Genomic DNA, 55,494 nt, shown 5'->3' with positions numbered 1-55,494 from the left:
CATGAGCTCCACGGCGCCCTTGGAGGCGCAGTACGCGCTGTCGCCGGGCGAGCCGACATGTCCTGACATGGAGGAGACGAAGATGATCGAGGCGCCGTCGCCGAGGTGGGGCAGGACCGCCCGGGTGAGCCGGAAGGGCGCCCGCACGTTGATCGTCCACTGGTCGTCGAACACCTCGTCGGTGGTCTCCTCCAGGGAGGCCTGCGTGTAGATCCCGGCCGAGTGGATCAGGACGTCGATCCGGCCGAACCGGGCCAGCGCCGCCTCGACGATCGCCGCGGGCGCGTCGTCGGCGCGCAGGTCCACGGCCACGGTGGCCGCCTCGGCTCCGGCGGCGGTCACCGCCTTCGCGGCCTCCTCCAGCCGGGCCGCGGAGCGGCCGGCCAGGACCACGCGGGCGCCCGCCGCGCCCGCCGCGCGGGCGATCTCCGCCCCGATGCCGGAGCTGGCGCCGGTGACCACGGCGACCTTGCCTGACAGGTCGAACATGCTGTCACGCCTTTCTGGTGAGTTCGGTCAGCGCCGCGGCGATGTCCGGCCGCAGGAACCGGGCGCTGTGGAGGAAGACGTATCCGGCGGCGAACGCCGAGATCGGCATGACCACCGTCAGCGCCATGCGCGGCCCGAAGGAGTCGGCGACGAACCCGGCGAAGACGGACCCGAGGAAGCCGCCCATGAGGAAGGTGAACACCGGCAGGATCGCGAACGCCTGGGTCCGCACCCGGGGCGGGGTGACCGAGGCGATCAGCGGGTTGACCGCGGTGAGGGCGATGCCGCTGCACATGCAGGCCAGCACGTAGAAGGTGAGCAGGGGCCAGACCGAGGGGAACCAGACACCGGCGAGGACGAGCAGCCCGAAGGCGAGCATGGCGAAGCCGGCCAGGTGCATGATCCGTTCGGGATGGCGCCGGTAGGAGCGGTCGAAGTGGTGCCCGGTGATGATCATCGCGGCGATGACCGGGATCTGGGCCAGGGAGAACACGACGCCGCGGGCGGAGGCGTCGAAACCGTACTCGTCACCCAGCAGGATCGACATCTGGAGCGGGAGCGTGGCCAGGGCCAGGCCCAGGACGCCGATGCCCACGCACATGTGGACGAAGGTCTTGACCCGCATCATCTGGCGGAACGCCTGCATGATCCCCACCGGCGGGCCGGCCGTACCGGAGAACAGATGCCGCTCGGCCCGGCCGCGGCCGGGCTCCCTCAGGAAGACGGCCGCGGCCAGGGCGGCCAGCGCGTACGGCACGGCCAGCGCGAAGTAGGCCCACCGCCACGCCTCGGGCCCGCCCACCAGCCCGGCGACCCCACCGGCCAGGGCCGGGCCCAGCGCCTGTCCCAGGGGGGTGGCCATGGCGTGCAGCGACAGGATCCGGCCGCGCCCCTGGATGGGGTAGGCGTCGGACAACATCGACAGGAAGACCGGGTTGGAGTACGCGGCGGCGACGCCGGTCAGCAGGTAGGCGACGAGCAGTTGCCAGGTGTCCTGCGCCAGACCGGCCAGCGTCAGCGCGCCCGTGCCCAGCACGGCCGAGGCGACCACGAGATGCTTGCGGTTGACCCGGTCGGCCAGCCACGCCATGGGGATTCCACCGACCGTCAGCGCGACGCCCGCCAGCCCGGCCATCGCGGTGAGGAAGGCGGCGGAGATGCCGAAGTAGTCCCTGATGTCCGGCGCCAGCGTGGTGGTCGCCTCGCGGGTGAGTTGTTCGAGGGCCACGAGCGGGATGGCGGTCGCGCAGATCGACCAGCCGCCGTGGCGGAGTGTGTCGAGCAGTCCCGGCTCCGTGGCTTCGGCACCGGGCAGCAGGTCGTCCGGCAGGACGACGGGTTCGGACGGATCCGGCACATCGGCGGCGGTCATGAGTCGCCCTCTTCCTTCAGGGCGCCGTTAGAGGTGCTCGTCCAGCCAGTCGAAGGTGAACTCGGCCGCCGTCGCGGTCCCGCCGGTCTGGCAGTGCAACTGCGCGGTCGAGGTCGCGTCGAAGAGCAGGAAGTCCTTCGGGCAGGTCAGCGCGTCGTAGAGCTGCTCGGCGTGTCCGGCGGAGAACCGCTCCTCGGTGCCGTCCATGACCAGCGTGCGGCAGGTGATCTGCCCGGCCACGTCGGTCAGGTCGCAGGCGTCGAGCTCCTTGAACAGCTCGTACGGCGTCTGCACGCCGTGCTTCCAGGAGGCGTCGCGGATGAACCACTCGGCCAGCGGTGAGGCGTCACAGAGGGCGGCCGCCGCGGCGTTGAACGCGCCGGGCCCCTCCGCGAGGGCCTGGCCGATCGCCTCCGGCAGGTTCTCCTTGATGGAGGCGCCCCACTTCAGCACGCCCGGGTTGGCCACGCACACCTTCAGCCGGGACTCGAACGCCGCCGCCCGGGGCGCGAGATAGCCGCCGAAGCTCAGCCCCATGAGGCCGATGCGCTCGCGGTCGACGCCGTCGAGCTTCTCGGCCACGTCCACGATGGGGGAGACGACGTTCTCCCAGTCGTGGCGGAAGTGGAGGTTGTTCACGCGCAGCGCCGCGCCCTGCCCCGGTCCCTGGACGGCGAGGCAGTGGTAACCCCGGCGGATCGCGTTGTCGTAGACCCAGCGGGTGTCCTCCGCCCAGGCGTCACGCCCCTGGAAGAAGATCAGCAGGGGCGCCGGCCCCTTGGCCAGCGGGGAACGGTAGAGGTAGGACGGCAGGAAGCTGTCCTGGTAGGGGATCTTGAGCAGCTGTCCTGGATAGTCCGACAGCTCCAGGTAGCGGTCGTAACAGGCGTAGGCCGCGACCGCGTTCTCCCTGACCCTGGGGTCGTCGGGGAAGCTGAAGTGCAGCAGCGAGGTGCGCCAGTACGTCGAGGCCCGCAGGTAGGCGTCGGCGGCGCTGACCAGCCGCCCCTTCCGCTCGGCTGCCTCGGCCCGCCGCCGCAGCCGCGAGGCCACGTCGGACCAGGCCGTGACCCAGCTCTCCTCGTCGTCGACCCGGATCTTCCCCGCGGCCTCCAGGCATTCGCCGAGGTCGGACATGCCGAAGAACATCATGCCGAGCGTGTGCTTGATCTGGTCGTCCATCACCTCGTTGGCGATGAACACGTGCGAGGTCCAGTGGTCGCCGGGGAAGTACGGATTGGGCCGGGTGTCGGTGGACGTCGTCATGAGAACCTCTCGGCTTGGTGGGGAGCCCGCGCGGCCCAGGGGCGCGCGGCCTCGAGCTGGGCGGCAAGACGGAAGAGCATGCCTTCGTCGCCGTAGGGCGCGACGAAGTGGGCGCCGAGGGGGATCCCGGCGGCGTTCCAGTAGAGCGGGATCGACACGGCCGGCTGGCCGGTGATGTTGATGAGCGTGGTGAACTGCAGGAAGGCGCCCATGAGGGCGAGGCCGCCGGTGGCGAACGCGCCGAGCGGCGGGGCCGGTGCGGCGGTGGCGGGCGTGAGCCAGAGATCATAGGGCGCCTGGAAGGCGGCCAGGTCGTCGCACAGGGTCTGCAGCTCGGCCAGGGCGTCCATGTAGGCGCTCAGGCTCGTCGAGCCGGACCGGCCCTGTTCGATCATGGCCCAGGTGGCCGTCTCGAAGTCCTCCGGCCGGGCCTTCTTTCCGGTGACGCGTTCGAGGTGGGCGATGTCCCAGGCCAGCCCGCCGGCCGAGACGGTCGTGAACGGCCTGGCGAGATCGGAGCCCAGCCGGGGCGCGCCCTCCTCCACGTGGTGGCCGAGGCTCTCGCACAGGCGGGCCGCGTCCTCCACGGCCGCGACGGCGTCCGGGTGGAGCGGGGGGCCGAGGAGTGACTCCCTGGTGAAGACGATCCGCAGCCTGCCGGGGTCGGTTCTGGTCTCCTCCAGGTAGGGGCGCGGTGGCGGGGGTGCGACGAAGGGGTCGCCGGGCAGCGGTCCGGCGGTGGCGTCGAGCAGGGCGGCGCAGTCGCGGACGCTGAGCGTGATCGCGTGTTCGCTCAGCACCGCGATGCGCATGGAGACTCCGGCCCGCCGGCGTGCGGAGGCGATGCGCAGCCGGGTCGGCTTCATGCCGAACACGCCGCAGCACGAGGCGGGCACCCGGATGGAACCGCCGCTGTCGCTGGCGTTGGCCATCGTGACCATGCGGGCCGCGACCGCCGCGGCGGCGCCGCCGCTGGAGCCGCCGGCCGACAGGTCCGGGTTCCAGGGGTTCCTGGTGGGGCCGAACAGCTCCGGTTCGGTGGTCGGCTGGAGCCCGAACTCGGGCAGGTTGGTCTTGCCGCAGACCACGAGCCCGGCGGCCTTGTACCTGCGGGTGAGCTCGCCGTCCCGGTCGGGGACGTAGCCGGCCAGGAACCTGCTGGCGGAGGTCATCGGGACTCCCGCGTAGGCCACGCCGCCGCCGTCCTTCAGCAGGAACGGCACGCCGGTGAACGGCCCTTCCGGCAGCGGGGCGGCCAGCGTGGCGCGGGCCTCGTCGTACATCGTGGTGACGACCGCGTTGATCGCCGGGTTCGTCTTCTCGACGCGGTCGATCGTGTCGTCCAGGAGTTCGGCCGGGGTGACCTGGCCGGTGCGGACGAGCTCGGCCTGGGCCAGTGCGTCCAGGCCGTCGGGCGCTACTCGGCCGCCCATGGCCAGAAGTAGTTAAGTGCTTTAATCATATGGGGAGTGTAGCTACTTTCTCGCCATACGCAATGGGGCAATTTAGGCTGTGGCCGATCAAGGACGCAGTGTGAAGGAGAGACATGGACATGGGTATGGACGCCGACCTGCTCGCCGCCGTCCGGACGATCGTCCGCCTGGCCCGCATCGCCCAGCAGGCGTGCGAGGAGGGCGGTCTGACCATGCCGCAGTACCGGGCCCTGACCAGCGCGGCCGCCGGCCGGCAGCGGGCCTACGAGCTGGCCAGGTACACGGCTGTCAGCCGGCCGGCCATCTCCGCCCTCACCAACGGAATGGTCAGGAGCGGCCTGATCGAGCGCGGCGGGCTGGCCTCCGACGGACGTGGCGTGGTATTCGACGTCACCCCGCGCGGGCACGAGGTTCTGGCGACCGTGAACCGCCTGCTCGTCGAGCGCTTCCAGGAAGTGCTCGGCGACGCGCAGGAGGCCCTGAAGGTGCTCGACAGCGAGGCTCTCGAGGAGGCGCTCGACGAGCAGGCCGACAAGGACTTCGGTCCGGCCAAGTAGTGCGTGTGTCCATATAGTTAAGGCATGGAACTAGATGCTCCCTCCTCCCGGCTGTCCGAGCGCGAGATCCTGAAGGCGCTGGCCGGGCTGCTGCTCGCCTTGTTCTCCGCCGTGTCCAGCACGCTGATCGTCACCAACGCCGTGCCGTCGATCGTGGCCGCCCTCGGCGGAAGCCAGGCGCAGTACACCTGGCTCGTGGCGACCTCCCTGCTCACGATGACCGTCAGCATCCCCCTGTGGGGTCGGCTGGCCGACCAGTTCGACAAGCGCAAGGTCGTGCAGGCGGCGCTCGCCCTGTTCGCCGCCGGGTCGGTGGCGGCCGGGACGTCCCCCACCATCGAGATGCTCATCGGCATGCGAGCCGTGCAGGGCATCGCGATGGGCGGGTTACTTGCGACGGCCCAGGCCATCGTGGCCGGCATCGTGCCGCCGCGGCAGGGCGGGCGCTACGGCGGCTACATCGCCACCGTGATGGCCCTCGGCACCCTGTGCGGGCCGCTGATCGGCGGGGCGATCGTCGACACCGCCTGGCTGGGCTGGCGCTGGTGCTTCTTCGTGGTGGTCCCCTTCGCCATCGTGAGCCTGGTCATCCTGAACCGGTACCTGCGCGTGCCCTGGGTCCGGCGCAAGGCCCGCGTCGACTACCTCGGCGCGCTGCTGACCACCGTGACCGCCATGACTCCCGCGGTGTGGGTGACCTTCGCCGGCCGCGCCTATCCGTGGTGGTCCTGGCAGAGCGCCGCGTGCCTGGCGGGCACGCTCGTCGCCGGCGTCCTTCTGTACCTCGCCGAACGGCGGCATCCCGACCCCGTCGTACCGCTGTCCCTGCTGCGCCTGCGCACCACGGCGCTGGCGATCGCCGGGAGCTCGGCGGTGGGGATGGTCATGTTCAGCTCGATCGTCTTCATCAGCCAGTACTTCCAGCTCGCCCGCGGCTACTCGCCGACCGAGGCCGGGCTGCTGTGCATGCCCATGATGGTGAGCACCACGCTCGCCACGCTCGGCTCCGGTCATCTCATCACCCGGTTCGGACGCTGGAAGGGCTTTCTGGTGGGCGGCTCCGCCGCGCTGGCCGCCGGCCTGGCGTTGCTGGCGGTCCTCGGCTCGGGGCCGCCCACCTGGTACGTCGTCGCATCGACCATCCTCGTGGGTCTCGGCATCGGGGTCGTGATGCAGAACTATGTGCTCGCCGTCCAGAACAGCGCGCCCGCCGACCGCGTCGGCGCGGCGAGCGCGTCGGTGTCGTTCTTCCGCTCGCTCGGCGGGGTGATGGGCATGTCCGTGCTGGGCGCGATCGTCACCCACGCCGTGGACGCCGCCCGGGGGTACGGCCCGGCCGTACGGGATGCCTACGCCGGGGCGACGGGAACCGTCTTCGCCGTCTCGGCCGGGCTGGCGGTGGTCAGCCTGCTGGCCGCGCTGGCGATCAAGGCGGTTCCCCTGCGCACCTGATCAGCCGGGCAGCCCGGCGACCGCGGCGCCAAGGATCTCCAGGTGCAGATCGACGTCGGCCTCGGTGGTGTCCGGGCACATCAGGGCCATGTTGTGGAAGGGCGTCAGCATCACGCCCCGGTTGAGCAGGTACAGGTGGAGGTAGTCCTCAAGCCCGGCGTCGGTGGACAGGTAGGACTCGGTGCCGTTGCGCGGCCCCGGCGTCATGAACCGGTACTCCGAGCGCGCGCCGAGCTGGGTCACCACCCACGGCAGCCCGTTGGCGTCGATGAGCCGCCGGACGCCCTCGGTGTAGCGGCCCGACAGGGCGATCATCCGTTCGTAGGCGCCCTCGGTGAGCACCTCGCCGAGGGTCGCCCGCGCCGCCGCCATCGACAGCGCGTTGCCGGCCAGCGTGCCGCCGACGCCGCCGGTGTCGACCAGGTCGAGGTCGCCGCGCCCCAGCAGCCGTTCGGCCAGCTCGCCGGTCAGCCCGTAGGCGCCGATGGGCAGCCCGCCGGCGATCGCCTTGCCGACGGTCACGATGTCGGGCCGCAGCCCCCACGCCCTGGTGCAGCCGCCCGGTCCCGCCGAGACGGTGTGCGTCTCGTCGTTGATCAGCAACGTCCCCGCCCGCCTGGTCAGCTCGCGGACCGCGGCCAGATAGCCCGGCTCTGGCAGGACGATGCCCATGTTGGTCATGGCCGGCTCCATCAGCACGGCGGCCACGTCGCAGGGAGCAAGCTCCCGCTCCAGCGCCTCCACGTCGTTGAACTCCACCACCCGGCTGGTCCGCGTCACGTCGTAGGGCGCGCCCACGTTGCCCGGGCGCGGCACCGGGCCGTCCGGCCCGGTCACGATGAACGACTCGTCCACGCTGCCGTGATAGCTGAAGCTCATCACCAGCACCCGCGGCCGCTCGGTCACCGCGCGGGCCAGCCGCAACGCCCACCGGTTCGCGTCGGTGGCGGTCAGGGCGAAGCTCCACCGGCTGAGGCCGAACCTGCGCGACAGCTCCTCGGCCACGGCCGCGGCGTCCTCGGTCGGCATCATCGTGGTGGCGCCACCCAGCTCGGCGTAGCGCCTGCTCACCGCCTCGACCGTGGCCGGGGGCGAGTGCCCGGCCATCGCCCCGGTGTCTCCCAGGCAGAAGTCGGCCAGTTCATGGCCGTCGGCGTCCCACACCCGCGCCCCGGAGGCACGATCCAGGTACAACGGGAACTCCGCGGCCGACTTGGCCATCCAGGTCATCGGCACCCGGCCCAGCAGATGGTCCGCGCGCTCGTGCGCGGCGCGCGATCGGGGGTTGCGGGCGGCGTAGAAGGCCCGTTCCTTGGCCAGCGGTTCGCCCAACAGGTCGCTCATCGTGACTGCCTCCTATGGATGAGACAGTCATTCTGTACACCGGGTCGCGAAGTTTTCAAGCTTTTCGATGGCAATTCGGTTCTGGGCAAGCCAATCGCTTGCCGAGTTCAGTATGGGGAAGCGATACGATCGAAGGGCCGGCGATGCCGTACGGTTGGACTCGCAGTGAAGATCAGCGTGGGAGGCGCCGCGTGGCCGAGGACAACCGGGCACACCAGGTCGAACTCGACGAGATCGACAAGTCGATCATCCGGGTTCTCCAGGTGGACGGTCGCATGCCGTACTCCAAACTGGGGCCGGAAGTGGGGCTGTCCCGCGCCGCGGTACGCCAGCGGGTGCAGCGGCTCCTCGACAACGGCGTCATCGAGGTGGTCGCCGTCTCCGAGCCGTTCAAGATGGGCTTCAACGTCCAGGCCATGATCGGGATCAACGCGGACGGCGACCTGCGGGCGGTCGCCGCTGCGTTGTCGGAGGTCGACCAGATCGTGTACGTGGTGCTGTCGTCCGGGCGCTACGACATCCTCGTCGAGGTCATCGGGCGCGACTCGGCCGAACTGCTGACCATCCTGAACGACGTCGTCCGGCGGGTTCCCGGCGTGCGCAGCACGGAGCTGTTCACCTACATGAAGATCGAGAAGGTCACCTACTCCTGGGGCGCTCTGTGACGTAGACCTGACCTCACCCCTCCATCAGCGCCGCCGCCTCCTCCTCCGACAACTGGTCGATCTCCGCCGCCAGGTGCGCCTCCACCGCCGCCGCCAGCCGGCGGACCGTCCGGGTCAGGAACAGCGTGTTGAGCGGCAGCTCGATCTCCAGCTCCGAGCAGATCCTGGCCACGACCCGGGTGCCGAGCATCGAGTGGCCGCCGAGGTCGAAGAAGTCGTCGTCGATGCCGAACGCGTGCCTGCCCAGGACGCCGGCCCAGACGTCGTGGACCAGTTCCTCCGCGGCCGTCTCCGGGGTGGCGGGTGCGGCGGTGGCGGGGGCGGTCCGCGGGGAGGGGAGGGCGGCGCGGTCGAGTTTGCCGTTGGGGAGCTTCGGGAAGTGGCCGACCGGCACGTAGAGACTGGGGACCATGGTGGGCGGCAGGCGGTCCTGGAGGTAGCCGCGCAGCTCGGCCAGCGGGGCCCGCTCGTCCACGTAGGCGACGAGGGCACGGCCGCCGGGGGCGTCGTCGCGGACGGCGGCAACCGCGCGGGTGACGCCGGGGTGGGTGGTGAGGGCGGTTTCGACCTCGCCCAGTTCGATGCGGACGCCGCGGACCTTCACCTGGTCGTCTGACCGGCCGACGAATTCGAGGGTGCCGTCGGGCCGGCGGCGGACCAGGTCGCCGGTGCGGTAGAGGCGGCCGCCGGCCGTACCGAAGGGGTCGGGGACGAAGCGGGCGGCGGTCAGGGACGGGCGGCGGTGGTAGCCGCGGGCCAGGCCGTCGCCGCCCAGGTAGAGTTCGCCGACCACGCCGGGCGGGAGCGGGTCCAGGCCGGGGCCCAGGACGTAGGACGTGGTGTTGGCCACGGGGCGGCCGATCGAGACGGCCGTGTCCTCCGGGCGTACCCGGTGGGTGAGGGACCAGATGGTGGTCTCGGTGGGGCCGTACATGTTGTGGAGCTCTTGGGTCTTGGCCAGCAGGCGGCGGGCCAGGGGGAGGCCGAGGGGCTCGCCGCCGCTCAGGATCTTCGGCAGGCCGTCAGGGAGGTCGGCGACGATCTCCTCCAGGACGGACGGGGGCGCCTGGACGGTCGTCACGTCCGCCAGAAGCTTGGTGAGCTTGCCGTACGGCGGCGCCACCACGACCGCCCCTCCCCGGAGGAGCGGCCCGAAGAGTTCGAGTGCGGCGATGTCGAAGGAGAGCGGGGTCAGCAGCAGCACCCGCTCGGCCGCCGGGAACGCCAGGCTTTCGACCAGGTTCACCACGCCCCGGTGCGGGACCATGACGCCCTTGGGCACGCCGGTGGAGCCGGAGGTGTAGATCACGTAGGCGAGGTGATCGAGCGTGACGGCCGGCAGCGGATGGTGGTCCGGAACCTCTTCGCCCAGGTCGGTCAGCAGGGCGACGCCGGGCAGGCGGTTGGCCAGTTCCGGGGTGGTGAGCGCGAGCTCGGTTCCGGAGTCCTCGAGCATGAGGCGCAGCCGGTCGGCCGGGTAGCGGGGGTCGAGGGGGACGTAGCAGGCGCCGGACTTCAGCACGGCCAGCAGGGCGATCACGAGGTCGGCGCCGGGCGGGAGGCAGACCGCGACCGGGGACTCGATTCCCACGCCGCGGGAGACGATCGTCCTGGCGAGGACGTCGGCGCGGGCGTCCAGCTCGGCGTAGGTCAGCGTGCGGTCCTCGTGCGGGACGATCACCGCGGGGGCGTCCGGCATCTCGGCGGCGCGGGCCGCCACGAGATCGTGAAGGGGCCGTGACGGATACGGCAGCCGCGGCCCGTGCCAGGCGCCGGCCACCTCGGCACGGCGGGAGCCGGGCATGAGCGGCAGGCGCGACAGCGGCAGGGACGGGTCGGCGGTGGCGGCGTCGAGCAGGGCGAGGTATCCCTCAGCGAGCCCGGCGATCGTGGCCGGGTCGTAGAGGTCGGTGCTGTACTCCAGCCACCCGCTCATGTCGCCCCGCGCGTTCTGCAGCTCCAGCGTGAGGTCGGTCTTGGTGGTCCCGGTGCCGATCTGGCCGCGTACGTCGAAGGGGAGCTGGTTGAAGGCGACCTGGTAGAGCGGGGTGCGGGCGGGGTCGCGGGGCGGGTTGAGCGCGCCGACGATGCGGGCGAAGGGCACGTCCTGGTGTTCGAGCGCCTCCAGGACGGTGGTGCGCACGCGGTCCAGGGCTTCGCCGAAGGCGGGGTCGCCGCCCAGGTCGGTGCGGAGGGGCAGGGTGTTGACGAACATGCCGATGAGCGGGTTGAGCTCGTCCTGGTCGCGGCCGGCCACGGGTGAGCCGATCACCACGTCGTTCTGGCCGCTCCAGCGGGCGAGCAGGGCGGCGTAGGCGGTGAACAGCACCATGAAGGGGGTGGCGCCGCGGCTCCTGGCCAGCGCCGCCACCCGCGCCGTCAGCTCGGCCGGCACGGTGAACGGGTGGTTGGCTCCGGCGTAGCCGAGTTCGGCGGGCCGGGGGTGGTCGGCGGGCAGTTCGAGGGGGGCCGATCCGGCCAGGCGCCGGCTCCAGTAGGCCAGGTCGGTCTCGAAGCCCTGCTCGCGCTGCCAGACGGCGTAGTCGGCGTACTGGACGGTCAGCTTGGCGAAGCGGGGGGCACGTTGCTCGCGCAGCGACAGGTACGCCTCGGTGAGGTCGGCGCTGAAGATCTCCGCGGACCACGCGTCGTAGATGGCGTGGTGGAAGACCTGGACGAGCCGCCACCGGCCGCCGCCGAGCTTGACCAGCCTGGCCCGCCACAGCGGCGCCCGGTCGAGGGCGAACGGCTCGGCGGCGTCGCGCGCGGCCAGCGCCGCCAAAGACGCCTCGTCGCCGGTCAGGTCCGTGTAGGCCGGCCGTACCGGGATCTCGGGTGCGATGAGCTGCATGACCTGCTCCTCGCGCAGCTCGAAGCGGGTGCGCATCGGCTCGTGCCGCTCGGTCACCAGCCGGAGCGCCCGCTCCATGAGCGCCGGGTCGACGTCGCCGAGCCGTTCCAGCCGGGAGATGCCCGCGATGTTGTAGAGAGGCAGGCCGGGCAGCAGCGTGGTGAGGAACCAGACCCGTTCCTGCGCGGAGGAGGCGGGGAAGGCGTCTTCGGTCACAGGCATGCGCGAATCTCCCGGGTGATCGGCTCCAGCGCGCTGACCTCGCCGAGGGTGGCCAGCCAGTGCCATTGGTCCAGCGCGTGGTAGAGCCGGTAGAAGGCCAGCCGCTCGGCCCAGTCGCCGGGCAGCGTGCCGTACCCGTCCAGGAGGGCGCGGCGGCGGGCGGGGTCGTCCTTGACCGCGAAGTAGTCGGTGCGGGCCAGGTCCATGAGGGGGTCGCCGGCGAGCGCGTTCTCGACGTCGATGACGCCGGTCAGTTCCCATCGCCCGTCGTGCTCGTCGGCCATGACGTTGCGCTCGTGGAAGTCGTGGTGGAGCAGGACGGGGGTGGCGCAGCGCGCCAGCAGGTGACGGTCGGCGCGCACGCGGGCGACGAGCGCCGCGTGCACGTCGGGGTCGCCGCCGAACTCGGCGAACCGGGCGACCTTGAGGTCGAACTGGCCGCCGAGGTAGGCGTCGTTCGTGGGTTCCTGGACCCCGTCCAGCGGGCCGTACGCGGTGAGTTCGACGCTGTGCACGGCCCGCAGCACGCGGCCCATCTCGCGGTAGAGCCGTTCGACGGTCGCGGCGTCGAGGGCGGCGGAGACCTGCGAGAGCGGCCGGCCGGGGATCTTCGTCATCACCAGGTACGCCTGGGGCAGGTCACGCTTGGAGTCGTCGGCCAGGACCACGCTGGGCGCCGCCGCCCCGGTGCGGGCGAGCAGCTCGTACACCCGCTGTTCCTTGCGCATGCGGTCGGTGAACAGGCCGGGATACAGCTTGAAGATCAGCTCGCGGCTGGGCGTCCTGACCTCGTACACCGCGCTGATCTCGCCGCCGGTGCGCAGCAGGACCCGCTCGACCGGCTCCCCGAGCAGGCCCGCCGCCGTGTCCGCGCTCAGCGGCATGGTCAGCGCCTTGGCGAAGGCGGGCGCGCTCCAGGCGAGGCTGACGGTGTTGCCCGCGCCGGCCTGCAGCGCCCGCGCGCCGACGAGGTCGTCGGGATCGGCTTCCGGCACCTCCCGGTCGAACCTGGCAAGGAGCGGGATCCGCATCGACACCAGCGCGTGTACGGCGATGCCCACGCCGAGCAGGACGTACATGAACCCGATGCCGCGCCCGGGTCCCACCCCGATCACCGCGCCGACGGTGGCGGCCAGCGCGCCGTCCGGCATGAGCAGCGGCTCCAGCACCCGCTCGCCCAGCGGCGCGACCACGGCCATGCCGACCGGCAGCGTGGACCAGGAGATCATCTGGTTGAACGCCATCACCCGGCCGTGGAAGCGCTGCGGCACCTTCACGTGGATGATCGTCATGAAGACGCCGTTGACCACCGACAGGCTGCACCACAGTCCGAACGCGCCGAGACCGACGGTCAGCGGCGAGGCGTACGCCCCGGTGACGACGGCGAACAGGCTGAGCGCCAGGGTGCCGAGCAGCACGGCGCGCATGCGGCGCCGGCGCGGCCCGCCCCACAGTGCGACGATCATGCCGCCGAGGGTGGCGCCCAGGCCGCCGACGAACGCGATGCGCCCGGCGGTGCCGAGGTCGGAGAACGACAGCACCAGTGGCGAGATCGACATCAGCACCGCGGCCAGCATGACGTTGAGCACGGCGAAGTAGAGCAGCGCGGCCCGCAGGTGCCGGTTGCCCAGCGACATGCGGAACCCGCCGGCGATCTCGGCGGCCAGTGTCTCGCGCCGCTCCAGCCCGAGGGTGGCGGGGAAGCGGATGACGGCCAGCGCGCCCAGCATCACGCAGAAGCCGGCGACGTTGATCGCCAGGATGCCGCTCAGGCCGACGCCGGCCAGGAGCGCCACGGCCAGGAGCGGGGCGACGAACTGGGAGGTGCCCAGGAGCATCTGCACCACGCCGGCCGCGTGCCCGAGGTAGCGCTTGGGCACGAGCTGCGGCAGCGCCGCGGAGTAGGCGAGCCGCTGGAAGACCATCATGACCGAGAGCGCCGCGACGAGCGGATAGATGTGCCAGGTGGCCAGGGCGCCGGTCCACAACAGCGCGCCGAAGATCAGCTGCACGCCGCCGGCGAGGCTGTTGCCCAGGGCCATCATCGCGCGTTTGCCCGACCGGTCGACGATCGCGCCGAGGAGCGGGGCGGCCAGGACGCCGGGCATGATCGCCAACGCGACCAGGAGGGCGAAGTTCAGCAGGGATCCGGTCGTGGTGTACACCCAGATCGGGATCGCGAAGTCGGTGATCGCGGTGCCGACCAGGGCGACGAGCTGGGCGGCCGACACGCTCAGGAAGCGCCGCATGCTCGGGGGCGGCGCGTGCTTCTCCTTTTCCGGCGAGGCGGTCTCCTCGACCCACCACCGGGCGGCCGGCCCCCTCGCGGAGCGGTTCAGGGCGGCGGCCGAGCCGTACTCCATCGCGATGTGCGTGTTGGTGAGGATCTGGGCGAGGTCGTCCGCGCGGTACTTCAGGTAGTAGTGGCCGGCCTCGCTGAGCACGACGAGCGCGGTGGTGGGCGACAGGAACTGCCACTCCCGGTAGCGCTCGCGGTAGTAGTCGGTCGCCGGGTCCTGCTCGCCGACGACCGCGATCACCGGCGCGCGCAACGGCTCCGCCCGCTCGCCGAGCATGCGGGTGAACGACTCCTCCGCGATCAGCGTGTCCCGGCGCTGGTTGCGGACCATGAACTTGACCTGCTCCTCGTCCAGGCCGGAGATGTCGTTGCCCATGGCCTTCATGCGGTTCTCATAGGTACGGTCGCCGCGCAGCCGGTCGGAGCGCAGCAGCCTGCCCAGGGGCCCGGCGACGCGGCCCTGCGGCCGGGCGAAGGGGAAGATGGCGCCGATGTAGACGGCCTCCAGGTCGCGCCCCGCGGCCTCCAGGCGCCGGGCGACCTCGGCGGTGACGGCGCCACCGATGCCGCAGTGGCCGTACAGGGCGATCGGTCCCTCGATGCCGTCGAGGATCTCGCGCACGCATTGGCCGATGACCTCGTCCAGGGGCATCACCGGCTCGTCGGGGCGTCCGGGGTCGTGGCCGGGGAAGGCCATGGAGTACAGCGCGCACTCCTCCGGCAGGGCGTCGGCCAGCGGCTGGTAGACCAGGGCGCTGCCGCCGCCGTAGGGGAAGCAGACGAGCGTGAGCGCGGGCGTGGTACGCGAGCGCGTGAGGCGGTGCAGGAGCTCGCGCGGCGTGTCCTCGTCCGGGGCGGGGCCCTCGATGAGCTCGGCCAGCGCCCGCACGGTGGAGTTCCTGAACAGGTCCATGACGCCGACCGAGCGCCCTTCGACCGGCGCGAGCAGCTTGCGCAGCCTGGCCACGACCTGGATGGCGACCAGGGAGTGCCCGCCGATCTCGAAGAAGTCGTCGTCGGCCCGGATGTCGCTCAGGCCGAGCAGTTCGCCCCAGATCCCGGCGACGGCGATCTCGGCCGGGGTGGTGGGCGGGGCGCCGGCTCCGGCGGTCCGGGTGGGCGCGGGCAGCGCGGCGCGGTCGACCTTGCCGTTGGGACTGAGGGGCAGCGCGTCCATGGTCACGTACGCGCCGGGCACCATGTGGTCGGGCAGGATCTCCTTCAGCGCCGCCCGGAGGCCGGTGTCCGGGGCGTCGGTGACGACGTAGGCCACCAGGCCGTCCGCGCCGGCGACGACGAGCGCCTCGCGCACGCCCGCCTGCTCGCGCAGCACGGCCTCGATCTCGCCCAGCTCCACCCGCTGGCCGCGGATCTTGACCTGGTTGTCCAGCCGGCCGAGGAACTCCACGGCGCCGTCGCGCCGTACCCGGGCCAGGTCGCCGGTGCGGTACAGGCGTGCACCCGGCGGGCCGTAGGGGTCGGGCACGAAGCGGCCGGCGGTCAGCGCGGGCCGGTCGTGGTAGCCGAGGGCGACCTGGACGCCGCCGATGTGCAGCTCGCCGGGCACGCCGGACGGCACCGGCCGCAGCCGCGCGTCGAGGACGTGGATGCGGGTGTTCTGTACCGGATGGCCGATCGGGATCCGGCTCTCGCCGGGCGCGCACCGCCAGGCGGTGACGTCGACGGCGGCCTCGGTGGGGCCGTAGAGGTTGTGCAGTTCGGTGTCCGGCAGGCGCTCGAAGAACCGGGCGGCGACGGCCGGCGGCAGTTCCTCGCCACTGCAGATGACCCTCTTCAGCGAGGCGCAGCCCTCGACGCCCTCCTCCTCCAGGAAGGCGGCGAGCATCGACGGCACGAAGTGCATGGTCGTCACGCCGCTGCCGATGATCAGATCACGCAGGTAGGCGGTGTCGCGGTGCCCGCCCGGCTCGGCCACCACGAGACGGGCGCCGGTGACGATCGGCCAGAAGAACTCCCAGACGGAGACGTCGAAGCCCGCGGGCGTCTTCTGCATGACCACGTCCGCGCCGGTCAGGCCGAAGCGGCGCTGCATCCAGTCCAGGCGGTTGATGATGGCGGCGTGCGTGTTGGGCACGCCCTTGGGCCGGCCGGTCGAGCCGGAGGTGTAGATCATGTAGGCGGGGTGGGCCGAGGTCGGCGGCGTGTCCGTCGCCGGGAGGGGCGCGAGGGCCGTCTCCTGCGGCAGCAGGATCGCCGCACGCGCGTCCCGCAGCATGAAGTCCAGGCGCTCCTGCGGATAGTCGGGGTCCAGCGGCACGTAGGCGGCGCCCGCCCTGACCACGGCCAGCAGGCTCACGACCAGGTCGAGCGAACGTTCCATGCCCACCGCGACCCGGGTCCCCGGCCCCGCGCCCCGTTCGCGCAATCGCCCGGCCAGCAGGGCCGAGCGCCGCTCCAGCTCGGCGTAGGTGAGGCGCTGCCGGCCGTACTCCAGGGCGATGGCGCCGGGCGTGCGGGCGGCCTGCTCCTCGAACAGCCCGCCCAGCGTCTTCTGTCCGGGGTACGGCTCGCGCGGCCCCTCGGCCAGCGCCAGGAGTTTTTCGTGTTCCCGCGGGGTCAGCATCTCCAGGTCCGACACCCGCGTGTCCGGCCCGGCGACGGCGGCGCGCAGCAGAGTGGTGAACCGGGCGCCGAACTCCTCGACCGTGACCGGGTCCAGCAGGTTCCGGTTGTAGACGAACAGCGCGTCGAGCCCGTCGTCCCGCTCGGTCAGGAACAACTCCAGCTCGTAGGGCGCGGCCTTCGCGGTCAGCGGGTACGGCTCCGCCGCCAGCCCCGGCCAGGCGAAGCTGTCCTCGTCGTAGCTCTGCAGGGCCAGCGCGGCCTGGAAGACGGCGGTGCGCGAGACGTCCCGGGTGTGCCCCAGCTCCCCGACGAACTGCTCGAAGGGCAGCCGCTGGTGGGTGAAGGCGTCCAGGGTGTTCTGCCTGACCCGGGTGAGCAGTTCGGTGAAGGTGGGGTCGCCGTCCAGGTCGGCGCGCATGGCCAGCATGTTGACGAACATGCCGATGAGGGGTTCGAGCTCGCTGCGCGGGCGCCCGCCGACCGGCGTGCCGACGGCGAAGTCGGTCTGCCCGCTGTGGCGGCCGAGCATTACCTGGTAGGCGGCCAGCACGACCATGTAGAGCGTGGCGTCGTGCTCCCTGGCCAGGCGGCCGGCGGCGGCCAGCAGGTCGGGGCCGAGCCGGAAGGAGTGGGAGGCGCCGTCGAAGGTGGCCACGGCGCCGCGGCGGCCGTCGATGGGCAGGTCGATGGGTGGCACGCCGGCCAGCCGTTCGCGCCAGTAGGCCAGGTCGGCCCGGTCGGCCGGGCGGGTGCGCTGCCAGAGGGCGAAGTCGGCGTACTGCAGGGCCAGTTCGGGCGGGGTCTCGCCGGCGTAGAGGGTGCGCAGTTCCCCGGCCAGGATCTCCAGCGACCATCCGTCACCGGCGATGTGGTGGAGCGTCACCAGCAGGATGTGGTCGTCCTCGGCGAGGCGGACGAGCGCGGCGCGTACGGGCGGTTCGGTGGCGATCACGAAGGGGCGGGCGAGTTCGGCGCCCAGGAGGTCGCGGGCGTGCGCCTCGTCGGTGGCGGCCAGCCGCCGCAACTCGACGTGTCCGATATCGGACACCTCCACGCGGGGCCTGCCGTCCGCGTCGGCCGGAAATCGGGTGCGCAAAATCTCGTGCCTGGCCACGACCGTATTAAGGGCTTGGTGAAGTCGTTCATCATCGAGGCTGCCGCGCAGCCGCAGGACGAAAGGGATGGTGTAGGCGGCTGTTCCTGGAGCGAATTGCTCCATGAACCACAGGCCCTCCTGGGCATAGGACAAGGGGATCTCGGCACCCGGCTCGCGCCGCGGGATGCCCGCTGACTTGCCGGTGGACCGGCGGCGGAGGCGTTGCTCCAGCAGAGCTCGCTTGGTGTCGGAAAGCTGGATTTCGTCTGAGGACAGCCCCGCCGAGGATGTCACCACTGCCTCACTTTCTCGGTGAACGCCACATTAAACGAGATTCATACACATTCACCACAGGCCTGACAATCACTACTTTCTGTCACGCCCTTTATCGGTTTTGTATGCGCCCGAAATCGGCGTTGACTTGGAATTATGTCCTTGGCTATAAGGATTTATCCGGACTCTAGAGAATGCCGCTCACCGCGACCCGAGACGCGCCGCCGCGTCGTCCCCCATATCGCCGTCGACGAGAAGTTCTTCGACGGCCACAGCACCACCTCCGGTTCCGGCCGCGCCCGGCCGATCGCCGCAAGCCGTGCCCGGACCAGGCCCACAAGGAAAGAGTGAGACATGACCGAACCGACGGTCGAGCCCATCGCAGTCGTCGGGCTGGCCTGCCGGCTGCCCGGCGCGGGGGATGTGCCGCAGTTCTGGCGCAACCTCGTGGACGGCGTGGAGTCTGTGCGTTTCTACAGCCGGGATGAGCAGGCCGAACTCGGCGTGCCCGGCTACCTGCTGGACGACCCCGGCTTCGTCCGGGCCGCGTCCGTCGCCGCCGACTACGGCGCCCTCGACGCCGCCTTCTTCGGCATGTCGCCACGGGAGGCCGAGCTGCGCGACCCGCAGCAGCGCCTCTTCCTGGAGCTGGCGCACACCGCGCTGGAGGACGCGGGCTACGACCCGGCCCGCTACGACGGTGAGATCGGGGTGTACGGGGCCATCGGCTCCGACGAGTACCAGTGGCTCTACATCCGGCGCGACCGCAAGACCCACGCCTCGGCCGGCAACCTCGCCGTCTACGTGGGCAACCACCCCGACTACCTGGCGACGTTCGTCTCCTACAAGCTCGACCTGCGCGGCCCCAGCCTGACCCTGCACACCGCCTGCTCCTCCTCGCTGGTGGCCGTGCACGTGGCCTGCGAGGCGTTACGCGGCGGCGAGTGCGACATGGCGCTGACCGGCGGCGCCTCCTTCGAGCTGCCGCCGGAGTGGGGGTACCTGTACCACCAGGACGGCATCTACTCGCCCGACGGCCACTGCCGCGCCTTCGACGCCTCGGCCCAGGGCACCATCTGGGGCGGCGGGGGCGGCATCGCCGTACTCAAGAGACTGTCCGACGCCGTCGCCGACGGCGACCACATCCGCGCGGTCATCCGCGGCAACGCCATCAACAACGACGGCTCCTCGAAGGCCGGTTTCTCCGCGCCCAGCTCCGAGGGACAGGCCGGGGCGGTCGCGGGCGCGCTCGCGGTCGCCGGCATCGACCCGCGCACGATCACGTATGTGGAGGCGCACGGCACCGGCACCTCCGTCGGCGACCCGATCGAGGTGAGCGGGCTGAGTTCGGTGTTCGGCCGGGACACCGACGATGCGGGCTGGTGCGCGATCGGCTCGGTCAAGACCAACATCGGCCACCTGGGTCCGGCCGCCGGCATCGCCGGGCTGACCAAGACGGTCCTGGCGATCGAGCACGGCAAGATCCCGCCCACGCTCAACTACGAGCGGCCCAACCCGCGCATCCCCTTCGGCGCCAACCCGTTCCACGTGGCGGCCGAGCTGACCGAGTGGAAGTCGAACGGCGTGCCGCGCCGCGCGGGCGTCAGCTCCTTCGGCATCGGCGGCACCAACGCCCACATCGTGCTAGAGGAGGCGCCGCCGCTCCCTCCGGCCGTGCGTGAGCACCGCGGTCACCACCTGTTGCGGCTGTCGGCCCGCACGCCGTCCGCGCTGGCCGCCATGACGGAACGGCTGGCCGCCCGGCTCGCCACCGAGGATCTCGACCTGGCCGACGTCGCGCACACCCTGCGGACCGGCCGCCGCCGGTTCAAGCACCGCGCGGTCGTGGTGGCGGGCAGCCACGAGGAGGCCGTACGGGCACTCGGCGACCAGCGGCGCCTGGTCAGGGGCGTGGCCGGCAACCCGCGCGTGGCCTGGCTGTTCCCCGGTCAGGGCGCCCAGTACGAGGGCATGGGCCGGGAGCTGTACCAGACGGAGGAGGTCTTCCGCGACGCCGTCGGCGAGTGCGCCCGGCTGCTCGGCTTCGACCCGCTCACCCACGACGCCGAGGCGCTGCGGCGCACCGAGCTCACCCAGCCCGCGCTGTTCACCATCGAGTACGCGCTGGCCCGGCTCTGGCGCTCGTGGGGCGTCGAGCCGGCCGCGATGATCGGCCACAGCATCGGCGAGTACGTCGCCGCCACCGTCGCGGGCGTCTTCGACCTGCCCGGCGCGATCCGCCTGGTCGCCGCCCGTGGCCGGCTGATGCAGAGCATGCCGGCCGGCTCGATGCTGGCCGTCCGCCTGGACGAGCACGACGTACGGCCCGGCCTGCCCGACGGCCTGGTGATCGCCACCGTCAACGGCCCCGGCACCTGCGTGGTCGCGGGGCCGGAGAGCCTGGTCGCCGAGTACCGCGACCGGCTCACCGCGCAGGGCGTCACCTCGACCGCGTTACGCACCTCACACGCCTTCCACTCGCCGATGATGGACCCGATCGTGGGTGAGTTCCACCAGCTCGTCGCCGCCACCGAGCGCCGCGTGCCGGCGCTGCCGTTCCTGTCGAACGTGAGCGGCACCTGGATCACCCCCGCCGAGGCCGTCGACCCCGCCTACTGGGCTCGTCACCTGCGCGAACCGGTCCGGTTCGGCGACTGCGTGGCCGCGCTGGCGGCCGAGGGCGAGTGGCAGCTCGTCGAATGCGGCCCCGGCCGGCAGCTCTCCGGACTGATCAGGAGCCAGCTCCCGAAGACCGCGCCGAAGCCGCTCCCAAGCCTGCCCGGCCCCGCCGACTCCGGCTCCGACCTGCGGGTGCTGTACGCGGCGGCGGGCGCGCTCTGGGTCGCCGGCGCACCGCTTGAGGTCCCCGGCGAGCCCGGCCGCCGGGTCCCGCTGCCCACCTACCCCTTCGAGCGCACCCGCCACTGGGTGCCGGTCCAGGCCGACCCCGAGCTGGTCTACCCAAGGTCGCCCAGGACCGGCGCGCTGCCGATCGAGCAGTGGTTCAGCCTGCCCGCCTGGCGGCAGACCCCGCGGCCCGTCGCCGGCGCACCGCTGGGGGAGCGCCTGCTCGTGTTCGCCGGGCCCGCGAGCGAGCCGCTGACGGCCGCGCTGCGCTCGGCCGGCGCCGAGGTGGTGACCGTCCGCAAGGGCGAGGCGTACGGCGCCGCCGGCGGCTCGTTCACCCTGCGCCCGGGTTCCCGGGAGGACTGCGAGCGCCTGCTGGCGGAGATCGGGACACCCGGGCACGTCGTCCACGCCTGGGCCCTGGACCCCGGCACCGCGCAGGAGGACGGCTTCTCCACCCTGCTGGCGTTGTTCCAGGCGCTGGCCCAGTCCGAGCGGGAGAACGAGGTCCGGCTCGACGTCGTCACCGAAGGCGCGCAGAACGTGCTCGGCCACGACGTTCGCCGGCCCGAGCACGCCACCGTGGCCGGCATCGCCAACGTGCTGCCGCTGGAGGCGCCGTGGTTGTCGGTGCGCCACATCGACGTGGAGTCGGCCGCCGGTGACCTGGACGCGCTGGTGGCCGAGCTGACCGACGCCGTGACCACGCCGGTCGTCCTGCGTTCTGGACGCCGGTGGACGTTGCACCACGAGGCCGTCGAGCTGCCGCCGTCCCCCGACCCGATGGCCGGGCTGCGCGACGGCGGCGTCTACGTGATCACCGGCGGCCTGGGCGGCATCGGGCTCACCCTCGCCGAGGACCTGGCCACGAGTACTCGCGGCGCGGTGGTCCTGCTCAGCCGTACCGGCACGCCCGGAGCGCGGGCGCGGGCGGCCATCGCGCGCATGGAGGCGGCCGGGGCCGGGGTGCTCGTGCTGGCGGCCGACGTGACCGACCCGGAGGCGCTGCGCCGGGCGCGCGCGAGCGCGCTGGAGCGCTTCGGCCGCGTGGACGGCCTGGTCCACGCCGCCGGGCTGCCCGGCGGCGGCATGGCCGAGGTCAAGGATCCCGCCGACGCCGCCCGTGTCATGGCGCCGAAGATCGCCGGGACGCGGGCGCTGCGCGACGTCTTCGGCGACCTGGACCTCGACTTCGTCATGCTCTGCTCGTCCGTCACCGCCGTGGCCGGCGGCTTCGGCCAGGTCGACTACTGCGCGGCCAACGCCTTCCTCGACGCCTACGCCGCCACCTGGCCCGGCCGGGTGCTGTCGGTCGACTGGGGCGCCTGGCTGGAGGTGGGCATGGCCGCCGAGGTCGAGGCGCCCAAGGTCTTCCGCGCGCTCCAGCGCGGCGACCGGACCAACCCCCTGGCGCATCCGCTGCTCACCGAGCTGCACGAGCCCGGCGACGGCCGCCCGGCCTGGTGCGGTGGCAGGCTCTCACCCGCCACCCACTGGGTGCTGGACGAGCACCGCCTGGCCGGCGTCCCCGTCATGCCCGGCACCGGCTACCTCGAGTGCGCCCGCTTCGCCTTCACCTCAGTGGTGCCCGCCCCCGGCCCGGAGCACGTGGTCGAGCTGCGCGACGTCGCCTTCACCGCGCCGCTGCCGGTGACCTCCTCCGCCGAGCTGCGGGTGCTGTTCACCGCGACCGGCGAGGGCGCCGACTTCGAGGTGGTCAGCGTCGCCGGCGGCGCCCCGCGTACCCATGTGAGGGGCAGCGCCGCCTGGGTGGCCGGCGCCGCCGCGAGCACGGCCGACCTCGCCGGGATCCGTGCCCGCTGCTCGTACGGCACGCGCACGGAGAACATGTTCGCCTCCGCCTCCGGCCTGGTCACCTTCGGCCCGCGCTGGCGCAGCCTGCGCTCGGTCGCCCAGGGGGCGGGGGAGGAGATCGCCCTGCTGGAGGCGGCGCCGGAGACCGCCGCCGAGCTCGGCCGCTACGGCCTGCATCCGGCGCTGCTCGACGAGGCCACCGCGTTCGTCAGCGCCGCCGGTGAGCACAGCTACCTCCCGCTCGGGTACGGCCGGCTCACCGTGCACGCGCCGCTGCCGGCCAGGGTGTGGAGCCACGCCGTACACCGGGAGGGCGGCGGCGAGGTGATCGCCGTGGACGTCACGATGTACGACGACACCGGGCGGCCGGTCGTGGAGATCTCGGAGTTCGTGCTGCGGCGGGTGGACGTCGAGTCGGTCACCCAGAGCGTGGAGGAGGACGACGGGCAGCCGGAGGTGGCGGAGAAGTCGGCCGCCGCCGGTGTCGCGCTCGACCGCGAGGGCGCCCAGGCCGGCATCCTGCCCGCGCTGGGCGCCGAGGCCTTCCGCCGCCTGCTCGGGCACGCGGTCGGCACCCAGGTGGTGGTCAACGCCACGCCGCTGGCCGAGTTCGTGGCCGGGGTGCGTACGCTGACCAAAGAGACCCTGGAGGTGGCCCTTCCCGCGGGCGCCGCCGCCGAGGGCGGCGAGCAGGACGACACCGGCTACGTCGCGCCGCGGGACGAGGTGGAGGCCGCGCTGGCCGCGCTGTGGTCGGAGGTGCTGGGCACGCCGCGGGTCGGCATCGAGGACGACTTCTTCGAGCTGGGCGGCAACTCGCTGGTCGCGGTCCAGCTCATCTCGCTGATCCGCAAGAAGCTGGGCGTCCGGTTGCCGATGCGCAGCCTGTTCAGGGAGGCGACGGTGACCGGGATGGCCGCCCTGGTGGCACAGGCCAGGGCGGAGGGCGCCGCGCCGCGGTCCACCGGCATCACACCCCAGCCCAGGAACGCCCGCGGCTGAGCACCGTCCCGCACCCCGCTCGCCATCTCCGGAAAACATTCGCCGGGCGATGCAACGTCCTCGTCCCTTCGGCCGTCTGGGACATGACGACCGAAGGGACGACCAGTGGATGACGAGCCCGGCTTCGACGACTTCGTCGCAGAGCAGACGGACGCCCTGCTCCGCTACGGATACGTCCTGACCGGAAACCCGCATGACGCCGCCGACCTGGTCCAGGAAGCTCTGGTACGGCTGTGCGGAGCCTGGCCGAGGGTGCGGCGCAAGGACAGCCCGCACAGCTACGTCCGGACCACGATGGCGCGGTTACACATCAGCGTCTGGCGGCGGCGCAGGCGTGAACAGCTCACCGGAGAACCGCCGGAGCGGGTTCACCACGAAGTCTTCCTTCCCGACGAGGAACAGGGCCTGTGGCAGGAGCTGGCCGCGCTGCCCCGCAGACAGCGCGCCGTGCTGGTGCTGCGCTACTACGAGCAGCTCAGCGACGCCGACATCGCCGAGGTGCTCGGCATCTCTTCCGGAACCGTGCGCAGCCAGGCCTTCCGGGGCCTGGACAAGCTGCGTTCCTCCCTACCGGCGACCAACAGGAGCTTGCGATGACCGACCTGGAAGAGAAGCTGAGCCGCGTTCTTTCCGGGGCGGCCCGTCATGCGCCGCAGGCGCCCGCCGGGCTGGCCGCGACGGTCAAGACCCGCCATCGCCGGCGGCGCGCCGGGATCGCCGCCGTACGCGCGGCCGTGGCCGTGGTCCTGGTGGCCGGCGGGATGGGCGCGGTGGTGAGCGTTCTGGACGCGCCGGCCGGGCCGTACCCCGTGGTCAGCGCGACCGGCGAGGCCGGGCTGCCGGCGGACAGGATTCCGCCGCCCATCGAGAAGGTGTGGCCGCAGGCGGTCCACAAGATCCCGGCCAAGCTGCCCGGCGGCCGCGCGTACTACCCGCAACTGCTCCTGGACGATCGCACGCTGCTGGTCATGACGGGCGTGTCCGACGGGAAGCGGCAGTTCCTGTGGAGCTATGACCTGGGCACCGGCAAGCCCCGGCAGATCGCCGAGATCCCGGCGACGAAGGGATCGGCCATCTTCGCCGACGGCGTCGCCGCCGGTGGCGGCCACATCGTCTGGTGGGCGTCCTACAAGGAGGCGGGCGGCCCGCGCGTCGCCCGGATCTGGACGGTACCGGCCGCCGGTGGCCGGCCTCGGGCGGTGACCGACGTGCCGCTCGGAGACGTCATGAAGCAGGGGCACATCAACGGGCTGACGGTGACGGGTTCGGACGTGGTCTTCGCGTACGAGAAGGGCGGGGTTTACCGGGTGCCTCTGAGCGGGGGCACGCCGCGGCCGGTGAAGGGCGCCGAGCGGCACCACGTCCTGCGATGGCCGTGGGTGGGCGTCCACCACGGAAAGGCGATCTTCCGCGAGCTGCTCAACGCCGAGACCGGTGAACGGCGCGACGCCATGGTCAAGGCGGGCGAGGAGGTCAGGTGCGGCGTCGACCGGTGCGCGGGCGTGCTGGTGCGATACCAGACCGTCAAGGTCGAACGCCCCCGGGACCGCTCCGGCAAGGAGATCCGGTGCGGGACGCGCCGCTGCCCGGACACGGTACAGAACCAGACCATCCTGCGGAGCTTCGTCCGCGACCGCGACGGCTTCCGGGAACGCGAGCTGCCGGGCACCTTCCAGGTCGGCGACGACGCCGGCTTGGAGCGCTTCTTCAAGGTCACGCTGGAAGGACCGGGCAACCAGTCCGTCCTGACGCTGTACGACGCCGACACCGGCCGGTCCGCGGATCTCGGCATCCGCCCGGACGCGCGAGGAAGCATGGGAATCCCCGACGGCGGCCTGGACCGCCTGATGACCTACCCGATCAAGAACGAGATGTACGTCCTGGACCTGGCCGCGATCAAGTAGGCGAAGAAGGGCAAGGGCGATTCCCGCTACAGGGTGCTTGAATCCGGGCCGGTGTCGCCGGTGCGGGAGCCGAGAAAGGCGGCGATCGCACGATGAAGCCCGGCGGCCCCGCTGCCGGCGGTGATGGCATCGGCTTCCCGGCGCAGCACGGAGGCGATCGCGTCCCACTGGCCGCGAGTCAGCGTGAGGGTCACGGTCTGGCCGGGGTGCGGCCCGAGCCGCATGCCCTCGGCGTCGGCGTCGGCGGGCCGGTCAGGCAGCGCGGCCGAGCCGAGAGCACGCAGCTCACGCAGGCTCTGGCCGTGGTCGCCGGCGGCGCTCTCGCCGGCCAGCGCGGCATCGATGACCAGCCAGTGATCGACCGACATCGTGATCGCGATCGGGTCGCCGCCGCTGGTCGTCATGGCGGCGATCCTGCCTCATCCCGGCTTGGAACACCATGACCTCAGGAGCCCGCCGTCCGGCCATCACTAGGTTGTGGGATGCGGAGATTCGCGGACGTGCTCTGCGGGACCTGGAGGAGGCGGCGGAGCGGGACGGCAGGATCTCCGCCGCGGCCGGAGCGCTGGGCGACCGGCTGCGGGAGCTGGCGGGGCGGGTGACGCCGCGCGCCGAGTACGGACTGATCCACGGGGAGCTGGGTCCCGACCGCGTCCTGGTCGACGGGGACGGGCACGCCGTATTGATCGACATCGAGGGCCTGATGTACTTCGACGTCGAGTGGGAGCACGTCTTCCTCCGGCTCCGCTTCGGCGAGCGGTACGCGGCACTGTCCCGGCCGGGCCTCGATCCGCGGCGCCTCGACCTGTTCATGCTCGCGACGCGCCTGTCGCTGGTGGCCGGTCCGTTGCGCCTCCTCGACGGAGACTTCCCCGATCGGTCGTTCATGCTGATGATCGCCGAACACAACACCGAGGAGGCGCTGGCGCTTCTGCCGTGATGGCGTCGTGGCGGTTACCAGGCGGGGCCGGCGTAGGGCTGCGACCACAGGGCGATCTGCAGGGTGACGGCCTTGAACCAGGCCTGGAACATGGCCTCGACCTGGTCGTCGTCGTGCCCGTCCGCGGCCAGGAAGGGGCGGATCGTCGCGGTGATCGGGTAGATGAACGCGATGAGGTAGCGCAGCGAGATGTCGGGGACCGAGCCGGCCCGATCGGTGTGGTTCTTCTTCTCCCGGGTGTGGCGAAGGGCGATCTCGTGCTGGTAGGCCAGCCAGCGCTGGTCGTAGGGACGGGTGCAGGTGTCGATGATCCAGCGGCCGAAACGCGCCCGCACGCGCGTCAGGTACTCGCCGATCGGCTCGCCGCCGGGCGTGGAGAAGTAGGCGAGCAGGTGGGGGTGTGAGCCGACGAAGCCGTACCAGACGTCGAGGATCTGCTCGATCTGCCCGCCGAGGACGTCTCCGGCGGTCTTCAGCGCGGCCTGGTCGTCGGGGCCGAACAGGACACTGGCCTGCAGTTTGGCGAGGTCGTCCAGGGTGACCGGCGACGCGGTGAGCGCCGGGTCGTCGTGGGTGTATCCGGGGATCGGGCTGGTGGTGCTCATGTCGCTCCTTGGTCGTGTCGGAGAAAGGTGGATGAGGTTTCGGTCGCCTGGGGCGAGCCGTGCAGGATCACCACTGCGCGCACATGGGCCTCCTGTTCGTTGTGGTGCCTGCAGGAAGCATGCCACAATCTTGTTAGGAGTCCTACCTACTTGTGCGCCCAAGTCCGGGCGGCCTGTTCCGGTTCATGATCGGCGAGGAGCGGCAGGCGTGGTCCGTCGATGCCCTTGAAGACCGGCTACGCCGTGGCCGGCTCGTGTTCGTGGCAGTCGATACGCAGGTCGGCCAGGGCCAGCGGCGCCCGCAGCAGGTGGCAGTGGTGCGGCGCGGCGGGGTCGGCATGGGCGTGGGACTCGAAGAAGCGGCAGGTCGTGCACGTCCGCACGACGCTCACCACACCCCGGCGCTGCAGGTCCGCGATCACCCGCAGCAGGCTGTGCAGCGTCGTCGCCCGGTCGGCGTCCGGCAGCCTCGCGAACGCCTCCAGCAGCGGCCCGTCCCATGGCGCGAGCTGCCGCGCGACCTCCTGGCCGCCGTCGGTCAGGCTGAGCAGCCGCCGCCGCCCGTCGGGGCCAGGCGAGCGCGCCACGAGCCCCTTGCGCTCCAGCGCGGCGACGGCGTCGGACAAGGTCGGCGAGGTGACGTCGAACTCCGCGGCCAGCGCGCTCACCTCCCGGCGGCCCGCCGGCATGCGGACGAGGGCGAGCACCGTCTGCTGCTGCAGCGGAGACAACCCGTGCTCGCGGGCGCTGCTCTGGGCGAGCGAGCGCAAACCGTGCCCGAGGCGCTCGACCGCGTCGGCCAGCCGCCGTTCCAGGTCGCCTTCGCCGCGCTCCAGGCCGCCCATGCCGTCCGTCTCCGTCATGTACCCGCCCACAAAGATAGGACTCCTAACCCAGCCAGGATACAGTCCGGGTGCCGCGAGCGGCCGGGGTCAGGTCACGCGGCGGATCCGGGCCGCGGCCACGCCGCCGAGGACCAGGGCGACCAGCCCGACCGCCAGATCCACGAAGCCTCCGACGATGCCGTAGCCGGTGCCGGGACCACCCTTGGCGGCGGCCACCACCAGGGCGCCGATGACCATGCAGGCCGGCCCCGCCACCAGCGCCACAACGGCTCCTCTTCGCCAAGGGCCGGTGGGGCGGGCCAGGGCCAGCCCGCCGACGACCACGCCGGCCAGCCCGATCACCGCGGCGATCACCGACCAGAGACGGCCGGAGGTCATGTCGTAGGCGGCCACGGGCGTGACGGCGACGAGCAAGGGGTGAACGGACATGGGGAATCCTTCCGGGGCGTGGTCCGCTGTTCGCGACGAGTCGATCGTCTCCGCGTCGAAGCGGCCGCGCCTGCGACAGGGGATGGCAGCCTCTACGCCGTCCGGCGTGGCCGGCGGCGGCCCGTCTACGCTCGTCGTCGTAGGCGGTCGCGCTCTGGGGCGGAGTGTTCCGGCGGGCGGCGCCCGTAGGATCGCGGCATGGAACACCGCGTCATGCCGTTGCGCCTGCCCGCGTGGGCGCAGGAGGTGTCGCTCGCGCTGTTCATCACCGTGATGCAGGTTCAGGGCACGGTGGTCCGCAACGCCGGTGAGGTGGTGCAGCGGCCGCTGACCGACCTGGGATACGCGGGGTAGGGCCTGCTGATCGCCAGCGGCCTGGTCCTCGTGGTACGCCGCCGGTGGCCGGTGCCGGTCTTCCTCACCACGGCGCTGGCCAGCCTGGTGTACTACGGCCTGGACTTCCCCGACGGGCCCGGCTGGCTCGGGCTCTTCGTCGCCCTGTACACCCTCATGGCCTACGGCGACGGGCGGCGGTCGCTGGTGATCGCCGGTGCGGGCATCACGGTGCTCACCGTCGTCTGGCTGGTCGCCGCGGCCGGCATCGAGCCACGCGCGGCCATCGGCTGGGTGTTCTTCCGCATCGGCGCCTCGGTGATGAGCGCGGCCCTCGGCGAGTCCGTCCGGTCGCGGCGGGTCATCGCGGCCGAGGCTCAGCAGCGCGCCGAGCGTGCCGAACGGACCCGTGAGGAGGAAGCGCGGGCGCGCGTCGACGGCGAGCGGCTGCGGATCGCCCGCGAGGTGCACGACACGGTCGCGCATGCCATAGCGATCATCAACGTGCAGTCCGGGGTCAGCGCGCACGTGCTCGGCAAGCGGCCGGAGGTGGCGCGCGAGGCGCTGCGGGTCATCGAGCGGACCAGTTCGCGGGCGCTGGGGGAGATGCGGGCCATTCTCGGGGTACTGCGCGGCGACGACGGGGACCACGACGGGCGCATGCCGTACCCCGGACTGGGACAGATCGGCGAACTGACCGCCAAGGCGCGCGCGGCCGGACTCGACCTCACGCTTGAGGAGATCTCACCCACGGTGCCGGTGCCGAGCGCGGTGAGCGGCGCCGCCTACCGCATCCTGCAGGAATCGATCACCAACGTGATCCGTCACGCCGGCCCGACCCGGGTGACGGTGGCGCTGAAGGCCGGGGCCGAGGGCTTGGAGCTCCGCGTGTGCGATGCGGGGCGCCGGACCGTCTCGGGCGCTGAGCGCGCGAGCCCGGCCGGCGAGCCGGGCCGGGGCATCCTCGGCATGCGCGAGCGCTGCCGGCTGCTGGGCGGGGAACTCGCCGCCGGGCCGCTTCCCGGCGGCGGGTTCGAGGTCCATGCCCGGCTGCCTCTCCTTCCGAACGGCTCACCCGCATGAGCACGGCGGACCGCGCTCCGATCAGGGTGCTGCTCGCCGACGACGAAGGTCTGGTGCGGTCGGGGTTCAAGGTGCTGCTCGACCTCGAAGACGACATCACGGTGGTGGGCGAGGCCACCACCGGCGCCGAGGCGGTCGAGCGGGCCCGCGCCCTGCGCCCCGACATCGTCCTCATGGACATCCGCATGCCGAAACTGGACGGCATCCACGCCACCGCCCAGATCGCCCAGACGCGCGGCCTGGAAGAGGTCCGCGTCCTCATCCTCACCACCTACGACACCGACGAGCACGTCTTCGACGCCCTGCAGGCCGGGGCCAGCGGCTTCCTGCTCAAGGACGCGGGACCGGCCGAACTCCTGCACGCCATCCGGGTGATCGTCGCCGGACAGGCGCTGCTCGCGCCACGGATCACCCGGCGCCTCATTGGCCAGTTCACCGCGCAGCGCCGGGCCGCCCAGGCCGCCGAGGAACGGCTCGCCGTACTGACCGACCGCGAACGCGAGGTGCTGGCCCTGGTGGGCCGGGGCCTGAACAACGACGAAATCGGCGGGGAACTGTTTCTCAGCCCCGCCACCGCGCGTACCCACGTCAGCCACGCGATGGCGAAACTCGGCGCACGCGACCGCGCGCAACTGGTGGTCATCGCCTACCAGACAGGTCTGGTCGACCGCTGACCCCAGAAGCGCCGGTGGCCTCGGTCAGGTCCAGGTGAGCCGCTCGGCCAGCAGCGCCTGCTGGGCGGGGTTGGCGGTCAGCTCCAGTGCCCGCTCGTCGCAGGCCCGCGCCTGCCCGGCCCGGCCCAGTTCGCGTAGCAGTTCGGCGCGGGTGGCGTGCCAGAGCGCGTAGGCGGCCAGGTCGTGCTCCAGCGCGTCGACCTCGGCCAGCGCGACCGCGGCGCCGTGCACGTGGCGCAGGGCGATCGCCCGGTGCAATCGGGTGATGGGCGAGGGAGCGAAGTGCGCCAGCATGTCGTAGAGCACCAGGATCTGCGCCCAGTCGGTGTCGGCGAACGACGGCGCCTCCGCGTGGCAGGCCGCGATCGCCGCCTGCAGCTGGTACGGCCCCGGCCGCCGATGTGCCCGCGCCGCCCGCGTCAGCAGCGTGGCCGCCTGCTCGATCGCCCGGTGGTCCCAGCGCGAGCGGTCCTGGTCGGCCAGCAGCACCAGCCGGCCGCGGTCGTCGAAACGGGCCGGGCCGCGGGCCCGGTGCAGCCGGATCAACGCCAGCAGCCCGGCCACCTCCGGCTCGCCGGGCACCAGATTGGCCAGCAGCGCGGCCAGCCATTCGGCGTCGTCGACCAGGTCCCGCGCCTGGGCCCGCTCGCCGGTGCTGGACAGGTAGCCCTCGTTGAACAGCAGATAGACGACCGACAGCACCGAGGCCAGCCGTTCCGGCAGTTCGTCGGCCGCGGGGACGCGGTAGGGGATGCCGGCCTGGCCGATCTTCTTCTTGGCCCGGGTGATGCGCTGGGCCACCGTCGCCTCCGGCACGACGAACGCCGCGGCGATCTGCGCCACCGACAGCCCGCACACCACCCGCAGGGTGAGGGCGATCCTGGCCTCCGGGGCAAGCGCCGGATGACAGCAGGTGAAGATCAGCCGCAGCCGGTCGTCGGCCTCCTGCGGCTCCGGCCAGCGCAGCTGCGCCAGCTTGGCCCGGTAGTTCGACTCCCGGCGCAGCACGTCCAGGCCCCGCCGCCGGGCGACCGTGTACAGCCACGCCTGTGGCCGGTCCGGAACCCCCTCCTCCGGCCAGCGGCGCAGCGCCGTCTCCACCGCGTCCTGCACCAGATCCTCGGCGGCCGAGAAGTCGCCCAGCAGCGAGATCAGGCTCGCCGCCAGCCGGCCCGCGTGCTCACGCAACACCTGCGCGAGCACGCGCGCGCTGTCGGGCGGGTCGGCGGGGCTGGTCATGAGACGGGGCGGATCTCCACGATCGGGCACGCCGGCCACGAGCGGGCCATCTTCAGCACCTCGTCGAGATCCGCGACCTCGACCTCGGCGAACCCGCTCACCACCTCCTTGCCCTCCATGTACGGCCCGTCGGTGACGACCGGCTCGGCACCGTCCAGGCGCATGGTGGTGGCGGTGTGCACCGGCGCCAGGTGCACATGGTGCGTGATCACGGCGGCGTTGTCGGTGAACCACCGGCCCACCGCCTCATAGGCCTCGCGCTGCTCCAGCTCGCCCATCTCCTCCAGCTGCCGGGCGAACCGCTCGGTCTCGATGAACATCAGCACATACTTCATTCTCTGTCTCCTCCCGCTTGTCGATGATGTACCCGGACGCGTTCAGCCGGCCGGCAACGTGGCGTACAGGTCGACGCCGCATCCGTCCGGGTCTGCCACCGTGGCGTAGCGCATGCCCCAGAACGCGTCGAACGGCTCGGCGATCCCCCGGTAGCCGGCCTCGGCGAGCTCGCGGTACTTGGCGTCCACCCCGGCCGGGGTCTCGAACTCGAAGCACAGCAGCGTGCGCGGCCCGCCGGACGGCTTGCTCCAGCCCGGCAGGAACGGGGTGCGAAACCCCTCGGTGTCGAGCATCACGTGCAGCCCGTTCGGCAGGTCACAGCCGGCGTGCTCCGGCGAGTACTCGTCGATCTTGAACTCCAGCCCGAGCCGGCCGTAGAAGGCGATCGAGGCCCGCAGATCGGACACCACGATGTCGATGATGTTGAGCGTCGGATTCATGACGCGCGCTCCCAGTGTTCTCCCGGGGGCCCGTGGACCGGACCCTTCACCAGCACGACGATCGGCGGGACCCTCGATACGACACCTGCACACGTGTTCCGGGCCGGGATCTCCGCTCGCTACGGCCGGACCAGGATGACGTTGCCGAGCGAGCGCTGGCCCGTCGCGTCCGATGGACGGTTGACGATGCCGGTGCCGGCGGTGGCCATGACGCTGGAGCCGCCGCCGTCGAGGTTCATGGCCTCCACCGCGCCGAGCCGCTTCATCAGCTCGGCGGTCTGCGCGATGCCGAGCCCCTCGCTGTAGCCGGCCTGCCGGCCGTCGACCACCACGAGCATCAACCGGCCGCGCGCGTCGACGCCGATCATGGAGCGCGGGTTGGCGCGCACGGTCCAGTTGTAGGTGAACGTCTGGTCCGCGCCCTCACGGATCAGGCCGTCGGCCCCGGCGTTGACCGACGTCCGTCGGTCGCGGACCAGGGTGGGCCCGACCTGCAGGATCGTGGTGCCGGGGGTGAGGGGGACGCGGTGTCCCCGGCTGTCCTCGACGCGTTCCGAGACGGTCAGCCGCCGTCCCGGCCTGGCGTGTTCGAGCAGCCAGGCCGTACTGTCGCCGATGGCCTGGATGACCGACCCGCCGGGCGGGACGCTCGCACCGCGCGTGGTGTTGACCGCGAGGACCTCGCCGCGCGCGTCGAGCAGGGCCTCGGCGCCTTCACCCTGCGGGGGAACGCCCCATTCGGGGGTGAAGCGCACCAGCTCGCTGGAGTCGGTGCACTTCAGGTCGTGCTGCGGCTTCTGCGTGGGCTGGTCGCCGCCGCCGCCGCAGTTCCAGATCTCGCCCGGCACCCGGTTGACCCCGTCGAGCTCGATCGACTCCCGGCCGGCGCGCAGGGTCACGCGCGCGGTGTACGCGTCGACGTCGACCCGGCGGCCACCATGCGTGATCTTGATGCCGCCGCGGCCCTGGGTGGCGGAGCCGAGAAGCTTGCCGTCCTTGACGTACAGCCCGCCCGGGGCGCTGTTGTAGAACCACTGGGCGTTGATCCCGGCCGCGGCGCCGCTGGCCGCCATCAGGTCGGTCAACGTCTCCGCGCCCTTCAGCGCCGGCCCGAAGTCGGTGTCCACGGTGCCGCGGAACCGGCGGAAGTCGACGCGCAGCACATGGACCTTCTGCGGCGCGCCCGCGTCGGCGCCGTCCTGCGCGGTGTAGCGGGTGCCGCCGGCGAAGCCCGCCGCCTTGACCTGGGCCAGCGCCGTCGCCGCCGCGCCGCTGGTGGGGTAGCGGCCCACCCGGACGATCCAGCCGAGCACGCCCGCCGGACGGTCGGCGAACTCGGGCAGGTCAACCTGCTCCAGGCGGGGTTCGAAGCCCTTGTCCCGTAGCGCGCCGGCGACCCGGTCGGCGATCTCCTTCGAGCCGAGCGCGGTCGCGGCCGTGCCGAGCGGGCCGTCGATGGTCGCGGGGAGGTAGACGTGCACCGTCCAGACGTCGCCGGGGTCCTGCGCGCCCAGCGAGAGCGTGCTCAGCGTCACGCCCGGAGGGAGCTGCGCCGGGGTCGCCGCCGCGGGAGCGGCCGTGGTGGCGGGCAGCAGGACGGCGAACGCCGTCGCGAGGCACGTTAAGGCGGGTCGAACTCTGTGCTGCATGTGCGTCCTTCTGGTCTCGGGCCGTCGTGAGGCCTCATTGACTACCGGTCTCCCGGAGCCGCCGTCAAGACGATGTACGAGGGCTGCGCCGTACCGCCGCCGCCGAGACTGATCGCGTACACGCGCCGTTCACCCCACTTGACCTGCACGGTCACCGATGCTTGACGGCGGCGCCGCATCACCCTATTCTTCCGAGTCATTTAATAAATGTCATTAAAAAAGCCTCTCGCCCCCGGAGGATCCCCCATGAAGAACCCGCTTCGCCTGGCCGCGGCGGCGCTCACCGCGCTGCCGCTGGCCGCATGCTCCGCCGGGAGCGAGGGCCCCGTAGCGCTCACCTGGTGGCAGGGGCCCAACGCCGAAAGCCCCACCCAGGCCGCCGTGGCCGCCTGCACCCGCGACGGCAAGTACACGATCAAGGTCGAGACCCTGCCGGAAGGGTCGGACAAGCAGCGCGAGCAGCTCGTCCGGCGGCTGTCGGCCAAGGACAGGGCGGTGAACCTGGTCACCATGGACGTCGTCTGGACGGCCGAGTTCGCCGAGGCCGGCTGGATCCTGCCGCTCCCCGCCACCACCGCCGCCACCGTCACGCGGGGCACGCTGGAAGGCGCGCTCAAGTCCGCGACGTGGAAGGACAAGCTGTACGCCGCGCCGCTGCTGTCCGGTTCGCAGCTGCTCTGGTATCGCAAGTCGCGCGCCCAGCGGGCGGGCATCGACCTGGCCAAGGGCGAGCTGACCTGGGAACAACTGCTCGCGGCCGCCGGCCGGATGCCCGAGGGGGAACGCGGCGTGGCCACGCCCGGCAACCGCTACGAGGGCTACACCGTCTTCGTCAACGCGCTCGTCGCCTCGGCGGGCGGTCAGATCGTCGACGCCGGTGGCCGGCCCGCTCTCGACAGCGACGCCGGACGGGCCGCGGCGGCCGTCATCGGCTCCCTGGCCTCCGGCCCGTCCGCGCTGAAGGGCATGAGCACCCTGGACGAGGAGACCATGCGCGCCGCCTTCGAGAAGGGCGAGGCCTCGTTCATGACGAACTGGGGCTACGTCTACGCCGCCGCCGCCGAACGCGCCCGGAAGGAACCGGCGTTCAAGAAGGTCTTCGACGACTACGGCTGGGCCCGCTACCCGAGGGTCACGGCCGGGCGGGCCAGCGCGCCTCCGCTCGGCGGTTCCAACATCGCCGTCGGGGCCGGCACGCCCGAGGACCAGCGTGACAACGCCTTCGCCGCCCTGACCTGCCTGACCTCCGAGCCGGCGCAGAAGGACTTCATGACGCGGGCCGGCATCCCCGCCGCCCGCGCGGCGGTCTACGACGACGCGGAGATCCGCGCCAGGTTCCCCTTCGCCGACGTGATGCGCGACTCGATCGCAGAAGCCGCGCCCCGTCCGATGGTCCGCAAGTACAACGCCGTGTCCACCGCCGTCCAGACGGCCTTCCACCCGCCCGCGTCCGTGTCGGCGGAAACCGCGGCCAAGGCGAACGCGGCCGTCACCGAGGCGGTGGGGAGCTGAACCGGGCGCGCGCGGAGCAGCGGCTGGGCCGGCTCATGGCCGCGCCCGCGCTGCTGCTCATGACGGCGGTGACGGTCGTGCCGATCCTGCGCACCGCAGGGCTGTCGCTGGAGCGCTATTCGCTGAGCGCCCCGGACGAGCGCGCGTTCGCCGGGCTGGACAACTTCCGCGAGATCCTCACCGCCCGGGACTGGTGGCAGGACCTCGCCGCCACGATCGTGTTGACGGTGACCAGCGTGGGCGTCGAGTTCGTGCTGGGCTTCGCCCTCGCGATGGCCATGCACAAGGTCCTGTGGGGCAGGCGCCTGCTGCGCACGGTGGTGCTCGTGCCGTACGCGGTGCTCACGGTGGTGTCCGCCTTCGCCTTCCGCTTCGCCTTCCAGCCGTCGGTCGGGTTCGTCGGCGGCGACTTCAACTGGCTCGGCGAGACCTGGTCGGCCTACACCGTGATCGTGCTCACCGAAGTCTGGAAGACCACGCCGTTCATGGCGCTGATGCTGCTGGCCGGGCTGGTCACCGTGCCGGGCGAGGTGTACGAGGCCGCGAAGGTGGACGGGGCGGGCGCCTGGCAGCGGTTCTGGCGCGTGACGGTCCCGTGCGTACGGCCGGCGATCATGGTCGCCTTGTTGTTCCGCACCATGGACGCCTTCCGGATCTTCGACACCGTCTACATCCAGACCCAGGGCGCGGTCGGCACCGAGACGTTGTCGTTCCTGAGCTACCGCTTCCTGATCAGGGACCTGGAGGTCGGGCTGGGCTCGGCCGTGTCGGTGCTGCTGTTCGTGTGCGTCGCGCTGATCGCGAGCGGCTTCGTCAGGGCGTTCCGATCCGAGCTGGGAGGCGGGCGATGAGCCGCCGCATCGGCGACCTGCTGGTCACCCTCATCGTCGCGATCTGGACGCTGGCGCCGCTGGCCTGGGTGGTCAGCCTGTCGCTGAAGCCGCCCGCGCTGCAGAACGACGGCCGCTTCCTGCCCGCCTCGCCGACGCTGGACAACTACACCGGGCTGTTCACCAAGCCGGTGTTCACCAGCGCGCTGGGCAACTCCGTGGGCATCTCGCTGGTGGCCACGGGCGTCTCGGTGCTCGTCGCGGTGCTGGCCGCGTACGCGATCGCCCGCCTGCGCTTCCGTGGCGGCCGCCTGGTGCTCGGCGTCGCGCTGAGCCTGACGATGTTCCCGGCGATCGCGCTGGTGGGACCGCTGTTCACGCTGTGGACCGATATCGGCCTGTTCGACACCTGGCTGGGGCTGATCATCCCCTACGTGTCGTTCTCACTGCCGCTGGCGATCTGGCTGATGACCGCCTTCTTCCGTACCATCCCGTGGGATCTTGAGGAATCCGCGCAGATGGACGGCGCGACCCGCCTCCAGGCCCTGGTCAGGGTGATCCTTCCGGTCGCCGCGCCGGGGGTGGTCACCACGTTCCTGCTCACGTTCCTGGCGTGCTGGGGCGAGTTCCTGTTCGCGATCTCGCTCACCTCGACGGAGTCCTCCCGTACGGTGCCCGCCGCCCTGGCCTTCTTCACCGGGGATTCGGAGTTCCAGCAGCCGTACGGCGCCATCGCCGCGGCCGCCCTGCTGGTGACGGTGCCGGTCGTGATTCTCGTGCTGATCGGCCAGCGCCGCATCGTCGCCGGGCTCACCTCCGGCGCGGTCAAGGGGTGATCTCATGCGGGAACCCGCCGATCTTGCCAGAATCACCGGTGTCTACCCGAAGGTGTTTCCATGACCGCTTCCGCGACCGCCCCCCTGCTTCGCCGTCTCAACGCCGAACGGGTCCTCGACGTGCTCCGGGAGGTCGAGGCGATCCGGCACACCGAACTCGCCGACGCCGCGGGACTGTCCCGGCCGACGGTCGACGCGGTGATCGAGGACCTGCGGCGGATCGGGCTGATCGCCGAGGTGGAGGACGACACTCCCGGACGGCGCGGCCGTCCCGCCCGGCTCGTCCGGCTGAAGGCGGAGAACGGGCATGTCGTCGGCATCGACATCGGGGTGCACAAGTGCATGGTCTCGGTGGCGGACCTGCGCGGGACCGTCCTGGCGACCGAGGTGCGCGCACTCGGCCAGGAACTGGGCCGCAAGGCGCGGCTGGACGGGGTCCGCCGGGCCGTACGTGACACCTTGAAGCGGGCCGGGGTGGAGCGCTCGGCCGTCCTGGCGGCCTGTACGGCGACGCCCGGCATCGTCGACCCCCGCACCGGGGTGGTGCTGACCTGCGACGTGCTGCCTGAATGGACCGGCCTGAACCTGCGGGCCGAGCTGGGCCGTTCCTTCGCCGCGCCCGTCCTGGCCGACAACGACGCCAACCTCGCCGTGGTCGGCGAGCGCTGGCGCGGCGTCGCGGCCGAGAGCGAGGACGTCATCTACGTGCTGGCGGGTGAACGGCTGGGCGCCGGCATCGTCTCGGGCGGCCAGGTCTTCCGCGGCCACGACGGGGGAGCGGGGGAAATGGCCTTCCTCAGCCTGCTGGAGCACACACCCGGCGCCGAGGGCATCGGCGCGCTGGCCACCAACATCGGCAAGGAGGTCGTGGTCAGGCTGCGCGAGCACACCCACGAGCTGACCGGTGACGCCGCGCTCCTGCTGGCCGCCGCCCGTGACGGCGACGCCGAGGCCCAGCAGGTGCTCGAACAGATCCTCGCCCGCATGGCCAGGGCGGTCGGCACCCTGGCCCTGCTCCTGAACCCCGAGCTGATCGTCATCGGGGGCGGCGTGGCGGCGGCCGGTGAGCAGATCGCCGAGCCGATCCGGCGCAGGCTGCCGCAGATGACCTCCCTGCCGCCCCAGTTGCGGGTCTCGCTGCTGGGCGACCGGGCGGTCACCGTCGGCGCGTTGCGCACCGCGCTGGACGCGGTCGAGAGTTCCCTGCTGGACGACCTGAACACCTGAGTGGAGAAGCATGACACCCGTGTCCTTGGCCATCGCCGGAGCCGGAGACCGCGGCAGCGGATACGCCCGGTGGGCGCTGGCGCGACCGGAGCAGGCGCGGATCGTGGCCGTCGCCGACCCGTCGGCGGAGCGGGGTCCGGCCCTGGCCGCCGAGAGCGGCGCCGAGTACTTCACCGACTGGCGGCACCTGGCCGGGCGCGGCAGGATCGCCGACGCCGTGGTGATCGCCACCCAGGACGGCGAGCATGCCGAGCCCGCCAAGGCCTTCGCAGAACTCGGCTACCACATCCTGGTGGAGAAACCCCTGGCGCCGACCGAGGCCGAGTGCCGTGACATCGTCGCGGCCGTCGAGAAGGCCGGCGTGATCTTCGCGGTCTGCCACGTCCTGCGGTACGCGCCCTACACCGACACCGTCAAGGCGGTGCTGGACTCCGGGCGCATCGGCGAGATCGTGTCGCTCCAGCACCTCGAACCCGTCGGCTTCTGGCACCAGGCGCACTCCTACGTGCGCGGCAACTGGCGCCGCGCCGACCAGTCGGCGTTCATGCTGCTGGCCAAGTCCTCCCACGACCTCGACTGGCTGCAGTACGTCGTGGGCCGCCGCATCCGGCGGGTCTCCAGCTTCGGCGGGCTCCGGCACTTCCGCCCGGACAACCGCCCGGAAGGGGCCGCCGCGAGATGCCTGGACTGTGGCGTCGAGCCGGAATGCCCCTACTCGGCGCCTCGACTGTACTTCGGCCGGTTGCGCGAAGGCCGGCACGGGTGGCCGCTGAGCGTGGTCACGCCCACCTTCACCGAGGAGGCCCTCACCGGCGCGCTCCGGGACGGCCCCTATGGCAGGTGCGTCTACGACTGCGACAACGACGTCGTCGACCACCAGGTCGTCGCCATGGAGTTCGACGGCGGGGCCAGCGCGACGTTCACCATGACCGCCTTCACGACCGGCGGGCACCGCCGTACCCGGATCTTCGGAACGCACGGCGAGCTGTCCTGCGACGGCGAGCACGTGCGGGTCGACGACTTCCGCACCGGCACGTCCTCGGTCATCGCGGTGACGCCGGACGGGGACGCGACGGCGGGCGGCGGCCACGCGGGCGGCGACGAGCGCCTCATGGCCGCGTTCGTCGCCGCGGTCGCCACCGGCGAGCACGACCGGATCCGCTCCGGCCCCGCCGAATCCCTCGCCTCCCACCTCGCGGTCTTCGCCGCCGAACGGGCCAGGCTCACCGGCCGGATCGTCACGGTGGAGTGAGTCGCCTCCGGCTAGCGCTGGAAATGCCAGAACAGCATCGACGGCGTCCCGGCGACGGCCGCGTGCGTGGCCTCGGGCACCAGGTCGCGCAGCGCCCAGGGCCACACATCCCACGGCCCCGGGACATCGGCCGGCTCGCCCGGCTCCGCCGGCGGGTGCAGGGGCTCCTCGCACCGCCGTACCTGGAGCCCTGCCGCCAGCGCGGCTCGCAGGTAGTCGCCGACCAGGTGGCGGTGGGTGGACACCCGTCCCGGCCGGCCGCGCGGAAGCCACCGGTTTTGGTCCGGCTCCGCGCTACCGCGAGTGGGTCGCCCCTTGTGCCGTGCCTTGTGTCGTGCCTTGTGTCGTGAGGCGGACGAGCTGGGACAGGTGGTCGGCGGCGCGCAGGAGGGGAAGGGCGTCACGCCGGACCCGGCTGAGCAGTTCCGCGCCCTCCAGCGTGCTGATGACGGTGCTGGCCAGCTCGTCCGCCGTGTCCGCGGGGACTCCCGACGCCTGGATCGAGGTGCTGACGAGCTGCTGCCAGTGGGCGAGCGCCTCCTCGGCCGCCTGCTGGATGCCCGGCACCCGCCCCACGGTCTCCAGCGCCGTGACCGCCACCGGGCAGCCGTCGACCCAGGACGAGGTCTTCAGGGAGGACACCATCAGATGGGCGCAGGCGGCGACGCCCTCGGCCGGATCGGCGCTGGTGGCCATGCCCTGGCTGAGCAGGTCGGCGTACTCGGCCGCGCCGTGACGCAGGGCCTCGACCGCGAGCTCCTGCTTGCCGCCGGGGAAGAAGTGGTACACCGAGCTCACCGAGGCTCCGGCCGCCTTCGCGATGGGCTTGACGGAGGCGCCCTCGTAGCCCTGCCGCTGCAACAGTTCGGCGGCGGCCCGCACGATCCGCGTGCGCGTGTCCTGGGAGTGCATGATTTCACCCTACCTGGTTGGAACGTTCGACCCAATCCGGCTATGCTCTGGATCGAACGTTCCAACCAGAAGGGGATGTCATGAGTGACCGAGCTGCCCACGTCGGTTTTGACCGCATGTTCGCGAACGGCCGGCTGACCGTCGGGCTGTTCCTGCCGTTGTGGCCCTATACCGGTGACATGGCGGCGTTGCACGGGCAGAGCAAGCTGGTCCAGGAAGCCGAACAGGCGGGCTTCGCCGCCGCGTGGGTCAGGGACATCCCGCTGGCGGACGCGACCTTCGGGGACGTCGGGCAGGTGTACGACCCCTGGTCCGCGCTGACCTGGCTGGCCGCGCACACCTCACGGATCACCCTGGCGACCGGCAGCGTGATCTTCAGCTTGCGGCACCCCATCGACCTGGCCAAGCAGGCGGCCTCCATCGACCACCTGTCCGGGGGCCGGTTGGTGCTCGGCGCCGCCTCGGGCGACCGGCCCAGCGAGTTCCCCGCCTATGGCGTCGACTTCGAGGGCCGTGGCCTTCGCTACCGGGAGGCGGTGCACGCGTTCCGCGAGCTCCTCCGGCCCTCCGCCTCCGGCGTGGAACTGCTGCCCAAGCCGGTGCACGGCCACATTCCGCTGCTGGTGACGGGCTCGTCCCAGCAGCCTCTGGAGTGGATCGCCGAGCACGCCGACGGATGGCTTGTCTACCCGGGCTCCGCCTCCACCCCCGAAGGCCCGATCGCGCTGGGCAAGAAGGCGGCGGGCTGGCGCGGCCTGATCCCCGGCGGCGCGTTCAAGCCCGTGGCCACCAACGAATGGATCGACCTGGCCGAAGACCCGCGCCACCTGCCCACCCCGCTGCGCGGCGGCTTCGTCCTGCGTACCGGGTCCCAGGGTCTGCTGGAACTCCTCGGACGCTGGCGGGACGCCGGCATCAACCACGCCGCCCTGGGTGTCCAGCACGGCACGCGGCCGGCCCACGAGGTCATCGCCCAGCTCGGCGAGGAGGTACTGCCGCACTTCCCGGCCATCGAGACCGCCGCGCCCCGGGTGGCCGCGTGGTGAGCACCCGGATGCGGGCCGTGATGCGCCAGTGGCCCACCGGGGTCGCCGTCGTCACCACCCGCTCCGCCACGGGGCCGCACGGCGTCACGATCAACAGCCTGTTGTCGGTGTCGCTGGAACCGCCGACGCTCCTCGTGTCGCTGAGCCGGCGCAGCCGTACACATCAGCTCATCATGGAGAACCGGAGCTTCACCGCCAATCTCCTGGCCGCCGGGCAGAGCGCCCTCGCCGCGCACTTCGCCGGCGAGCGTCCCGTCGGGGAGAGCGAGTTCCGGGACGTGGGCTGGTCGCCCTCCCCTTGCTCCGGCAACGCGGTCCTGGCCGGGGCGCTGGCCGCGATGGACTGCACGATCACCGCGACCGTCCCGGCCGCCGATCACACCCTGTTCGTCGGCGCCGTCGAGGAGGTACACCACCTTCGTGCCTGTGAGGAGCCGCTGGTGTACGCCAGACGCGTGTACCACCGGCTCGCCGAAACATCGGCTCCCCTTGACGGGGGAGAATCGTGGCTCCTCAGGGGGAGGTGAGGGCTCGGTTCGCGCCGGAACACTCGTGACCATGACGAGAGTTCATCCGCGGTGGAGCACCGTCAGGAAAGCCGCCGGGTACGGCGCCGCCGCGACCCTGTCCCTGTACCTCATCGTCAAGGTCGCCTGGGTCGCCGCCGCCCTCCTCGGGATCGCGCCCGCGCAGAGCGGCATGGACACCACGGAGTGGGTGACGCTCAACGCGATCACGGTGGTGATGGCGCTGGCCGGAGTGGCACTGGGGCTGGCGCTGGCGCAGCGGTGGGGCCGGCGGATCCCTGGTCCGCCGTTGCTCTTCTTCGCGTGGGTGGGCGCGGGATTCCTGGTTCCGATGATCCCGTACGGGATTGTGAGCGTCGTGCTCGGCGCGGACGGCGCGGACGGCGCGGACGGCGCGGACGCGGCGATGCCGGGATGGGAGACGATCGGCATCGGTGTCGGGTTCGCGGGGATGGCGGTGGGCCTGGCGGTGGCGCTGCCGATCTATCTGCGAGAACGCTGGCCGCGAGCCTTCCTGGGGAGACTGGGCGAGCTTGCCGGCACCGGCCGGGCAGGGAGACCGGGCGAGCTTCCCGGCATCGGCCGGGCGTTCCTCCTGGCCGGGCTGATGACGAGCGCCGGGCTGGGGCTGCTCTGGGGATATCGGGCGTTCGGCGGGAGTCTGGGACTGGACCCCGCCCACGTCGGCCGCGAGACTCTGGACGGCCTGCTGATGCGCGGCAACTGGGGAGCGTGGGCGCTCCTCGGCGCCGGGTGCGGCTGGTCTCTCATCGCGGCGCGGCCGTCCCGGTTGCCCTTGGGGGTTCCGATGGCGGTGGTGTTTCTCGCGTCGGGTTCGCTGTTCGCCTGGGGGTCGTGGAAGCTTCTGTGGGCCGTCGTCCGGCCCGGCGGCTTCGCGACACCCGAGTATCCGGTCGTCGCCGTGACGGAGCACGCTCTGAGCGTCTGCGCCGGCCTCGTGCTCATGGCCGTCGTCCTGCGGACCTGCCGCGCCCAAGCCGCCACCTTGGAGCGGCGAACTGGGTGATCTCCGGCACATCGTGAACGCATCGCGGAGCTATCAACCGAGGCCCACAGGATGGGCATCACCACGAAGAACACCAGCTAGGGAGAGTCACCCATGTCCACCACCGCCACCGTTGTCACCGTCCTGGCCGCCCTCTGGGTGGGATTCTCCGCCTTCTCCCTGCTCCGCCAGGCCGAGTGGGTCGTGAAGCCGCTGATGGACTACGGCGTCCCCCGCTCGTGGTGGCCCTGGCTCGGCGCGGCCAAGGCCGCAGGGTCGGTGGGCCTGCTGGCCGGCCTGTTCGTCCCGGTGATCGGCCTGCTGGCCGGGATCGGCCTGGTTCTGTACTTCGCCGGAGCCGTGGTCACCGTGCTCCGGGCACGCTCGTACTCGACCGTCGTCTACCCCCTGCTGTACATGGGCCCGGTGATCGCCGCCCTGACGCTGGGCTTCATCGCCTAGCGGCCCTGACCACGGTCATGGACGAGCGTCCGCTTGCGCCGCGGTCCGGCTGCGGAGTGCCGGACCGAGGGCCTGCTGGGCGGCGAAGAGGACGACCCCGGTGATCGCGCCCACCGCTCCCAGGCGGTTCGCCCGGCATGGTCGAGCAGGACGGTGCCGGCCAGCGGCCCGAACACGGCACCGACACTCCACGTGGCGGAGGCCACGCCCATGTAGCCGCCGCGCAGGTCCCCCGGCGCGAGGGCGGCGATGCCGATCTGGCCGAGGGACCAGACCAGGACCGACCCCGCGTAACCGGCACGCCGGTGAGGCGGTGGCGGCTTGCGAGAGGTTCGCGGATCTGCTGCCGGTCACCAAGCGGGTGCTGGGTTCCGACCACCCCGACACCCTGGCCACGCGCAGCGACCTCGCCCGCTGGCAGGAGCGCGTGACGGGGACGCCGCCGCGTCAGGGCCGGACGGCACGCTCTAGAGGAGGGTGAGGGCGTTCGCCTGGCGTTGGAGTTCGGGCAGGCGGGAGGGGTCGTTCAGGAGGGCGGTGAAAGCGAAGTCGATGATCTCGGGCGGGCTGACCGCGAACTCCGGCAGCGCCATCGCGTCGAACAGCACCAGCACCAGCCGTGCCCCCGAAACCGGGTTGACCGGCCGGACGTCGCCCTCGCGCTGCCCCTGCACGATCATGTCGGTGACCTGCAGTTCGAGCCGTTCGATCAGCTTGCGTTCGGCCGCGAACCGGTCGCGTTCCAGCTCGGGCGTGGTGAGGATGGACGCCAGCACGTACGGCGAGTCCAGCAGGTGCTGCAGCGACTCGCGCAGCCATCGATGCATTTTGACCACCGCCGGCGCCGCCACGACGTCCAGCGAGTCGGCCACGGTCAGCGGCGGCTCCAGGCCCAGCTTGACCAGCGCGGCCAGGATGTCGTCCTTGGCGGAGAAGTGCTTGTAGATGGCCGGCTGCTGGACGCCGACGGCGGCGGCGATGTCGCGGGTGGAGGTGGCGGAGTAGCCGTGCATCGCGAAGAGCCTGGCGGCCGTGCGGAGAATGCGCTCGGCCGACGGGCTCCATTGCGGTGCGGGCATGCGGGCCAGACTAGCCGGTCACGGTTCGGTGGCAGCCCGGACGCGGGCGATCGCCGCCTTGATTCGTCGAGGGTGCCCAGCACGACGGCGGTCACCCGGCCGTGTTCCAGCGTCCAGTAGAAGCGCACGTCGCGGTCGCCGGTCAGGATGTACTGCATACGGGCGTCGGCGCCCCGGTGTTCGGGAAGGTCCCGGGTCTCCTTGAGCACGAGTTGTGTCCAGGCCTGGGTGAGGTGGCGCGCCATGTCACAACTCCCCGGGCCAGGCGTCGCCCTCACGGGTCAGGGCGCGTGCCAGGTTCTGGTGGAAGACCATCACGCCGGGCTCCTTGGGGCTGAGGCGGTGCCAGCTCGATCAGTTTCCGGCGCATGATCTTGCCGGTGGACGTCTGGGGCAGCGCCGTGACGAACTGGATGGAACGGGGCAGCTTGTAGGCGGCGAGCCGGGCGCGGCAGTACTCGATCAGCTCCTCCGGGGTGGTCGCGGCGCCGCCGGACGGGACGACGTAGGCGCGGGCGGTCTCGCCTTTGACCTCGTCGGGGATCGGCCCGACCGCGACCATCGCCACCGCGGGGTGCGCGGCGAGGACACGTTCGATCTCGGCGGGATAGACGTTGTAGCCCGCCGTGATGATCATGTCTTTGCGGCGGTCGACGATGAAGAGATGGCCGGTGTCGTCCTCGTAGGCGATGTCGCCGGTGCGCAGCCAGCCGTCCTGGTCGATCGTCTCCGACGTGGCCTCGTCGTCGCCGAAGTAGCCGAGCATGACCAGCGGGCCCCGCACGAGCAGTTCTCCCGGCGTCCCGGGCGGTGCGGTGCGGGAGGCGTCGTCCAGGTCGCCGATCCGTATCTCGATGCCGGGCAGGGCCACGCCGATCGAACCGGGGCATGGCTCGGCGCCGGCCCGATGCGTCGTCCCCAGGCCGGACAGTTCGGTCATGCCCCACAACTCGATCAGCGGTGCGCCGCTGATCCGCTCCCAGCGCTCGATGGTGGAGCGGGCGATGGTCTGCCCGCCGACGGTGCAGCGTGTCAGCGAGCTCAGATCGGTGGCGCCGAGCCGCTCGTGGGCCAGCAGCATCGCGTACATCGCCGGTACGCCCTCGAACATCGTCACCCGGTGCTCGGCGATGAGTTCCAGCACGGTGCGCGCGTCGAAGCGTTCCAGCAGCACGACCGTCCCGCCGGAGAGGAACGTGCTGTTGATCGCCACGTTGCCGTAGACATGCGGGGCGGGCAGCGCCGTGAGGAGCGTGTCCGCCGCGGTCCTGCGGTGCATGCGGGCGGTCAGCTCGCAGTTCATCAGCACCGCGTGCTGGGACTGGACGGCGCCCTTGGGATGCCCCGTGGTGCCCGAGGTGTAGCCGATCGTGGACGGCTGCTCCCGGCGCACCCGCACGGCCTCCCGCGGCGCGGTCGTGGCGAGACAGGCGGAGAAGGCCTCGGCGCCCGGAGGCGGGTCGTCGAAGCAGATCACGGTGCGCAGCGTGCCGACCGCGTCGAGCACCCCGCCCAGGGCGGCGAGTTCGTCGCCTGAGGCGAACAGCGCCACCGCCTGGCAGTCGCGCAGGACGTGGCGCACCTCGTCCGGGGTGAGCATCACGTTGATCGGGTTCACCACCGCGCCGGCCCTGAGCACGGCGTGGTAGGCCACGATCCACTCCCACCGGTTCTGCGCGTACAGCGAGACGCGCTCGCCGGGCCGGATACCGCGCTCGGCCAGCGCCGCGGCGACGGACGCGGACGCGTGGTCGAGCTCGGCGTAGGTCAGTTCACGCGTCGCCGTCACCAGCGCGCTCTTGTGCGGGAACAGCGCGGCGCTGTGCGGCAGGATCTCACCGGGCCCGTTCATCTCAGCCATCAGACGGCGTCGGGCCGCTTGTTCAGGGTGACCGTCTGCCAGTTGGTGTACTCCATCAGCCCGTGCAACGAGTTCTCACAGCCGATGCCGGACTGCTTGTGCCCGCCGAAGGCCTGGGCGGGGGAGTACTGGTGCACCTCGTTGAGCCACACCGTGCCCGCGTCGATCTGCCGCCCGATGCGCTCGACGGCCTCCAGGTCCTTGCCCCACACGCTGGCGCCCAGGCCGAACTCGGTGTCGTTGGCGCGCGCGATCACATCGGCCTCGTCGGTCCAGCGCACCAGCGGCAGGATGGGGCCGAACGGCTCCTCGCGCATCAGCCGTGAGTTCTCCGGCGGGTCGTCCACCAGGGTCACCGGGACGAACCAGCCTCGGGCGGACTCGTCGATCTCGCCGCCGAGGGCGAAGGTGTACCCGTTGCGGGCGCAGTCGTCGAAGTACTCCTTGACCTTCTCGAACTGGGGCCGGTTCTGGATCGGACCGAGATCGGTGCCCGGGTCGGCGCCGTCGCCCACCGTGACCGTGCGCGCGTAGCCGACGAGCGCGTCACGGACCTGCTCGTAGACGTCGGCATGGATGTACAGGCGCTTGGCGGCGTTGCAGAACTGCGCGTTGTTCTGGAACGCCGCCCAGAACAGCTGCGGCGCGATCTTGGCCGGGTCCACGTCCGGCAGCACGATCGCCGGGTCGTTGCCGCCGAGCTCCAGGGTGATCCGCTTGAGGTTGCCGGCCGCCGAGCGCATGACGTGCTTGCCGGTCTCGGTGTTGCCGGTGAAGGCGATCTTGTCGATTCCGGGATGCGCGGTGACCCACTTCCCCAGGTCGTCGTCGCCCGACAGCACGCTGAACACGCCGGGGGGAAGCAGGTCCTGGACCAGTTCGGCGAGCTTGAGGGTACACAGCGGGGTGAACGGCGAGGGCTTGACGATGATGCAGTTGCCGGCGACGAGCGCGGGGGCGATCTTCCACACCGCGAGCAGGATGGGGAAGTTCCACGGTGTGATGCCGCCGACCACCCCGAGGGGCGTGTAACGGGTGATCACACGCCGGTCGGCGGTGTCCTCGACGACCTCCTCCGGAAGGGACTGGGCGGCGATCGCGCGCAGCCACGCGACCGAGCCGAAGACCTCCCACGCGGCGCCGCCGCCGGGTTTGCCCTGCTCGCGGGTCAGCAGTGTCATGAACTCCTCGGCGTGGGCCTCCAGCCGGTCGCCGATGGCGTTCACGATCGCCTGCCGCTGCCGGAGCTGGGTGGCCGCCCACGCGGGGAAGGCGGCCCGCGCCGCGTCCACGGCCTCGTCGAGCTGCTCGGGACCGGCGACCGGAACCTCGGCGATGATCTCGCCGGTGGCGGGGTTGACCACCGTGGAGGTCTCCGCGGACCGCTGTGGTTTCCCGTTGATGGTCAGGACGTAGTCGTCGTCGAACTGAAGGGACATGTCAGCCTCCCGTGGGTCGTCGCGTATGGCGGCCATCGTGGATCGGGACGAGGGCCGGTAACTGTTCCGATCCGGAACAGCGGTCAGTCGAAGCCGAGCTCCTTGAGCCGGCGATACAACGTGGTCCGGCCGATTCCGAGCATCGCGGCGGCGTGAACCTGAACCGGGTGTTCCGCAGATGCCCGGCGACGGCGTCGAGGCCGGCCACGACCTGCCTACTCCCTGACCAGCGGGAGCGTCGCGCAGTGCAGGCCGCCGGGGAAGCGGGTGACCTCCGCGAACTCGACCGGTACGGGGGTGATGCCGTGCCGGGACAGCTCTGCCTCGAGCCGCTCGTGCCCGGCCTGGATGATGAGCCGGTCGGGCCCGAGCGCGACCGTGTTGACCGCGAGCGCCCGCACCTCCTGCGGTGTCACGGTGATCAGTTCGAAGCGGTTTCTGAGGTGGTCGAGGCTCTCGGCGTCGAAGGCGGCGGGGCTGACGAGGCCGACCTCGGGCGAGGCGAGGGTGAAGTGCACGTCCAGGTGGACCACGGCCCGGTGGGTGAAGCGCATCGGCACCACCTCGCGCGACAGTCCGGCGGCGGCCATGGCCCGGCGCAGCGCCTCGACACCCTCCTCGTCGGTACTGTCGCCGATGCCGACCAGCACCTCGGAGGGGGTGACCAGCACGTCGCCGCCCTCGATGAAGCCGGCGTCCAGCGCGCGTACCTTGGACATGCGCGAGTGCAGGCTCAGCAACGCCGACTGCTCCCGCCGCCGGGTGGGGGTGGCCGGGCGGGCCAGGAAGAAGACGTCGTCGATGGCGAAGCCCATGTCCCGGGTGTACATCTGGACGGCGCAGTCGACGGGGTCCGCCCAGCGGACGGTCACGTCGTGCTCCTCCAGTACCGCGATGAGCTGGGCGTGCTGCTTGGCCGCGATCGTGGGGTCGGGCGCCTCGATGGAGTAGCGGGCGAGCATCTCGGTGAGGAGTTCCTCGTCGCCGTCATGGCCGTCGGCCTCCGCCTCGGTGATGAGGTCCTCCATGGTGAACGCTTTGGAGGGGCCCACGATCACGTCCCGGAGCCGGCCGACGTCGCTGGTGACACTGATTTCGAGCATGATGTCCTCTCTACGGTGGATGTGATGCTGCGATAGAGCTCGCCCCAGCCCGGGTTCTCCCGGACGAGCTCGTCGAGCAGGCTCTCGTCGGCGGCGGCCAGGGCGAGGCACCGCCAGAACGAGGGCTCCCTGTTGCCCGCGCCGAAGGCCTGCTGGGCCAGGTCGAGATCGGCCACGATCGGCTCCGGGTCGCCGCCCGCGAGCATGGCGTCGATGGACGAGCGCATCAGGCGGTCGCCGCGCCAGAGCCCGCGCAGGCGCTCCAGCTCGGCCAGCGGGTCGGGGTGGTCGTCGACGCGCAGGTCGAGCAGGACGCCGCCCGCCGGCGTCGCGTCCACGACCAGCAGGCTCGCGGCCTGCCTGCCGCGCACGTCGCCACCCGCCTTGTCGGCGGCACGCAGGGCCGTCAGCAGCCGGTCGGCCAGATCGCCCGGCGTGCCGGTGAACCGGTCGGCCATGAGGTCCCACAACCCGTCGGCGGCGAGCATGTTGCCCTGGGCCACGACGCCCGCGCCGGCCCGCCAGCCCGCGTGGGCCACGCAACCGCCGCCGGTGTGCCCGGCGGTGCGGCCATGGACGTCCACGAGGCCGATCTGGCGCAGCGCGGCGCTCCCGTCACCGGTCATGGCGAGCTTCAGCGCCATCGGCGGCGTCAGGCCGGTGGCCAGCAGTTCCGGCAGTCGCCGGCCGTACCGCGGGTCGGTGAGCGCCTGGGCGGCTCCGGCGCCCACGCCCGCACGGGCCCACGGCACCACCGCGCCGACCGCGAGGGAGTGCGAGGCCACCGCGACACCCATCTGGCCGGTACGCGCGCAGCGGGCGGCCACGGAGAAGGTCATGACCCGCCCATGACGCCGGGCTCGTGCGGCGAGCCGTGGTAGTGGATCATCTTCCAGTCGCCGTCGCGCCGGCGGTAGACCTCGGTGGCGCGGTAGCGCTGGTCCAGGTCGCCGCCCGCCTCCTCGCCGCGCGGCCCGAAGTCGACGGTCAGCCGGCACAGGTAGCTGACCACGGCCAGGTCCCCGCCGACCGTGATCCGCTCGTCCCACGCCCGCGAGACCACCTTCCGGGGTACGGCCTCGCCCGCCATCGCGATCAGCTGCTTCCAGAGCCCGACGATGCCGTCGAGGCCGAAGAAGTTGCTGCCCAGCGTGTTCCACATGACGAAGTCGTCACCGGCCAGATGGGCACGCAGCCAGCCGATGTCACCGGTGCCGTTGGCCGTCACCCAGCCGTCGTGCAGTTCGCGGATACGCCGCTCGTCGTCGCTCATGTCACACTCCCTTGGTTTGGTCCGCCAGCGGTCAAAGGCGGCGGATCGCCTGGGCGGGGCAGGCCTCGACGGCCTCCCCGGTCGCCGCCTCCAGCTCTGCCGGGACGTCCTCCGGCGTCGCCACGGCGTAGCCGAAGTCGTCCAGGTCGAAGACCTGGGGCGCGATCTCCGCGCACAGCGCGTAGGCGGCGCATTTGGTGCCGTCGACGTTCACGCGCATCCGTCAGTCCTCCTCGGGTTCGGGTGGGTGCACCCGGAAGCGGGTGTCGGCGCCCACCGGCAGCCGGGCGCAGCGCGCGCACGACTCGGCCAGGTGGTGCCGGATCTCCTGCGGGAAGTGGCGGAGCAGGCTGTCCGCGGTCAGGCAGGCGGCGTCGAGGGTGCCGCACGCGCCCCGGCCGCGCAGCCGCGCCGCCCACTGCTGCAGCCGGTCCACCTGCTCGGGGACCGCCGTGCCCGCGCGCAGCGCCGCCGCGGCCCCGGCCATGGCGCTCGTGCCTTTGAAGCAGCTTCCGCACTGGCCGGCGTTGGCCCGGTCGAAGAAGGCCAGCACGTCGGCGGCGGCCGCCACCGGGCAGTCGTCGCGGCCGATGGCCACCAGGGCGCCGCAGCCGAGTGTGCTGCCGATCGCGCGCATGGCCTCGTGGGCCAGCGGCGTGTCCCCGGCCGAGGGCGGCAGCAGGCCGCCGGAGAAGCCACCGGCCAGGAAGCCCCGGCGGGCGTCGAAGCCGAAGCGGGCGGCCAGCTCGGCCGGCCGTACCCCGTGAGGGACCTCCGTCAGCACCGGCGCGCCACCCGAGCCCGAGAGCGTCACCAGCAGGCCGCTGCGCCGGAACCGGGTCAGCAGCGCCGTCCTGGCCAGCGACTCGACGTTGAGCACCAGCGTGGGACGGCCGGCGACGCCCTGTTCGTAGGGCCGGGGCGGCTTGGCCGTGGGCTTGGCCGGGCCGCCGTCGATCGCGCGCACGAGCGCGCTCTCCTCGCCGCTGACGAATCCGGGCTCGGCGTCGAAAACCTCGATCGGTGCCGGTCGCTCCGCCAGCGCCTGCCGTACCGAACGAGCAGAGGGCCCGTCGGAGACGTACATGATCGCGCGGTCGGCTCCCACGATGCGGCGGGCGAGGAGCATGCCCTCGATCACCAGGTGAGGGCGGGTGCGCATCAGGTAGCGGTCCTTGACGCTGGCCGGCTCGCCCTCTTCCCCGTTGGCGACGAGCACGCGCGGCCCGCTCGCCGCCCGGACCGCCTCGATCTTCGCGGCGACCGGGAAGCCCGCGCCGCCGCGGCCGCGCAACCCGGCGGCGCGGATGGCGGCCAGCGCCGCCTCCGGTGAGTGGTGCAACGCGCTGTCGCCGCCCGAGGCGAGATGCCGGGCGAGATCCTCCCTGACATTTCCCCGTACGGCAGCGCCGCCCCCGGCCGGTACGGCCACGCGGGTCGTCATGTTCATCGTTCAGCACCTCCTGATGGGCAGGCGTTCGAGGGTGCGCAGCGCGCCGGCCGGAGCCGCTCGCACCGGCTCACCCGGCCCGGCCTCGAAGGACGGCCAGGCGGCCAGGAGCGCGCCGAGCGCGACCTGCGCCTCCATGCGGGCCAGCGGCGCGCCCAGGCAGTGGTGCGTCCCCATCCCGAACGCCAGGTGCCTGCCCTCCGTGCGGGTGATCAGGAAGCGTTCCGGGTCGGGGAACTCGGCCGGATCCCGGTTGGCCGCCGCGCCCAGCAGGACGACCACGGCCCCGGCCGGGATCGTGACCCCGTCCAGCTCGATCGGCGCGCGGGTCACCTTGGCCCCGAACTGGAAGGACGGCTCGAACCTGAGCACCTCCTCGACCGCGCCGGCCAGCAGCGACGGCGTGGCCCGCAGCAGATCGAGCTGGCCGCGATGTCCGAGCAGCACGTGCACCGCGTTGGCGATGAGCGCGGTGGTCGTCTCGTGCCCGGCGTTGAACAGCAGCAGGGCGCTGGAGACTACCTCCTGCGGCGTCATGACCGCGGTGAGTGCGGTCAGCAGATCGTCGCGCGGCTCCCGCCTGCGCCGCTCGACCAGGCCGAGGAAGTAGCCGGTCGACTCGGCCAGCGACTCGGCGGCCGCCTCCAGCGCCTCGGGCGGCACGACCGGCGCCAGCGTGCGCCCGGTGATCCCGGCCCTGCGCACGCAGGCGGCGCGGTCCTCCTCCGGCACGCCGAGCAGCTCGCCGATGAGCGCGGTCGTCAGCGGCAGGGCGAACTCCGACACCACCTCCAGGGAGGTTCCCGCCGCCTTCACCAATCCGGCCGCCGCCGCCTCCAGCCGGGGCCGGAGCGCGTGCACGGAGGCGGGCGTGAACGCCTGCTGGAACAGCTGCCGCAGCCGCCGGTGCTCGGGGTCGTCCATGAAGACGAACATCGAGCGCTGCCAGCGGGCCACCGGCCCGTCCACCCCGTCGAGGTGCCGTTCGGCCCAGTCCCGGTAGTCGGGCCGGGCCGACGGATCGCTGGTGGCGCGCGGGTCGAGCAGCAGGGCCCGCACGTGCGCGTACCGGCTGATCAGCCAGAGGCCGTCGCGTACCCGATGGACCGGCGCGCGCTCGCGCAGCTCCCGGTAGAGCGGATAGGGGTCGGGGACGACCAGGTCGGCGAGGGTGTAGGTCATGGCCTGGCCTTCGCGAGTGACTCCACTAGGCCGGGCAGTTGCTCGGGCGGGTTGACCAGGCCGAGCGCGACCTCGTCGATCCCGGTCGCGGCCAGGCGGGCCAGTGCCGCGGGGAGCGTGCCCGGCGTGGCGACCAGCGCCAGCTCGGCCACGGCGGCGGTGGTCAGCAGCCCGGCCATCGGGATCCGCCCCGCTCGGGCGTCCGCCAGCGCGGCGGGGTCGAACAGGCCGGGCGCGGTCACCTCGAACCCGGACGGGCTGAACCCGGCCAGGATCGGCACGAGCATCGCCGCGGCGCTCTCCTCGTCCTCGGCGATCGCGCCGAGCACGGTCGCCGAGATCCGGAAGTCCGCCCGGTCGCGCCCGGCCCCGGCCAGCGTCTTGACCAGCGAGGAGACGGAGGCGGCCAGATAGCCGAGCGAGGCGCCGGCGGTCAGCGAGACGCCGTCGGCGACCCGCCCCGCCAGATCCAGCATGCGCGGCCGGACGGCCAGCAGGTCGATGACCGGCGCCACCGGCGGCGCGGCGATGGCGCAGCCGGCGAAGCGGTGCCCGGCCAGCTCCCCGTCGACGCTCTCCCCGGCCAGCAGCCGCCGCAGCACCTCGACCAGCTCTCCGGCGACGCGCAGGCCCTGGCGGTGGTCGCCGCCGAGCATGCCGGCCAGCATGGCGTCGCCGAGCCCGACCTGGACGCGGACCCGTCCGGGGGCGAGCGCGGCCAGCGAGGCCAGCTCCATCGCCAGCAGCGCGGGATGCCGGGCGATCGGAGCGGGCCCGACCAGGCCCACCTCAAGGCGGCCGGTGCGGGCCAGCACCGCGGCTGCGGGCACCACGGCGTCGGTGAAGCCGAGGTGCTCGCACATCCACACGCCGTCCAGCCCGGCCGCCTCCGCCGCGGCGGCCGCGCGCAGCGTGGGCGGCAGCGGCCCGAACCCGCTGAAGCTGAGGCTCAATCGCACGGTGTACTCCTTCGGCTAGCGGATCGCGGTGATCCGGGTGACGGTGAAGGCGGCGCCGGCCATGCACAGCGCGGCGGCGGCGTAGAGGCCGGAGAATCCGGCGCCGGACAACATCACGGCGCCGAGCGCCGGTCCGGCCAGGCTGGGAAAGGTGTTGGCGCTCTGCAGCACGCCCAGGTCGCGGGCGCGCTCGCCGGCGCGGGGGAGCACGTCGGCGGCGACGGCGAGGTCCATGGTCGAGTAGACGCCGAAGGCCAGCCCGGTGACGGCGGCGACGACGAGGATGCCCGTCCACGTCGGCCAGGCCAGGTTGGCCACCGAGCACACGCTGAGCACGAGCCCGGCGCCGACGACGAACGCCTTCCTGCGCATCAGCCGGTCGGAGACGACGCCGGCGACGATCCCGGAGACCACGGCCACCAGCGCGTACACGGTGGTGGAGACCGCGATGTACTCGGCCACCTCGGCGGGTCCGGCGCCGGGACCGAGTACTTCCTGCACCCAGTAGAGGCCGAAGCCGAGCGAGAGCGCGAGCCCGAGGAAGACCAGGAACCGGGTCAGCCACATCCAGCCGAGGTCGGGGTCGCGGCGCGGGCTGAGCCGCAGACAGGCCAGCCACTCCTGCCAGTCCCACGGGCGGACCGCGTCCGAGCTGCTGGACGGCTCGCGGACGGTGACCAGCAGCAGGAGCCCGCCGCCCAGCATCAGCACGCCGAGCACCAGGTAGGCGCGGGGCACGTCGCCACCCAGCAGGCTGAACACCCAGGCGCCGAAGACGGGGGACAGCGCGCCGGCCACGCCGAACACCGCGGAGACCTCGCCCCGCTGCCGCCGCGGCACCTGGTCGGAGACGAGGGCGAGCGAGCTGGCGATCACGCCGCCGATACCGATCTGGAGCACGCCGAAGGCCAGGATCAGCGCCGGGACGCTGGTCGCCGCGGCCAGACCGGCCAGCCCGAGCGCCCCGGCCGCCGCACTGGCCAGCACCCAGGTACGGCGCCTGCCGTACCTGGACCGGGTGCGGTCGGAGACCATGCCGACCAGCGGGGCGGCGACGATACCGGCCAGGCCGCCGAAGGAGGAGACCAGCGCCAGCGTGCCCGCCTTGGACGCGCCGCCCAGCTCGGCGGCCTGCAGCGGCAGCAGGATCTGCGCGGGGGTGAGCAGCGCCGCCAGCACGCCGAAGGAGCTGGCGGCGAGGCCCACCCGGAAGCCCACGCCCACACGCGCCGTCTGCCCGGCCGCTGTCGCCGGGCCGTTCCTCATCGCCGCCTCCAGGCGCTCGCGATCAGGGCGGCGGTCGGCTCGGGCGCCTCGGCCATGGGCAGGTGACCGGCGCCCGGCACGGTGTGCTGCTCGGTGCCCAGCGCTGCCGCCGTCTTCGCGGCGGCCTCGTGCGGGCAGGTCCTGTCGTGGGCGCCGCCCCCGCCCAGCACCGCGCGGGCCCCCACGTCCGCCCCCCCCCCGCAGTCCGCGCGGGAGAACGCCCCCC

At 72.2% G+C, this 55,494-nt stretch carries 48 protein-coding genes and 1 pseudogene (1 of these 49 only partly in view); 19 read left to right on the top strand and 30 right to left on the bottom strand.

What is annotated here, in order from left to right; all coding sequences use genetic code 11:
- The 4 genes in view from ACFWY5_RS45505 to ACFWY5_RS45490 are tightly spaced (at most 27 nt apart) and all read right to left on the bottom strand, a layout consistent with a single transcriptional unit that may run on beyond the window.
- Positions 1-489, bottom strand: the 5' portion of a protein-coding gene (locus ACFWY5_RS45505; protein ID WP_379612669.1) for an SDR family NAD(P)-dependent oxidoreductase. It extends 255 nt beyond the left edge of the window; only the first 489 of its 744 coding nucleotides appear in the window; the start codon lies at positions 487-489; its stop codon lies off the left edge, out of view.
- Between the two features lie 4 nt (positions 490-493).
- Positions 494-1,861 carry an MFS transporter gene (locus ACFWY5_RS45500; RefSeq protein WP_379612668.1) on the bottom strand — a complete coding sequence of 456 codons (1,368 nt, stop codon included), beginning with the start codon at positions 1,859-1,861 and terminating at the stop codon, positions 494-496.
- Positions 1,862-1,888: 27 nt separating this feature from the next.
- Complete coding sequence (locus tag ACFWY5_RS45495) at positions 1,889-3,127, bottom strand: alpha/beta hydrolase family protein (RefSeq protein WP_379612667.1); 1,239 nt, start codon at positions 3,125-3,127, stop codon at positions 1,889-1,891.
- Positions 3,124-4,560: an amidase gene (locus ACFWY5_RS45490; RefSeq protein ID WP_379612666.1), complete on the bottom strand. Its 1,437-nt coding sequence runs from the start codon at positions 4,558-4,560 to the stop codon at positions 3,124-3,126. Before ACFWY5_RS45490 ends, ACFWY5_RS45495 begins: the two co-directional genes overlap by 4 nt.
- A 113-nt stretch (positions 4,561-4,673) precedes the next feature.
- Here ACFWY5_RS45490 and ACFWY5_RS45485 point away from each other — a divergent pair, with 113 nt between their 5' ends.
- Together ACFWY5_RS45485 and ACFWY5_RS45480 are read left to right on the top strand one after the other, a co-directional pair.
- Complete coding sequence (locus ACFWY5_RS45485) at positions 4,674-5,117, top strand: MarR family winged helix-turn-helix transcriptional regulator (protein ID WP_379638590.1); 444 nt, start codon at positions 4,674-4,676, stop codon at positions 5,115-5,117.
- A 24-nt stretch (positions 5,118-5,141) separates the two neighbouring features.
- Complete coding sequence (locus ACFWY5_RS45480; RefSeq protein ID WP_379612664.1) at positions 5,142-6,569, top strand: MFS transporter; 1,428 nt, start codon at positions 5,142-5,144, stop codon at positions 6,567-6,569.
- Here ACFWY5_RS45480 and ACFWY5_RS45475 read toward each other — a convergent pair whose 3' ends face one another.
- A complete protein-coding gene (locus ACFWY5_RS45475) occupies positions 6,570-7,913 on the bottom strand; it encodes a transaminase (RefSeq protein ID WP_379638589.1) in 1,344 nt (447 codons plus the stop codon). It abuts the gene before it with no gap.
- A gap of 191 nt (positions 7,914-8,104) precedes the next feature.
- Here ACFWY5_RS45475 and ACFWY5_RS45470 point away from each other — a divergent pair, with 191 nt between their 5' ends.
- Positions 8,105-8,578, top strand: a complete 474-nt coding sequence (locus ACFWY5_RS45470) for an Lrp/AsnC family transcriptional regulator (RefSeq protein WP_379612662.1) — start codon at positions 8,105-8,107, stop codon at positions 8,576-8,578.
- 13 nt (positions 8,579-8,591) lie between these two features.
- Here ACFWY5_RS45470 and ACFWY5_RS45465 read toward each other — a convergent pair whose 3' ends face one another.
- Positions 8,592-11,651, bottom strand: coding sequence for an amino acid adenylation domain-containing protein (locus ACFWY5_RS45465; RefSeq protein ID WP_379638588.1), 3,060 nt, complete (start codon positions 11,649-11,651; stop codon positions 8,592-8,594).
- Positions 11,642-17,926: an amino acid adenylation domain-containing protein gene (locus ACFWY5_RS45460; RefSeq protein ID WP_379638587.1), complete on the bottom strand. Its 6,285-nt coding sequence runs from the start codon at positions 17,924-17,926 to the stop codon at positions 11,642-11,644. Before ACFWY5_RS45460 ends, ACFWY5_RS45465 begins: the two co-directional genes overlap by 10 nt.
- Before the next feature lie 333 nt (positions 17,927-18,259).
- Between ACFWY5_RS45460 and ACFWY5_RS45455 the strand changes: the two genes are divergently transcribed.
- The 3 genes from ACFWY5_RS45455 to ACFWY5_RS45445 all read left to right on the top strand — a co-directional run bounded on the left by ACFWY5_RS45455 (position 18,260) and on the right by ACFWY5_RS45445 (position 25,473).
- A complete protein-coding gene (locus ACFWY5_RS45455) occupies positions 18,260-23,569 on the top strand; it encodes an SDR family NAD(P)-dependent oxidoreductase (protein ID WP_379638586.1) in 5,310 nt (1,769 codons plus the stop codon).
- Positions 23,570-23,674: 105 nt separating this feature from the next.
- Complete coding sequence (locus tag ACFWY5_RS45450) at positions 23,675-24,166, top strand: SigE family RNA polymerase sigma factor (RefSeq protein WP_379638585.1); 492 nt, start codon at positions 23,675-23,677, stop codon at positions 24,164-24,166.
- Positions 24,163-25,473 (top strand): TolB family protein, encoded by a 1,311-nt coding sequence (locus tag ACFWY5_RS45445; RefSeq protein ID WP_379638584.1) that lies wholly within the window; start codon positions 24,163-24,165, stop codon positions 25,471-25,473. The genes ACFWY5_RS45450 and ACFWY5_RS45445 overlap by 4 nt, the downstream gene beginning before the upstream one ends.
- Positions 25,474-25,499: 26 nt before the next feature.
- Here ACFWY5_RS45445 and ACFWY5_RS45440 read toward each other — a convergent pair whose 3' ends face one another.
- Positions 25,500-25,877 (bottom strand): hypothetical protein, encoded by a 378-nt coding sequence (locus tag ACFWY5_RS45440; RefSeq protein WP_379638583.1) that lies wholly within the window; start codon positions 25,875-25,877, stop codon positions 25,500-25,502.
- 35 nt (positions 25,878-25,912) lie between these two features.
- Between ACFWY5_RS45440 and ACFWY5_RS45435 the strand changes: the two genes are divergently transcribed.
- The gene (locus ACFWY5_RS45435; protein ID WP_379638582.1) at positions 25,913-26,413 is read left to right on the top strand and encodes a hypothetical protein; all 501 of its coding nucleotides are present in this window, start codon (positions 25,913-25,915) and stop codon (positions 26,411-26,413) included.
- Positions 26,414-26,427: 14 nt separating this feature from the next.
- Here ACFWY5_RS45435 and ACFWY5_RS45430 read toward each other — a convergent pair whose 3' ends face one another.
- The 3 genes from ACFWY5_RS45430 to ACFWY5_RS45420 form a co-directional block, all read right to left on the bottom strand.
- The gene (locus ACFWY5_RS45430) at positions 26,428-27,018 is read right to left on the bottom strand and encodes a protoglobin domain-containing protein (protein WP_379638581.1); all 591 of its coding nucleotides are present in this window, start codon (positions 27,016-27,018) and stop codon (positions 26,428-26,430) included.
- 236 nt (positions 27,019-27,254) lie between these two features.
- On the bottom strand, positions 27,255-27,881 hold the full coding sequence (locus ACFWY5_RS45425) for a MarR family winged helix-turn-helix transcriptional regulator (RefSeq protein ID WP_379612653.1): 627 nt from the start codon (positions 27,879-27,881) through the stop codon (positions 27,255-27,257).
- A 69-nt stretch (positions 27,882-27,950) separates the two neighbouring features.
- A complete protein-coding gene (locus ACFWY5_RS45420) occupies positions 27,951-28,292 on the bottom strand; it encodes a DUF6223 family protein (RefSeq protein WP_379638580.1) in 342 nt (113 codons plus the stop codon).
- A 198-nt stretch (positions 28,293-28,490) separates the two neighbouring features.
- Between ACFWY5_RS45420 and ACFWY5_RS45415 the strand changes: the two genes are divergently transcribed.
- Genes ACFWY5_RS45415 through ACFWY5_RS45405 form a run of 3 tightly spaced genes read left to right on the top strand, consistent with a single transcriptional unit; the run spans position 28,491 to position 30,382 of the window.
- Positions 28,491-28,646 (top strand): hypothetical protein, encoded by a 156-nt coding sequence (locus ACFWY5_RS45415; protein WP_379638579.1) that lies wholly within the window; start codon positions 28,491-28,493, stop codon positions 28,644-28,646.
- 30 nt (positions 28,647-28,676) lie between these two features.
- Positions 28,677-29,708: a sensor histidine kinase gene (locus ACFWY5_RS45410; RefSeq protein ID WP_379638578.1), complete on the top strand. Its 1,032-nt coding sequence runs from the start codon at positions 28,677-28,679 to the stop codon at positions 29,706-29,708.
- Positions 29,705-30,382 (top strand): response regulator, encoded by a 678-nt coding sequence (locus ACFWY5_RS45405; protein WP_379638577.1) that lies wholly within the window; start codon positions 29,705-29,707, stop codon positions 30,380-30,382. The genes ACFWY5_RS45410 and ACFWY5_RS45405 overlap by 4 nt, the downstream gene beginning before the upstream one ends.
- Before the next feature lie 24 nt (positions 30,383-30,406).
- Here the strand turns inward: ACFWY5_RS45405 and ACFWY5_RS45400 are convergent, their stop codons facing one another.
- The 4 genes from ACFWY5_RS45400 to ACFWY5_RS45385 form a co-directional block, all read right to left on the bottom strand.
- Positions 30,407-31,621: an RNA polymerase sigma factor gene (locus tag ACFWY5_RS45400; RefSeq protein WP_379612652.1), complete on the bottom strand. Its 1,215-nt coding sequence runs from the start codon at positions 31,619-31,621 to the stop codon at positions 30,407-30,409.
- Positions 31,618-31,956, bottom strand: a complete 339-nt coding sequence (locus tag ACFWY5_RS45395) for a YciI family protein (protein WP_379612651.1) — start codon at positions 31,954-31,956, stop codon at positions 31,618-31,620. The genes ACFWY5_RS45400 and ACFWY5_RS45395 overlap by 4 nt, the downstream gene beginning before the upstream one ends.
- 42 nt (positions 31,957-31,998) lie before the next feature.
- Entirely contained in the window at positions 31,999-32,397 is a 399-nt protein-coding gene (locus ACFWY5_RS45390; RefSeq protein WP_379612650.1) for a VOC family protein, read from the bottom strand.
- 119 nt (positions 32,398-32,516) lie between these two features.
- Positions 32,517-34,046 (bottom strand): phosphodiester glycosidase family protein, encoded by a 1,530-nt coding sequence (locus ACFWY5_RS45385; protein WP_379638576.1) that lies wholly within the window; start codon positions 34,044-34,046, stop codon positions 32,517-32,519.
- 246 nt (positions 34,047-34,292) lie between these two features.
- Between ACFWY5_RS45385 and ACFWY5_RS45380 the strand changes: the two genes are divergently transcribed.
- The 5 genes from ACFWY5_RS45380 to ACFWY5_RS45360 are packed head-to-tail and all read left to right on the top strand — an operon-like array spanning position 34,293 to position 39,703.
- Complete coding sequence (locus ACFWY5_RS45380; RefSeq protein WP_379638575.1) at positions 34,293-35,558, top strand: extracellular solute-binding protein; 1,266 nt, start codon at positions 34,293-34,295, stop codon at positions 35,556-35,558.
- A 35-nt stretch (positions 35,559-35,593) separates the two neighbouring features.
- Positions 35,594-36,409, top strand: coding sequence for a carbohydrate ABC transporter permease (locus ACFWY5_RS45375; protein WP_379638574.1), 816 nt, complete (start codon positions 35,594-35,596; stop codon positions 36,407-36,409).
- Positions 36,406-37,224, top strand: a complete 819-nt coding sequence (locus ACFWY5_RS45370) for a carbohydrate ABC transporter permease (RefSeq protein ID WP_379612646.1) — start codon at positions 36,406-36,408, stop codon at positions 37,222-37,224. Before ACFWY5_RS45375 ends, ACFWY5_RS45370 begins: the two co-directional genes overlap by 4 nt.
- 60 nt (positions 37,225-37,284) lie before the next feature.
- Positions 37,285-38,451 carry an ROK family protein gene (locus tag ACFWY5_RS45365; protein WP_379638573.1) on the top strand — a complete coding sequence of 389 codons (1,167 nt, stop codon included), beginning with the start codon at positions 37,285-37,287 and terminating at the stop codon, positions 38,449-38,451.
- 10 nt (positions 38,452-38,461) lie between these two features.
- A complete protein-coding gene (locus tag ACFWY5_RS45360; RefSeq protein WP_379638572.1) occupies positions 38,462-39,703 on the top strand; it encodes a Gfo/Idh/MocA family protein in 1,242 nt (413 codons plus the stop codon).
- Positions 39,704-39,714: 11 nt separating this feature from the next.
- Here ACFWY5_RS45360 and ACFWY5_RS45355 read toward each other — a convergent pair whose 3' ends face one another.
- Positions 39,715-39,948 carry a hypothetical protein gene (locus ACFWY5_RS45355; protein ID WP_379638571.1) on the bottom strand — a complete coding sequence of 78 codons (234 nt, stop codon included), beginning with the start codon at positions 39,946-39,948 and terminating at the stop codon, positions 39,715-39,717.
- A gap of 49 nt (positions 39,949-39,997) precedes the next feature.
- Positions 39,998-40,615 carry a TetR/AcrR family transcriptional regulator gene (locus ACFWY5_RS45350; protein ID WP_379638570.1) on the bottom strand — a complete coding sequence of 206 codons (618 nt, stop codon included), beginning with the start codon at positions 40,613-40,615 and terminating at the stop codon, positions 39,998-40,000.
- A gap of 80 nt (positions 40,616-40,695) precedes the next feature.
- Between ACFWY5_RS45350 and ACFWY5_RS45345 the strand changes: the two genes are divergently transcribed.
- The 4 genes from ACFWY5_RS45345 (at position 40,696) to ACFWY5_RS45330 (ending at position 43,656) form a co-directional block, all read left to right on the top strand.
- Positions 40,696-41,661 carry an LLM class oxidoreductase gene (locus tag ACFWY5_RS45345; protein WP_379638569.1) on the top strand — a complete coding sequence of 322 codons (966 nt, stop codon included), beginning with the start codon at positions 40,696-40,698 and terminating at the stop codon, positions 41,659-41,661.
- Positions 41,655-42,188: a flavin reductase family protein gene (locus ACFWY5_RS45340; RefSeq protein WP_379638568.1), complete on the top strand. Its 534-nt coding sequence runs from the start codon at positions 41,655-41,657 to the stop codon at positions 42,186-42,188. Before ACFWY5_RS45345 ends, ACFWY5_RS45340 begins: the two co-directional genes overlap by 7 nt.
- Positions 42,189-42,219: 31 nt before the next feature.
- Positions 42,220-43,215 (top strand): hypothetical protein, encoded by a 996-nt coding sequence (locus ACFWY5_RS45335; protein WP_379638567.1) that lies wholly within the window; start codon positions 42,220-42,222, stop codon positions 43,213-43,215.
- Positions 43,216-43,308: 93 nt separating this feature from the next.
- Positions 43,309-43,656, top strand: a complete 348-nt coding sequence (locus tag ACFWY5_RS45330) for a DoxX family protein (protein ID WP_379638566.1) — start codon at positions 43,309-43,311, stop codon at positions 43,654-43,656.
- A gap of 467 nt (positions 43,657-44,123) precedes the next feature.
- Here the strand turns inward: ACFWY5_RS45330 and ACFWY5_RS45325 are convergent, their stop codons facing one another.
- The 13 genes and pseudogenes from ACFWY5_RS45325 to ACFWY5_RS45265 form a co-directional block, all read right to left on the bottom strand.
- Positions 44,124-44,735, bottom strand: coding sequence for a TetR/AcrR family transcriptional regulator (locus ACFWY5_RS45325; RefSeq protein ID WP_379638565.1), 612 nt, complete (start codon positions 44,733-44,735; stop codon positions 44,124-44,126).
- 274 nt (positions 44,736-45,009) lie between these two features.
- A complete protein-coding gene (locus ACFWY5_RS45320; protein ID WP_379638564.1) occupies positions 45,010-46,587 on the bottom strand; it encodes a class I adenylate-forming enzyme family protein in 1,578 nt (525 codons plus the stop codon).
- An 8-nt stretch (positions 46,588-46,595) separates the two neighbouring features.
- Positions 46,596-48,035 carry an aldehyde dehydrogenase family protein gene (locus ACFWY5_RS45315; protein ID WP_379638563.1) on the bottom strand — a complete coding sequence of 480 codons (1,440 nt, stop codon included), beginning with the start codon at positions 48,033-48,035 and terminating at the stop codon, positions 46,596-46,598.
- A gap of 83 nt (positions 48,036-48,118) precedes the next feature.
- Positions 48,119-48,190, bottom strand: a pseudogene (locus tag ACFWY5_RS45310) (helix-turn-helix domain-containing protein); the annotation flags it as partial.
- A gap of 60 nt (positions 48,191-48,250) precedes the next feature.
- On the bottom strand, positions 48,251-49,138 hold the full coding sequence (locus tag ACFWY5_RS45305; RefSeq protein ID WP_379638562.1) for a dimethylarginine dimethylaminohydrolase family protein: 888 nt from the start codon (positions 49,136-49,138) through the stop codon (positions 48,251-48,253).
- Positions 49,090-49,977 (bottom strand): DUF1028 domain-containing protein, encoded by an 888-nt coding sequence (locus tag ACFWY5_RS45300; RefSeq protein WP_379638561.1) that lies wholly within the window; start codon positions 49,975-49,977, stop codon positions 49,090-49,092. The genes ACFWY5_RS45305 and ACFWY5_RS45300 overlap by 49 nt, the downstream gene beginning before the upstream one ends.
- Positions 49,974-50,411, bottom strand: a complete 438-nt coding sequence (locus ACFWY5_RS45295; RefSeq protein WP_379612631.1) for a YybH family protein — start codon at positions 50,409-50,411, stop codon at positions 49,974-49,976. The genes ACFWY5_RS45300 and ACFWY5_RS45295 overlap by 4 nt, the downstream gene beginning before the upstream one ends.
- A gap of 31 nt (positions 50,412-50,442) precedes the next feature.
- Positions 50,443-50,631: a ferredoxin gene (locus ACFWY5_RS45290; protein ID WP_379638560.1), complete on the bottom strand. Its 189-nt coding sequence runs from the start codon at positions 50,629-50,631 to the stop codon at positions 50,443-50,445.
- Positions 50,632-50,634: 3 nt separating this feature from the next.
- A complete protein-coding gene (locus ACFWY5_RS45285; protein WP_379638559.1) occupies positions 50,635-51,861 on the bottom strand; it encodes an NADH-ubiquinone oxidoreductase-F iron-sulfur binding region domain-containing protein in 1,227 nt (408 codons plus the stop codon).
- A 3-nt stretch (positions 51,862-51,864) separates the two neighbouring features.
- Positions 51,865-53,043: a cytochrome P450 gene (locus ACFWY5_RS45280; RefSeq protein ID WP_379638558.1), complete on the bottom strand. Its 1,179-nt coding sequence runs from the start codon at positions 53,041-53,043 to the stop codon at positions 51,865-51,867.
- Positions 53,040-54,002: an LLM class flavin-dependent oxidoreductase gene (locus ACFWY5_RS45275; protein ID WP_379638557.1), complete on the bottom strand. Its 963-nt coding sequence runs from the start codon at positions 54,000-54,002 to the stop codon at positions 53,040-53,042. Before ACFWY5_RS45275 ends, ACFWY5_RS45280 begins: the two co-directional genes overlap by 4 nt.
- A 15-nt stretch (positions 54,003-54,017) precedes the next feature.
- Entirely contained in the window at positions 54,018-55,268 is a 1,251-nt protein-coding gene (locus ACFWY5_RS45270) for an MFS transporter (RefSeq protein ID WP_379638556.1), read from the bottom strand.
- On the bottom strand, positions 55,265-55,494 hold a 230-nt coding region (locus ACFWY5_RS45265), incomplete at its 5' end, for an alpha/beta fold hydrolase (RefSeq protein ID WP_379638555.1). The genes ACFWY5_RS45270 and ACFWY5_RS45265, both read right to left, overlap by 4 nt.

This window comes from Nonomuraea sp. NPDC059007, from assembly GCF_042740555.1.
Classification (GTDB): domain Bacteria; phylum Actinomycetota; class Actinomycetes; order Streptosporangiales; family Streptosporangiaceae; genus Nonomuraea.
Note: the sequence above shows the minus strand (reverse complement) of the source record. Positions and strands in the feature narration are given on the sequence as shown.

What these genes read in the sequence shown, in the direction of transcription:
- ACFWY5_RS45420 (WP_379638580.1), bottom strand. Translation starts at nt 28,292, where the DNA reads ATGTCCGTTCACCCCTTGCTCGTCGCCGTCACGCCCGTGGCCGCCTAC.
- ACFWY5_RS45440 (WP_379638583.1), bottom strand. Translation starts at nt 25,877, where the DNA reads ATGACGACCAGCGGCGGCGACCCGATCGCGATCACGATGTCGGTCGAT.
- ACFWY5_RS45485 (WP_379638590.1), top strand. Translation starts at nt 4,674, where the DNA reads ATGGACATGGGTATGGACGCCGACCTGCTCGCCGCCGTCCGGACGATC.
- ACFWY5_RS45335 (WP_379638567.1), top strand. Translation starts at nt 42,220, where the DNA reads ATGACGAGAGTTCATCCGCGGTGGAGCACCGTCAGGAAAGCCGCCGGG.
- ACFWY5_RS45330 (WP_379638566.1), top strand. Translation starts at nt 43,309, where the DNA reads ATGTCCACCACCGCCACCGTTGTCACCGTCCTGGCCGCCCTCTGGGTG.
- ACFWY5_RS45285 (WP_379638559.1), bottom strand. Translation starts at nt 51,861, where the DNA reads ATGAACATGACGACCCGCGTGGCCGTACCGGCCGGGGGCGGCGCTGCC.
- ACFWY5_RS45295 (WP_379612631.1), bottom strand. Translation starts at nt 50,411, where the DNA reads ATGAGCGACGACGAGCGGCGTATCCGCGAACTGCACGACGGCTGGGTG.
- ACFWY5_RS45385 (WP_379638576.1), bottom strand. Translation starts at nt 34,046, where the DNA reads ATGCAGCACAGAGTTCGACCCGCCTTAACGTGCCTCGCGACGGCGTTC.
- ACFWY5_RS45435 (WP_379638582.1), top strand. Translation starts at nt 25,913, where the DNA reads ATGACCTCAGGAGCCCGCCGTCCGGCCATCACTAGGTTGTGGGATGCG.
- ACFWY5_RS45405 (WP_379638577.1), top strand. Translation starts at nt 29,705, where the DNA reads ATGAGCACGGCGGACCGCGCTCCGATCAGGGTGCTGCTCGCCGACGAC.
- ACFWY5_RS45320 (WP_379638564.1), bottom strand. Translation starts at nt 46,587, where the DNA reads ATGAACGGGCCCGGTGAGATCCTGCCGCACAGCGCCGCGCTGTTCCCG.
- ACFWY5_RS45500 (WP_379612668.1), bottom strand. Translation starts at nt 1,861, where the DNA reads ATGACCGCCGCCGATGTGCCGGATCCGTCCGAACCCGTCGTCCTGCCG.
- ACFWY5_RS45395 (WP_379612651.1), bottom strand. Translation starts at nt 31,956, where the DNA reads ATGAAGTATGTGCTGATGTTCATCGAGACCGAGCGGTTCGCCCGGCAG.
- ACFWY5_RS45370 (WP_379612646.1), top strand. Translation starts at nt 36,406, where the DNA reads ATGAGCCGCCGCATCGGCGACCTGCTGGTCACCCTCATCGTCGCGATC.
- ACFWY5_RS45350 (WP_379638570.1), bottom strand. Translation starts at nt 40,615, where the DNA reads ATGCACTCCCAGGACACGCGCACGCGGATCGTGCGGGCCGCCGCCGAA.
- ACFWY5_RS45415 (WP_379638579.1), top strand. Translation starts at nt 28,491, where the DNA reads ATGGAACACCGCGTCATGCCGTTGCGCCTGCCCGCGTGGGCGCAGGAG.
- ACFWY5_RS45400 (WP_379612652.1), bottom strand. Translation starts at nt 31,621, where the DNA reads ATGACCAGCCCCGCCGACCCGCCCGACAGCGCGCGCGTGCTCGCGCAG.
- ACFWY5_RS45360 (WP_379638572.1), top strand. Translation starts at nt 38,462, where the DNA reads ATGACACCCGTGTCCTTGGCCATCGCCGGAGCCGGAGACCGCGGCAGC.
- ACFWY5_RS45430 (WP_379638581.1), bottom strand. Translation starts at nt 27,018, where the DNA reads ATGAGCACCACCAGCCCGATCCCCGGATACACCCACGACGACCCGGCG.
- ACFWY5_RS45270 (WP_379638556.1), bottom strand. Translation starts at nt 55,268, where the DNA reads ATGAGGAACGGCCCGGCGACAGCGGCCGGGCAGACGGCGCGTGTGGGC.
- ACFWY5_RS45495 (WP_379612667.1), bottom strand. Translation starts at nt 3,127, where the DNA reads ATGACGACGTCCACCGACACCCGGCCCAATCCGTACTTCCCCGGCGAC.
- ACFWY5_RS45305 (WP_379638562.1), bottom strand. Translation starts at nt 49,138, where the DNA reads ATGCTCGAAATCAGTGTCACCAGCGACGTCGGCCGGCTCCGGGACGTG.
- ACFWY5_RS45455 (WP_379638586.1), top strand. Translation starts at nt 18,260, where the DNA reads ATGACCGAACCGACGGTCGAGCCCATCGCAGTCGTCGGGCTGGCCTGC.
- ACFWY5_RS45490 (WP_379612666.1), bottom strand. Translation starts at nt 4,560, where the DNA reads ATGGGCGGCCGAGTAGCGCCCGACGGCCTGGACGCACTGGCCCAGGCC.
- ACFWY5_RS45300 (WP_379638561.1), bottom strand. Translation starts at nt 49,977, where the DNA reads ATGACCTTCTCCGTGGCCGCCCGCTGCGCGCGTACCGGCCAGATGGGT.
- ACFWY5_RS45445 (WP_379638584.1), top strand. Translation starts at nt 24,163, where the DNA reads ATGACCGACCTGGAAGAGAAGCTGAGCCGCGTTCTTTCCGGGGCGGCC.
- ACFWY5_RS45465 (WP_379638588.1), bottom strand. Translation starts at nt 11,651, where the DNA reads ATGCCTGTGACCGAAGACGCCTTCCCCGCCTCCTCCGCGCAGGAACGG.
- ACFWY5_RS45365 (WP_379638573.1), top strand. Translation starts at nt 37,285, where the DNA reads ATGACCGCTTCCGCGACCGCCCCCCTGCTTCGCCGTCTCAACGCCGAA.
- ACFWY5_RS45480 (WP_379612664.1), top strand. Translation starts at nt 5,142, where the DNA reads ATGGAACTAGATGCTCCCTCCTCCCGGCTGTCCGAGCGCGAGATCCTG.
- ACFWY5_RS45375 (WP_379638574.1), top strand. Translation starts at nt 35,594, where the DNA reads ATGGCCGCGCCCGCGCTGCTGCTCATGACGGCGGTGACGGTCGTGCCG.
- ACFWY5_RS45315 (WP_379638563.1), bottom strand. Translation starts at nt 48,035, where the DNA reads ATGTCCCTTCAGTTCGACGACGACTACGTCCTGACCATCAACGGGAAA.
- ACFWY5_RS45345 (WP_379638569.1), top strand. Translation starts at nt 40,696, where the DNA reads ATGAGTGACCGAGCTGCCCACGTCGGTTTTGACCGCATGTTCGCGAAC.
- ACFWY5_RS45325 (WP_379638565.1), bottom strand. Translation starts at nt 44,735, where the DNA reads ATGCCCGCACCGCAATGGAGCCCGTCGGCCGAGCGCATTCTCCGCACG.
- ACFWY5_RS45380 (WP_379638575.1), top strand. Translation starts at nt 34,293, where the DNA reads ATGAAGAACCCGCTTCGCCTGGCCGCGGCGGCGCTCACCGCGCTGCCG.
- ACFWY5_RS45425 (WP_379612653.1), bottom strand. Translation starts at nt 27,881, where the DNA reads ATGACGGAGACGGACGGCATGGGCGGCCTGGAGCGCGGCGAAGGCGAC.
- ACFWY5_RS45390 (WP_379612650.1), bottom strand. Translation starts at nt 32,397, where the DNA reads ATGAATCCGACGCTCAACATCATCGACATCGTGGTGTCCGATCTGCGG.
- ACFWY5_RS45280 (WP_379638558.1), bottom strand. Translation starts at nt 53,043, where the DNA reads ATGACCTACACCCTCGCCGACCTGGTCGTCCCCGACCCCTATCCGCTC.
- ACFWY5_RS45475 (WP_379638589.1), bottom strand. Translation starts at nt 7,913, where the DNA reads ATGAGCGACCTGTTGGGCGAACCGCTGGCCAAGGAACGGGCCTTCTAC.
- ACFWY5_RS45290 (WP_379638560.1), bottom strand. Translation starts at nt 50,631, where the DNA reads ATGCGCGTGAACGTCGACGGCACCAAATGCGCCGCCTACGCGCTGTGC.